The sequence below is a fragment of the Microvirga aerilata genome, assembly GCF_016743775.1.
GTDB classification, from domain to species: domain Bacteria; phylum Pseudomonadota; class Alphaproteobacteria; order Rhizobiales; family Beijerinckiaceae; genus Microvirga; species Microvirga aerilata.
In genome coordinates this window covers 111,757-165,810 of the sequence record NZ_JAEQMY010000003.1, presented here as the reverse complement: position 1 = coordinate 165,810, position 54,054 = coordinate 111,757, and the positions used below count along the sequence as shown (strand labels likewise).

Annotated in this window: 63 protein-coding genes and 4 tRNA genes (2 of these 67 cut by a window edge); 8 read left to right on the top strand and 59 right to left on the bottom strand. The window is 62.7% G+C overall.

Annotation, left to right across the window (positions count from 1 at the left end; genetic code table 11):
• Positions 1-596 carry the 5' end (the start) of an acyl-CoA carboxylase subunit beta gene (locus JKG68_RS03720; protein ID WP_202055952.1) on the bottom strand. It extends 937 nt beyond the left edge of the window, so the window shows 596 of its 1,533 coding nt (coding positions 1-596); the start codon lies at positions 594-596; its stop codon lies off the left edge, out of view.
• A 152-nt stretch (positions 597-748) separates the two neighbouring features.
• Between JKG68_RS03720 and JKG68_RS03715 the strand changes: the two genes are divergently transcribed.
• On the top strand, positions 749-1,129 hold the full coding sequence (locus JKG68_RS03715) for a hypothetical protein (protein WP_312890724.1): 381 nt from the start codon (positions 749-751) through the stop codon (positions 1,127-1,129).
• Positions 1,130-1,180: 51 nt separating this feature from the next.
• Here JKG68_RS03715 and JKG68_RS03710 read toward each other — a convergent pair whose 3' ends face one another.
• The 5 genes from JKG68_RS03710 to JKG68_RS03695 all read right to left on the bottom strand — a co-directional run bounded on the left by JKG68_RS03710 (position 1,181) and on the right by JKG68_RS03695 (position 5,078).
• Positions 1,181-1,915, bottom strand: a complete 735-nt coding sequence (locus tag JKG68_RS03710) for an ATP12 family chaperone protein (protein WP_246515050.1) — start codon at positions 1,913-1,915, stop codon at positions 1,181-1,183.
• A gap of 65 nt (positions 1,916-1,980) precedes the next feature.
• A complete protein-coding gene (locus JKG68_RS03705) occupies positions 1,981-2,658 on the bottom strand; it encodes an HAD-IA family hydrolase (protein ID WP_202055950.1) in 678 nt (225 codons plus the stop codon).
• A gap of 29 nt (positions 2,659-2,687) precedes the next feature.
• Positions 2,688-2,813, bottom strand: a complete 126-nt coding sequence (locus JKG68_RS34185; RefSeq protein ID WP_281399061.1) for a hypothetical protein — start codon at positions 2,811-2,813, stop codon at positions 2,688-2,690.
• A gap of 100 nt (positions 2,814-2,913) precedes the next feature.
• Positions 2,914-4,638 (bottom strand): ATP-dependent zinc metalloprotease FtsH, encoded by a 1,725-nt coding sequence (ftsH, locus tag JKG68_RS03700; protein ID WP_312890723.1) that lies wholly within the window; start codon positions 4,636-4,638, stop codon positions 2,914-2,916.
• Positions 4,639-4,802: 164 nt separating this feature from the next.
• Positions 4,803-5,078, bottom strand: a complete 276-nt coding sequence (locus JKG68_RS03695) for a GNAT family N-acetyltransferase (protein WP_202055943.1) — start codon at positions 5,076-5,078, stop codon at positions 4,803-4,805.
• Positions 5,079-5,254: 176 nt separating this feature from the next.
• Between JKG68_RS03695 and JKG68_RS03690 the strand changes: the two genes are divergently transcribed.
• Positions 5,255-5,722, top strand: coding sequence for a 5' nucleotidase, NT5C type (locus JKG68_RS03690; protein WP_202055941.1), 468 nt, complete (start codon positions 5,255-5,257; stop codon positions 5,720-5,722).
• Positions 5,723-5,731: 9 nt separating this feature from the next.
• On the opposite strand, the gene JKG68_RS03685 is transcribed toward JKG68_RS03690, so the two are convergent.
• The 37 genes from JKG68_RS03685 to rpsL all read right to left on the bottom strand — a co-directional run bounded on the left by JKG68_RS03685 (position 5,732) and on the right by rpsL (position 30,492).
• Positions 5,732-6,322: a GNAT family N-acetyltransferase gene (locus tag JKG68_RS03685; protein WP_202055940.1), complete on the bottom strand. Its 591-nt coding sequence runs from the start codon at positions 6,320-6,322 to the stop codon at positions 5,732-5,734.
• 121 nt (positions 6,323-6,443) lie between these two features.
• Positions 6,444-6,905 carry a hypothetical protein gene (locus JKG68_RS03680; RefSeq protein WP_202055938.1) on the bottom strand — a complete coding sequence of 154 codons (462 nt, stop codon included), beginning with the start codon at positions 6,903-6,905 and terminating at the stop codon, positions 6,444-6,446.
• A gap of 225 nt (positions 6,906-7,130) precedes the next feature.
• A complete protein-coding gene (locus tag JKG68_RS03675; protein ID WP_202055936.1) occupies positions 7,131-8,384 on the bottom strand; it encodes an RluA family pseudouridine synthase in 1,254 nt (417 codons plus the stop codon).
• 43 nt (positions 8,385-8,427) lie between these two features.
• Positions 8,428-8,814: a fluoride efflux transporter CrcB gene (gene crcB / locus JKG68_RS03670; protein WP_312890722.1), complete on the bottom strand. Its 387-nt coding sequence runs from the start codon at positions 8,812-8,814 to the stop codon at positions 8,428-8,430.
• A gap of 4 nt (positions 8,815-8,818) precedes the next feature.
• Positions 8,819-10,141, bottom strand: coding sequence for a replication-associated recombination protein A (locus JKG68_RS03665; protein WP_202055932.1), 1,323 nt, complete (start codon positions 10,139-10,141; stop codon positions 8,819-8,821).
• A gap of 62 nt (positions 10,142-10,203) precedes the next feature.
• On the bottom strand, positions 10,204-11,610 hold the full coding sequence (locus JKG68_RS03660; protein ID WP_202055930.1) for a DegQ family serine endoprotease: 1,407 nt from the start codon (positions 11,608-11,610) through the stop codon (positions 10,204-10,206).
• 149 nt (positions 11,611-11,759) lie between these two features.
• Positions 11,760-12,182 carry a 50S ribosomal protein L17 gene (gene rplQ / locus JKG68_RS03655; protein ID WP_202055928.1) on the bottom strand — a complete coding sequence of 141 codons (423 nt, stop codon included), beginning with the start codon at positions 12,180-12,182 and terminating at the stop codon, positions 11,760-11,762.
• Positions 12,183-12,303: 121 nt separating this feature from the next.
• Complete coding sequence (locus tag JKG68_RS03650; RefSeq protein ID WP_202055926.1) at positions 12,304-13,365, bottom strand: DNA-directed RNA polymerase subunit alpha; 1,062 nt, start codon at positions 13,363-13,365, stop codon at positions 12,304-12,306.
• A gap of 48 nt (positions 13,366-13,413) precedes the next feature.
• The gene (rpsK, locus tag JKG68_RS03645) at positions 13,414-13,803 is read right to left on the bottom strand and encodes a 30S ribosomal protein S11 (RefSeq protein WP_009764323.1); all 390 of its coding nucleotides are present in this window, start codon (positions 13,801-13,803) and stop codon (positions 13,414-13,416) included.
• Between the two features lie 165 nt (positions 13,804-13,968).
• Complete coding sequence (gene rpsM / locus JKG68_RS03640; RefSeq protein WP_202055924.1) at positions 13,969-14,337, bottom strand: 30S ribosomal protein S13; 369 nt, start codon at positions 14,335-14,337, stop codon at positions 13,969-13,971.
• A 191-nt stretch (positions 14,338-14,528) separates the two neighbouring features.
• On the bottom strand, positions 14,529-15,110 hold the full coding sequence (locus JKG68_RS03635; RefSeq protein ID WP_202055922.1) for an adenylate kinase: 582 nt from the start codon (positions 15,108-15,110) through the stop codon (positions 14,529-14,531).
• 54 nt (positions 15,111-15,164) lie between these two features.
• Positions 15,165-16,502 carry a preprotein translocase subunit SecY gene (gene secY / locus JKG68_RS03630; protein ID WP_202055920.1) on the bottom strand — a complete coding sequence of 446 codons (1,338 nt, stop codon included), beginning with the start codon at positions 16,500-16,502 and terminating at the stop codon, positions 15,165-15,167.
• 107 nt (positions 16,503-16,609) lie between these two features.
• On the bottom strand, positions 16,610-17,083 hold the full coding sequence (gene rplO, locus JKG68_RS03625) for a 50S ribosomal protein L15 (RefSeq protein WP_202055918.1): 474 nt from the start codon (positions 17,081-17,083) through the stop codon (positions 16,610-16,612).
• A gap of 10 nt (positions 17,084-17,093) precedes the next feature.
• Positions 17,094-17,300, bottom strand: coding sequence for a 50S ribosomal protein L30 (rpmD, locus tag JKG68_RS03620; protein WP_202055916.1), 207 nt, complete (start codon positions 17,298-17,300; stop codon positions 17,094-17,096).
• Positions 17,301-17,314: 14 nt separating this feature from the next.
• Entirely contained in the window at positions 17,315-17,884 is a 570-nt protein-coding gene (gene rpsE, locus JKG68_RS03615) for a 30S ribosomal protein S5 (RefSeq protein ID WP_099511403.1), read from the bottom strand.
• A gap of 61 nt (positions 17,885-17,945) precedes the next feature.
• The gene (gene rplR, locus JKG68_RS03610; RefSeq protein WP_202055915.1) at positions 17,946-18,308 is read right to left on the bottom strand and encodes a 50S ribosomal protein L18; all 363 of its coding nucleotides are present in this window, start codon (positions 18,306-18,308) and stop codon (positions 17,946-17,948) included.
• A 12-nt stretch (positions 18,309-18,320) separates the two neighbouring features.
• Entirely contained in the window at positions 18,321-18,854 is a 534-nt protein-coding gene (gene rplF / locus JKG68_RS03605) for a 50S ribosomal protein L6 (RefSeq protein WP_202055914.1), read from the bottom strand.
• Between the two features lie 36 nt (positions 18,855-18,890).
• Entirely contained in the window at positions 18,891-19,286 is a 396-nt protein-coding gene (gene rpsH / locus JKG68_RS03600; protein ID WP_099511400.1) for a 30S ribosomal protein S8, read from the bottom strand.
• A 14-nt stretch (positions 19,287-19,300) separates the two neighbouring features.
• Positions 19,301-19,606: a 30S ribosomal protein S14 gene (gene rpsN, locus JKG68_RS03595; RefSeq protein WP_202055913.1), complete on the bottom strand. Its 306-nt coding sequence runs from the start codon at positions 19,604-19,606 to the stop codon at positions 19,301-19,303.
• Positions 19,607-19,645: 39 nt separating this feature from the next.
• Entirely contained in the window at positions 19,646-20,212 is a 567-nt protein-coding gene (rplE, locus tag JKG68_RS03590) for a 50S ribosomal protein L5 (RefSeq protein ID WP_202055908.1), read from the bottom strand.
• Positions 20,205-20,522: a 50S ribosomal protein L24 gene (gene rplX / locus JKG68_RS03585; protein WP_202055907.1), complete on the bottom strand. Its 318-nt coding sequence runs from the start codon at positions 20,520-20,522 to the stop codon at positions 20,205-20,207. Before rplX ends, rplE begins: the two co-directional genes overlap by 8 nt.
• Positions 20,522-20,890, bottom strand: coding sequence for a 50S ribosomal protein L14 (gene rplN / locus JKG68_RS03580; protein WP_009764309.1), 369 nt, complete (start codon positions 20,888-20,890; stop codon positions 20,522-20,524). The genes rplX and rplN overlap by 1 nt, the downstream gene beginning before the upstream one ends.
• 163 nt (positions 20,891-21,053) lie before the next feature.
• Positions 21,054-21,293: a 30S ribosomal protein S17 gene (gene rpsQ / locus JKG68_RS03575; RefSeq protein WP_202055906.1), complete on the bottom strand. Its 240-nt coding sequence runs from the start codon at positions 21,291-21,293 to the stop codon at positions 21,054-21,056.
• 11 nt (positions 21,294-21,304) lie between these two features.
• Positions 21,305-21,517, bottom strand: a complete 213-nt coding sequence (gene rpmC / locus JKG68_RS03570) for a 50S ribosomal protein L29 (RefSeq protein WP_202055903.1) — start codon at positions 21,515-21,517, stop codon at positions 21,305-21,307.
• 10 nt (positions 21,518-21,527) lie between these two features.
• Positions 21,528-21,941 carry a 50S ribosomal protein L16 gene (gene rplP, locus JKG68_RS03565; RefSeq protein WP_036352973.1) on the bottom strand — a complete coding sequence of 138 codons (414 nt, stop codon included), beginning with the start codon at positions 21,939-21,941 and terminating at the stop codon, positions 21,528-21,530.
• 24 nt (positions 21,942-21,965) lie between these two features.
• On the bottom strand, positions 21,966-22,670 hold the full coding sequence (gene rpsC / locus JKG68_RS03560) for a 30S ribosomal protein S3 (protein WP_202055902.1): 705 nt from the start codon (positions 22,668-22,670) through the stop codon (positions 21,966-21,968).
• A gap of 11 nt (positions 22,671-22,681) precedes the next feature.
• Positions 22,682-23,062 (bottom strand): 50S ribosomal protein L22, encoded by a 381-nt coding sequence (rplV, locus tag JKG68_RS03555; protein WP_202055901.1) that lies wholly within the window; start codon positions 23,060-23,062, stop codon positions 22,682-22,684.
• A 1-nt stretch (position 23,063) separates the two neighbouring features.
• Positions 23,064-23,342, bottom strand: a complete 279-nt coding sequence (gene rpsS, locus JKG68_RS03550) for a 30S ribosomal protein S19 (RefSeq protein WP_202055899.1) — start codon at positions 23,340-23,342, stop codon at positions 23,064-23,066.
• A 15-nt stretch (positions 23,343-23,357) separates the two neighbouring features.
• Complete coding sequence (rplB, locus tag JKG68_RS03545) at positions 23,358-24,194, bottom strand: 50S ribosomal protein L2 (RefSeq protein ID WP_202055898.1); 837 nt, start codon at positions 24,192-24,194, stop codon at positions 23,358-23,360.
• A 20-nt stretch (positions 24,195-24,214) separates the two neighbouring features.
• Complete coding sequence (locus JKG68_RS03540; RefSeq protein WP_134499497.1) at positions 24,215-24,511, bottom strand: 50S ribosomal protein L23; 297 nt, start codon at positions 24,509-24,511, stop codon at positions 24,215-24,217.
• Positions 24,508-25,128, bottom strand: coding sequence for a 50S ribosomal protein L4 (gene rplD / locus JKG68_RS03535; protein ID WP_202055897.1), 621 nt, complete (start codon positions 25,126-25,128; stop codon positions 24,508-24,510). The genes JKG68_RS03540 and rplD overlap by 4 nt, the downstream gene beginning before the upstream one ends.
• Entirely contained in the window at positions 25,128-25,856 is a 729-nt protein-coding gene (gene rplC, locus JKG68_RS03530) for a 50S ribosomal protein L3 (protein WP_202055895.1), read from the bottom strand. The genes rplD and rplC overlap by 1 nt, the downstream gene beginning before the upstream one ends.
• Positions 25,857-25,903: 47 nt before the next feature.
• Complete coding sequence (rpsJ, locus tag JKG68_RS03525; protein ID WP_009764298.1) at positions 25,904-26,212, bottom strand: 30S ribosomal protein S10; 309 nt, start codon at positions 26,210-26,212, stop codon at positions 25,904-25,906.
• A gap of 67 nt (positions 26,213-26,279) precedes the next feature.
• Positions 26,280-27,470: an elongation factor Tu gene (gene tuf, locus JKG68_RS03520; RefSeq protein WP_202055893.1), complete on the bottom strand. Its 1,191-nt coding sequence runs from the start codon at positions 27,468-27,470 to the stop codon at positions 26,280-26,282.
• Between the two features lie 45 nt (positions 27,471-27,515).
• Entirely contained in the window at positions 27,516-29,591 is a 2,076-nt protein-coding gene (gene fusA / locus JKG68_RS03515; RefSeq protein WP_202055892.1) for an elongation factor G, read from the bottom strand.
• A gap of 25 nt (positions 29,592-29,616) precedes the next feature.
• Positions 29,617-30,087: a 30S ribosomal protein S7 gene (rpsG, locus tag JKG68_RS03510; RefSeq protein WP_202055889.1), complete on the bottom strand. Its 471-nt coding sequence runs from the start codon at positions 30,085-30,087 to the stop codon at positions 29,617-29,619.
• Positions 30,088-30,120: 33 nt separating this feature from the next.
• Positions 30,121-30,492 (bottom strand): 30S ribosomal protein S12, encoded by a 372-nt coding sequence (gene rpsL / locus JKG68_RS03505; RefSeq protein ID WP_009764294.1) that lies wholly within the window; start codon positions 30,490-30,492, stop codon positions 30,121-30,123.
• 455 nt (positions 30,493-30,947) lie between these two features.
• Here rpsL and JKG68_RS03500 point away from each other — a divergent pair, with 455 nt between their 5' ends.
• Positions 30,948-32,492 (top strand): glycosyltransferase family 4 protein, encoded by a 1,545-nt coding sequence (locus JKG68_RS03500; RefSeq protein WP_202055886.1) that lies wholly within the window; start codon positions 30,948-30,950, stop codon positions 32,490-32,492.
• Between the two features lie 48 nt (positions 32,493-32,540).
• Here JKG68_RS03500 and rpoC read toward each other — a convergent pair whose 3' ends face one another.
• The 13 genes from rpoC to JKG68_RS03435 all read right to left on the bottom strand — a co-directional run bounded on the left by rpoC (position 32,541) and on the right by JKG68_RS03435 (position 48,137).
• Positions 32,541-36,716, bottom strand: a complete 4,176-nt coding sequence (rpoC, locus tag JKG68_RS03495) for a DNA-directed RNA polymerase subunit beta' (RefSeq protein WP_202055885.1) — start codon at positions 36,714-36,716, stop codon at positions 32,541-32,543.
• Positions 36,717-36,825: 109 nt separating this feature from the next.
• The gene (gene rpoB / locus JKG68_RS03490; protein ID WP_202055883.1) at positions 36,826-40,956 is read right to left on the bottom strand and encodes a DNA-directed RNA polymerase subunit beta; all 4,131 of its coding nucleotides are present in this window, start codon (positions 40,954-40,956) and stop codon (positions 36,826-36,828) included.
• A 244-nt stretch (positions 40,957-41,200) separates the two neighbouring features.
• On the bottom strand, positions 41,201-41,575 hold the full coding sequence (rplL, locus tag JKG68_RS03485; RefSeq protein WP_202055881.1) for a 50S ribosomal protein L7/L12: 375 nt from the start codon (positions 41,573-41,575) through the stop codon (positions 41,201-41,203).
• A gap of 52 nt (positions 41,576-41,627) precedes the next feature.
• The gene (gene rplJ, locus JKG68_RS03480; protein WP_202055879.1) at positions 41,628-42,146 is read right to left on the bottom strand and encodes a 50S ribosomal protein L10; all 519 of its coding nucleotides are present in this window, start codon (positions 42,144-42,146) and stop codon (positions 41,628-41,630) included.
• Between the two features lie 1,540 nt (positions 42,147-43,686).
• Positions 43,687-44,388: a 50S ribosomal protein L1 gene (rplA, locus tag JKG68_RS03475; protein WP_202056009.1), complete on the bottom strand. Its 702-nt coding sequence runs from the start codon at positions 44,386-44,388 to the stop codon at positions 43,687-43,689.
• Positions 44,389-44,398: 10 nt separating this feature from the next.
• Positions 44,399-44,827, bottom strand: coding sequence for a 50S ribosomal protein L11 (gene rplK / locus JKG68_RS03470; RefSeq protein ID WP_099511377.1), 429 nt, complete (start codon positions 44,825-44,827; stop codon positions 44,399-44,401).
• A 176-nt stretch (positions 44,828-45,003) separates the two neighbouring features.
• Complete coding sequence (gene nusG, locus JKG68_RS03465) at positions 45,004-45,537, bottom strand: transcription termination/antitermination protein NusG (protein ID WP_181052125.1); 534 nt, start codon at positions 45,535-45,537, stop codon at positions 45,004-45,006.
• 12 nt (positions 45,538-45,549) lie between these two features.
• The gene (secE, locus tag JKG68_RS03460) at positions 45,550-45,750 is read right to left on the bottom strand and encodes a preprotein translocase subunit SecE (RefSeq protein ID WP_202055877.1); all 201 of its coding nucleotides are present in this window, start codon (positions 45,748-45,750) and stop codon (positions 45,550-45,552) included.
• Positions 45,751-45,912: 162 nt separating this feature from the next.
• Positions 45,913-45,989 (bottom strand) — tRNA-Trp (locus tag JKG68_RS03455).
• Positions 45,990-46,032: 43 nt separating this feature from the next.
• Positions 46,033-47,223: an elongation factor Tu gene (gene tuf / locus JKG68_RS03450; protein WP_202055875.1), complete on the bottom strand. Its 1,191-nt coding sequence runs from the start codon at positions 47,221-47,223 to the stop codon at positions 46,033-46,035.
• 68 nt (positions 47,224-47,291) lie between these two features.
• Positions 47,292-47,861, bottom strand: coding sequence for a hypothetical protein (locus JKG68_RS03445; RefSeq protein ID WP_202055874.1), 570 nt, complete (start codon positions 47,859-47,861; stop codon positions 47,292-47,294).
• 100 nt (positions 47,862-47,961) lie between these two features.
• Positions 47,962-48,035 (bottom strand) — tRNA-Gly (locus JKG68_RS03440).
• 17 nt (positions 48,036-48,052) lie between these two features.
• Positions 48,053-48,137 (bottom strand) — tRNA-Tyr (locus JKG68_RS03435).
• Positions 48,138-48,329: 192 nt separating this feature from the next.
• Between JKG68_RS03435 and JKG68_RS03430 the strand changes: the two genes are divergently transcribed.
• Together JKG68_RS03430 and JKG68_RS03425 are read left to right on the top strand one after the other, a co-directional pair.
• Complete coding sequence (locus JKG68_RS03430) at positions 48,330-49,154, top strand: TrmH family RNA methyltransferase (RefSeq protein WP_202055873.1); 825 nt, start codon at positions 48,330-48,332, stop codon at positions 49,152-49,154.
• A gap of 235 nt (positions 49,155-49,389) precedes the next feature.
• Entirely contained in the window at positions 49,390-51,108 is a 1,719-nt protein-coding gene (locus tag JKG68_RS03425; protein WP_202055872.1) for an MFS transporter, read from the top strand.
• A 79-nt stretch (positions 51,109-51,187) separates the two neighbouring features.
• Here the strand turns inward: JKG68_RS03425 and JKG68_RS03420 are convergent, their stop codons facing one another.
• Positions 51,188-51,499 (bottom strand): hypothetical protein, encoded by a 312-nt coding sequence (locus tag JKG68_RS03420; RefSeq protein WP_246515046.1) that lies wholly within the window; start codon positions 51,497-51,499, stop codon positions 51,188-51,190.
• 140 nt (positions 51,500-51,639) lie between these two features.
• On the opposite strand from JKG68_RS03420, the gene JKG68_RS03415 reads away from it, so the two are divergent.
• Positions 51,640-51,714: transfer RNA gene (locus JKG68_RS03415), tRNA-Thr, on the top strand.
• Between the two features lie 112 nt (positions 51,715-51,826).
• On the opposite strand, the gene JKG68_RS03410 is transcribed toward JKG68_RS03415, so the two are convergent.
• On the bottom strand, positions 51,827-52,204 hold the full coding sequence (locus JKG68_RS03410) for a hypothetical protein (protein WP_202055871.1): 378 nt from the start codon (positions 52,202-52,204) through the stop codon (positions 51,827-51,829).
• Positions 52,205-52,776: 572 nt separating this feature from the next.
• On the bottom strand, positions 52,777-52,950 hold the full coding sequence (locus JKG68_RS03405) for a hypothetical protein (protein ID WP_202055869.1): 174 nt from the start codon (positions 52,948-52,950) through the stop codon (positions 52,777-52,779).
• Positions 52,951-53,115: 165 nt separating this feature from the next.
• Between JKG68_RS03405 and JKG68_RS03400 the strand changes: the two genes are divergently transcribed.
• Entirely contained in the window at positions 53,116-53,922 is an 807-nt protein-coding gene (locus tag JKG68_RS03400) for a TrmH family RNA methyltransferase (protein WP_202055867.1), read from the top strand.
• A gap of 88 nt (positions 53,923-54,010) precedes the next feature.
• Positions 54,011-54,054, top strand: partial view of an MBL fold metallo-hydrolase gene (locus tag JKG68_RS03395; protein WP_202055866.1) — the start only. Its footprint extends 943 nt past the window's final position; 44 of the gene's 987 nt are visible here — the first part of the coding sequence; the start codon lies at positions 54,011-54,013; its stop codon lies off the right edge, out of view.

Sequence of the window (54,054 nt, the reverse complement as noted above, 5' to 3'; positions counted from 1 at the left end):
TTCACCACGTCGGGGCCGGTGACGAACATGTAGGAGCGGTCGCGCACCATGAAGATGAAGTCGGTCATAGCGGGCGAATAGACGTCGCCGCCCGCGCATGGGCCCATGATGACCGAGATCTGCGGGATCACGCCCGAGGCGATCACGTTTCGCTTGAACACCTCGCCGTATCCGCCGAGCGCCGCCACGCCCTCCTGGATTCGGGCACCGCCGGCATCGAACAGACCGATGATGGGGGCCCGCATTTTCAGCGCCATGTCCTGGATCTTGGTGATCTTCTGGGCGTGGGCCTCGGAGAGCGAGCCTCCGAAGACGGTGAAATCCTTGGCGAAGACGAAGACCGTGCGGCCGTTGACGGTGCCCCAGCCGGTGACCACGCCGTCGCCGGGGATCTTGGCCTTGTCCATGCCGAAATCGGTGGAGCGGTGCTCGACGAACATGTCGAACTCCTCGAAGGAGCCCTTGTCGAGCAGGAGCTCGATGCGTTCGCGGGCAGTCAGCTTGCCCCGGCCGTGCTGCGCCTCGATGCGCTTCTCGCCGCCGCCAAGGCGTGCCTGGGCACGCCGCTCCTCAAGCCGTTCGAGCATGTCTTTCATTGGGGATCCCTGGATGCCGGGGGAAATGTTCCTCCCCGCTTAGCACAGCCGTGCCGCGCTCAAAATCCCACTATGGGCGTGTGCTCCACAACACTTCACATCGGCAGAGCAGCAAGGTAGGAGTTACTTGTTATAACGTTTTCAAGGGGCTGATGATGAAGAATACTTATAAACTCGCGGCTCTTGCCGCGTCCGTGTCGCTCATGGCGGCCGGCTGCGCAAGCCGCTCGGAGGACGTGGGAGCCGCCTATGTGTCCCTGACCACCTATCAGAGCTACAACTGCAAGGAACTGAGCCTCGAAGCTCAGCGGGTCAGCAGCGCGGCGGCTTCAGCCGCGGGCGCCCAGGATTCCCAGCGGACCAAGGATGCGGTCGCCACGACCGCGGCCGTCGTCATCTTCTGGCCCGCCGCCTTCTTCGTGGGCGGCGACAATGCCAAGACTGCGGAACTCGCCAACCTGAAGGGACAGATGCAGGCCATCGAGGCTGCCTCGATCCAGAAGAAATGCGGGATTACCTTCAACCGGGCTTAAAGCCGGTCTCGTCATGAAAGCCGCCGACGCCTCCTGCATCGGCGGCTTTTTTTATTGAATGGCCAAGCGGTAGAGCATCGAGGCCGCCTTGAAATCGGCCTCGCGCCTGTGGCGGCGCTCCATGGCCTCGTAGTCCTGGCCCCAGACGCTTTCCTGAAACAGCTCGTCCACATGGGCCGCAGCCCAGGCCTGGTCCACATCGAGCTGCTGCGCGGCATGGGCGAGCGCGATCAGGACCGAGCCGGAGAGCGTGGTCATGACGTGCAGGGCCGCAAGGGCAAAGGGGGACTTGATGCCCTCAATGGCTTTGCGAATGGCCGCAACCGCTTCATCCGGCTGCGCCACATGCATGACGCCTTCGCCCAGGGTGAAGCGTGCCCCATGGATGTCCTTCGCCCAATCGAGAACAGGGTTCCATGCAGTGTCCTGGGACTGGGCCAGGCGCTCCGGGTCACTGGCCCGGTAGTAGACCAGATCCGACCCGGCGTAGCGGACGAGATCGTCCACGACCTCCGCCTGCCGGGGGGCGACGCCGTCGATCGCGGAATTGACGATGCGGGTGATGGGCATGGTGGAAGGGTCGATCTCGGCCCCTTGCCCCTGCCATTCCTCGGCAAGCGCCTCGGCCAACCCCCGCGACGGCACGGCCAGAACTTGCTTGGTGGGGGTCTTTGCGGTGCGCCCATCGAGGGTGAGCAGGAACTGGCCGTCCCGCTCCTCCACACCGGCCTGCTTGTAGAAGCGCTTCGGCAGGGCAGGCTTCATGCCGGCCTGAGCCGCACGCATGGGGTTCGGTTCCTCCTGAGACGGGAACCAGTCACGTGAATCTGTCATGGGCGTCAAATAAGAGCTCAGGCCGAAATCTGCGAGGGAGCTTCGAGAAAATCCTGCAGAACCGTCTCCAGCTCCGCATAGGAATGAACGATGGGTCCAGCACCGGCCTCGGTGAGCGCCGCCACCGGCTGGAAGCCCCAGGAAACGCCGACCGGCAGCACCCCGGCGGCGCAGGCCATGGCCATGTCGAAGCTGGAATCGCCGATCATCACGGTATCTTGGGGAGATACGTCGGTCGCGGCCATTGCCTGGAGGATCATGCCCGGATGAGGCTTGGAGGGCGCATCGTCCGCCGTCTGGATCGTTGCGAAGCCCCCTTGCCACCCAAAGCTGTCGAGCAGGCGGGCCACGCCTCGCTGGGTGTTGCCGGTGGCGATCCCGAGCAGCACGCCTTCACGGTGCCGGAGCCCCTCGATGCACTCCCGAGCACCGAGGAACAGCCGCTCGGCATGGGCCGGATCCTGGCGCAGGGCAGCGGAGACATCCTTATAGGCGGCCACCAAGCGCGCGATGGGCGCTTTCGGCCCCGCCAGAGCCATGAAGGCTTCCGTAAGCGAGAGGCCGACGATGGACAGCGCCCTCTCCCGGCTCGGCGGCTCCAACCCATGCGCCTCGAACGTCATCCGCTGCGCCGCGACGATGATGCTCTGGCTGTCGACCAGGGTGCCGTCGACATCGAAAAGAACGAGCTTCAAGGATTTCTCCCGACCGGTGCCTGCCGAAATCAGCTCTGCGGGGCGGTGCCGCGGCAGAGCTGCGGCGTGTTCAGATTCCAGTTCCCGCATTTGTCACAGGCTGTCGCCAGCAATCCAAGGCCGATGACGACGGTGACGCGAATGACATGCTTCATGGTTGAGCCCCTTTTGCAGGGCACCTTATTCAATAATCCTCGGCACTGCCAGGGTGAGCTCGGCCACCGATGGGGAATGAGCCGGGAGACCGGCTGCCCGTCAGGCAGCCAGCCTCGCCTCCTGCCTCAGAACGATCCGGCGGACCTCGTCACCCTCGATCGTTTCGTGCTCCAGGAGCGCTTCAATGAGAGCATCCAGCGCTCCCCGGTTCTCTGCGATGCAGGCCTTGGCGGCGTCATACATCTCTTCGATGATGCGGCGGATTTCCTGCTCCACCTCGCGCGGCAGGCTCTCGCCGGAACGCGAAATCCGTACCATGCCGATGGCCGGGCTCATGCCCCACTCGGTCACCATCCGGGTCACGATGTTGGTGGCGTGAGCAATGTCGCTGGCTGCCCCCGTCGTCACTTTCTTGGGGCCGAACACCACCTCCTCGGCAGCCCGTCCGCCCATGGCGACGATGAGATCGGCCTCCAGCTTCTCCACCGGAATGCAGAACCGGTCGTGGTCGGGCAGCCGCATGACGAGGCCGAGCGCCTGGCCATGGGGAATGATGGTGGCGCTGTGCACCTTGTCGGATTCGGGCAGCAGGCAAGCGCACAGGGCATGCCCCGCCTCGTGGACGGCCACGAGCCTGCGCTCTTCCGCCGAGACGACGAGGGAGCGCCGCTCGAGGCCCATGATGATCTTGTTGCGGGCCGCTTCCAGATGCTCGCGGGTGACCGCGTCCATGCCCTCACGGGCTGCGAAGATCGCGGCCTCGTTCAGGAGGTTGCCGAGGTCGGCACCCGAGAATCCGGGCGTGCCCTTCGCGATGGATGCCAGATTGACCCCATCGGCAAGCTTCACGTTCCGGGCGTGAACGTTGAGGATCGCCTCACGGCCGCCGATGTCGGGAAGACCGATGTGAACCTGGCGGTCGAACCGGCCGGGGCGCAGGAGCGCGGGATCGAGCACGTCGACGCGGTTGGTAGCCCCGATCACGATCACGCCAGCGGTGGTGTTGAAGCCATCCATCTCCACAAGAAGCTGGTTAAGCGTCGCCTCGAACTCCCGGTCGGCCGCGGATCCGCCACCGCCGCGCTTGCGGCCGATGGCATCGATCTCGTCGATGAAAATCAGGCAGGGCGCCTTTTTCCGGGCCTGCTCGAACAGCTTCGAAACCCGCCCCTTGGCAATACCGATGAGTGGAGCCGAGAAGTCGCTTCCCGACACGGCCATGAAGGAGACGCCGGCCTCGCCGGCCAGGGCCTTGGCGATCAGGGTCTTGCCCGTTCCGGGTGGCCCAACCATCAGGAGGCCGCGGGGGATGCGGGCGCCGACCTTCGTGAAGGCTTCGGAATCCTTCAGGAAGGCGATCACCTCCTGGAGCTCGGCCTTGGCCTCGTTCTGGCCGGCGACATCGTCGAAGCGGTTCGGGATGCCTCGGATCACGCGCGGCCAGCGGGAGGTCGGCTTGAAATCGGTCTGGATGGCCAGCATGACGAGCACGGCCGCAACCAAGATCAGCGGCACCAGGATGCTGGCCATGTGGGCGGGATCGAAGCCGGGCTTCTTGAAGTCCACCTCTGCGCCGGCAGCCGTGATCCGCTCGATATAGTCCGCGCTCACGAGGCCGTTGGGCAGGCGAACGAACACGGTCCGCTCGCCCGTCGAGACGGACAGTCCGCCACTCTCGATCAGAACCTTCTGAACCTTCTTCTCGGCAAGCTCCCGCGCGAAATCCGAATAGCTGATCTCAGCCACAGGCTCGGCAAGGAGTCGGGGAGCCATGAACACGGCGGCCGCGACGATCAGGGCAAGGATGGCGGCGGTGATGGCCACGCCTCTTCTGGTCAACAGCCTTCTTGCTTTCTCGAGAACGTTGGTCACAGGCGGCGCCCCCTAGCGCGATTTGAAGTTTTTTTAAGGAGCCGCTGTTTAGTTCACTTTGACGCAGATCGCAGTACGGCGAATGGGCACACCCACCGGATGGAGGGGATCGGCATTCAGTTCAGGAGGTCGGCATATTCCTTGTGGCGACGGATCCAGGCCCAGGCATAGCCGCAGAGCGGCTTGATCGTGCGTCCTTCGGAGCGGGCGATCTCGGCAACCCCGCGCATCAATTCGCCGGCGGCCCCCGTGCCTCGCAAGGAGATCGCGGCCTCCACATGCCGGATCACGAGGGCCGATCCCCGGCGCTCATAGGTCGCAAAGGCAAGCTGCCCGTTCCGCTCGAGCTCGAACCGATGATTGGCGACGTTGTCGCGAACAGCGCTGCTCATGCTTCAATCCACCTGACACGCCTTACCGGAATCAACTCCATCCGGCAGGCGGCGTTCCGGCAACGGTAGCGCTTGAGCCGAACCAGGGAGGAACAACGCCCCTCATGGCCGGTTTCGTGATGGGCAGGAGGTGCTCCTGCCCAAGCCTGCATCGTGAGCGGAGGAAGACCCAATTCATGCCGACCGTGTTCCTGGATTGCGACGGGGTGCTGGCGGACTTCGACAAGGGCGCGTCCCGTATCTTCGGGATGTCTCCGGGCGAGTACGAGCGCCGGTTTGGCCTGAAGCGGTTCTGGTCCGAGCTCGCCTCAACGCCTGATTTCTTCAACAGCCTCGACCTGCTGCCCGATGCCATGGAGCTGTTCGAAGCCGTCCGGTCGCTCAACCCCGTCATCCTCACCGGCCTGCCCCGTGGCGCCTGGGCCGAGCCGCAGAAGCGCCGATGGGCGGAGCGGCACTTCCCCGGCACCGAGGTGATCACCACCACGGCCGCCCTGAAGCGCGAACACTGCCGCCCGGGCGACGCCCTGGTCGACGACCGGGACAAGTACCGCAACCTCTGGGAGGGAGCCGGCGGCATCTTCATTCATCACAGGAGCGCGGCAGGCTCGATCAAGCGCCTGCGGGAGCAAGGGTTTCTCTGAGAACGATCCTCAGGCGGAGGCGAGCCGCTGCTCCAGGCGGGCTTTCACCTCCGGCCACTCCTCAGGAAGGATGCTGTAGACCGCCGTGTCGCGAATATGCCCGTCGGGCATGATCATGTGCCGGCGCAGGATGCCGTCGAGCCTCGCCCCCAGGCGCTCGATGGCGGCGCGGGACTGATCGTTGCGGGAATGGGTGCGGATCTCGACCGCGATGCAGCCGAGGACCTCGAAGGCATGCCGCAGCATGAGGAACTTGGCATGGGTGTTGACGAAGGTTCTCTGCCAGGATTTCGCGATCCAGGTGGTGCCGATCTCAACCCTGCGGTTGACCGCATCGATGTTCATGTAGCGGGTGGAGCCGACGACGCGGTTGCCGTCGTTCACAACGGTCGCGAAGGGAAGCGCAAGACCTGCCGCCTGCAGATCCAGGGCCTTCCGCACATAGCCATCGAAGCCGTCCGCTTGCGGCACCGTGGTGGTGGTCTTTTCCCACAAGGCGCCGTCGCTGGCGGCCTGCCCGAGCGCCGGAACGTCCGCGAGGCTCAACGGCCGCAAGGTCAGCCGGTCTGTCGAGAGTGTCACGGGCTCGATGTGCAGCATGGTGAAGGCGCCTTTGAGTTCTGCCGCTTTGTCTCCGATTCAGGAGGAGCTTGCAACAGTCGCAGGCGCCATCAGGAGACTAAATGCCTCCTGATGAGGTCTCCAACTTCAAAGGTTCGCGTCAGCTCAGCAGGTAGACCAGGCCGGGCAGGCTCACCGCAAGCGCCGCCAGGGCCCAGGCCCCCACGGCCGATTGCCAGGTGACGTTCCCTGTTGCGTTGCGCAGCCGCTGGGCACAGGTGGAAGCCTCCATCGTGTGCCCGCTCAGGCAGGAGCAAAGGGCATAATGGGCCTGACCGTCCGACAGGGCGAAGTAGCGCATCGCATCGCCGAGCCTGTCGCTTGCCAGACCGTCGGCCCTGAGCACGGGGTCGTCATAGGCCAGGGTCAGTGGAGAATCGTCCTCGCGAACCAAGGCTCTCTCTGCGGGGGGCTTGTACTCGATTTCACCGAGGGAGTTCAGGCGCCGCGTGGGATCCCGTTCGAGCAGGTCGATCCAACGCTGAAGTCGTTCCTGCCGGGACAAGGGCCTCGGCTGAACGTCGGCTACGCTACGGAGCTGATCAAGAGGCTTGTGTTCCATCGATCTCCTCCCTGCTAGAGCATCGGACCCAAAAGTGGACCCCACTTTTGGGATCCATCCGATGCTCACGTTGAAGCAGCGCATCGTTCGGGCAGAAACCGTGTCCACTTTTCCGCACGATGCGCTAGGGCTCAGGCAGCCGGGTGGCTGACCGAGACACCCGATGCTGCGCGCCATGCGAGGCGAAAGTGCGACAGGCGGAGGGATCGAAAGTGGTACTGAACGCTAGTCTTCGGGCGCCTCGACGATGGGGTCGTAGCGGCTCGTGTCGAAGCCGAGAAGATTGAAGCTCTGCTGCATGTGAGACGGCAGCGGCGCGGTGATGTCGATGGGCTTGCCGGTTCTCGGATGGGCGATGACGATGCGGCGCGCCAGAAGATGCAGCTTGTTCTGGATACCCCCCGGCAGCTCCCAGTTCTCGATGTCGAAATACTTGGGATCGCCGACAATCGGGTGGCCGATATGGGCCGCGTGCGCGCGCAGCTGGTGCGTGCGTCCGGTCACCGGCTTCAGGGACAGCCAGGCAAGCTTCTGCGCTGCCGTATCGACGATGGCGTAGTAGGTCAGCGCGTGGCTTGCACCCTCGTCGCCGTGCTTGGCAACGCGCATGCGGGAATCGCCCTCATCGCCTTCCTTGGCGAGATAGGTGGACACCCGCCCCTGCTTGACCCGCGGCACGCCGGCCACGAGCGCCCAGTAGATCTTGCGCGTCGTGCGGGCGCGGAAGGACTTCGCCATGGTGGACGCGGCAAAGCGCGTCTTGGCGATCACGAGACAGCCGGCCGTGTCCTTGTCGAGGCGATGCACGAGGCGGGGCTTCTGCCCCTCCTCGTCCTGTAGGCTTTCGAGCAATCCATCCACATGCCGCTTGGTGCCGGAACCGCCCTGGACCGCCAGGCCCATGGGCTTGTTGATGATGAGAACATCCTTGTCCTCGTAGAGCGTGATCGACTTCAGGAACTCGCGGTCATCCTGATCCTTGGCGGAGCTGCGGGAGACGGGCCTCGGCTGATCGAGCTTCAGCGGCGGCACGCGCACCTTTTGACCGGCAACCAAACGTTCGTTGGGCTGCGCCCGCTTCCCGTCGATGCGCAGCTCGCCCTTGCGGACGATGCGCTGGATATGGGTGAAGGCCAGTTGCGGGAAGCGGGCGACCAGGAAGCGGTCGACGCGCATGTCGGCCTCGTCGGGTTCGACCACGAGGGTCTGCACGCCTGTCGCCAGAACCTCCTGGGCCTCCGCCTTGGCTTGCGCCCGGGTCTGACGGGGAGCCTCCGCCGGTGCGGGCTTTGCCTGAGGCCGTAACGCAGGCGCCTCGCGCAGGGCCGGCGCCGGGCGTGGCTTGGCCGCAGCCGATTTCACGCTGCGCTGCTTCGCTGGCGCCTTGCGCGCAGGCCTGTCCTCCCGGGAGCGAAAGCCCTGCCGAGATTCCTTCCGCCCGCCACGGGCACCATTCTGTCCTGAACCGCTTTTTCTCATGTCTGTGTGGGTACCAGAGCGCCGCGCGGGCGGCAATCGAGGTTTAGGCCGATATGCCTCGAACCAGAGCAAGACCGGCGACCAGCCCGGCAAGCGAGAGAAGAACCGAAGCTGCCACATAGGTAACGGCGGTCCCTGTCTCGCCCCTCTCCCAGAGCAGCACCGCATCGAGCGAGAAGGCCGAGAACGTGGTGAACCCGCCGAGAATTCCCGTTGTCAGAAACAGCCTCAAGGGCAGGCTCCACTCCTCGCCCGCCTTGAGGGCGAGCCACGCGGCGCAGGCGCCCATGACGAAGGAGCCCAGAACGTTCACCGTCAGGGTCCCCCACGGAAAGGCCGGTCCGCAGAAGCGCGTGCAGCCGAGATTAATTGCGTGGCGCAGAGAGCCGCCGATACCGGCGCCGAGGAACACAAGGAGATAGGAGTTCACGGATCTACTCCTGCCCGTCCTTGCCCCGCCGCTCCCGGCGCAGCCTCTCCCACCACTCGAGCCGCTTCCCGATCTCCCGCTCGAAGCCGCGATCCACCGGCTCATAGAAGGATTGCCGACCCAGCTTGTCCGGCCAGTAATCCTGGCCCGAAAAGGCGTCCGGCTCGTCGTGGTCGTAGGCGTAGCTCTCCCCATAGCCGATCTGCTTCATGAGCTTGGTCGGCGCGTTCAGGATGGTCTTGGGCGGCATGAGGGAGCCATGCTCCTTCGCCACCCGCGTGGCCGCCTTGTAGGCTGTGTAGAGGGCGTTCGATTTCGGCGCTGTGGCGAGATAGACGGCGGCCTGAGCGAGCGCCAGTTCACCCTCAGGCGAGCCGAGGAAGTCGAAGGCGTCCTTGGCCGCGTTGGCGATAACCAGCGCCTGCGGATCGGCCATGCCGATGTCCTCCACCGCCGCCCGCACCAGACGGCGCGCGATGAAGAGCCGGTCCTCGCCTGCATCCAACATGCGCGTCAGATAATAGAGCGCCGCATCCGGATCGGAGCCGCGGATGGTCTTGTGCAGGGCGGAGATGAGGTTGTAGTGCCCCTCCTGCCCCTTGTCGTAGATCGGCGCGCGCCGCTGGATGATCTCCTGCAGCTGCTCGGCGTCGAAAACCTCATCAGGCTTGGCCGACCGCCAGACTTCTTCCGCCAGGGTCAGCACGGCGCGCCCGTCTCCATCCGCCATGCGCACCAGGGACGCCCTCGCCTCCTCGTCGAGCGGCAGGCTTTTCCCCGTGATCCCCTCCGCCCGTGCCAGGATCTTCCCGATCGCCTCCTCGTCGAGGGATCTGAAGAGAAGCACCCGGGCCCGGGAGAGAAGCGCCGCATTCAGCTCGAAGGACGGGTTCTCGGTGGTAGCTCCTACCAGAGTGATGGTGCCGTCTTCCATCACAGGCAGGAAGGCATCGAGCTGGGCCCGGTTGAAACGGTGGATCTCGTCCACGAAGAGCAGCGTCCCCTTGCCCGTCGACCGGCGATGCCGGGCGGTCTCGAACATCTTCTTGAGGTCCGCCACACCGGAGAAAATCGCCGAAATCTGGTCGAAGTGCAGCTCGGTCTCATGGGCGAGAAGCCGCGCGACCGTTGTCTTGCCGGTGCCGGGAGGCCCCCAGAAGATCAGGGAACCAAGGGACTTCGAGGCAATCAGCCGGGTCAGAATTCCGTCTGGTCCAACGAGATGGTCCTGACCGACCACCTCGGAGAGCTTGGTTGGCCGCATCCTGTCCGCCAGCGGACGGGGGGCATTCTGGTCGAGGCCGGCGGATGTAAACAGGTCGCTCATGATGATCGGGGACTCAAGGATTACCCCAACATCAATAGCCGATCCGCACGCTGCCGTCCCGCTTATCGGCCAAGCACCGTCGTGAAGACCCGCCCGCCCCGGCTGATGGTGATCTCCCAGTAGCCGCTGTTGCGGTTGATCATGCGCTCCGCGTCCCGTGTGGACGCCACCCGTTCGCCGTTGATAGCGACGATCTGATCGCCCTTCTCGAACCCGACGCTGGCGGCAACGCTCCGGTCCTCCAGGTCGGCAACGACGACGCCGTCATCGGCTACTTCGATCTGCAACTCGTCCGCGACGGCGGGCGACATGTTCACGAGGGTCGCGCCGGCAAACGGGGTACGGCCGCGGCCGCGCACCGGCTCTCGCAGAGGATTTTCCGGCGGGGGCATGAGCCTGACCTGGAGCGTCGTCTGCTTGCCGCCCCTGAGAACGGTGAGCGGAGCCTGCCCTTGAGTGCCTTTCAGGGTGAAGCGATAGCCGAAGGAGTCCGGGTTATCCACGGACTGCCCGTCAACCGCCAGAATGGCGTCGCCACGCTTGAGCCCCGCTTCGGCCGCAGGGCCTTTATCGTAGACTGATGTGACGAGCACGCCCATCGGGCGCTCCAGGCCGAGACCCGTCGCGATGTCTCCGTCCACCGGCTGGAGGCGCGCGCCGAGCCAGGGGCGGACGACGTTCTTGGCACCGCCCTTGGCGGAGTTGAGCACCACCCGAACCATGCTTGAGGGCACCGCAAAGCCTATGCCGATGCTGCCCCCCGAGCGGGAATAGATGGCGGTGTTGATCCCCACAACGCGGCCATTCATGTCGATGAGGGCGCCGCCCGAATTGCCCGGGTTGATGGCCGCATCCGTTTGGATGAAGAATTGGTAGTCGGAAATGCCCACCTGCGTCCGCGCCAGGGCGGACACGATGCCCTGCGTCACCGTCTGGCCGACGCCGAAAGGGTTGCCGATGGCGAGCACGATGTCGCCCACCTGAAGGGCCTCCGAGTCGCCGAGCTCGATGGCCTGCAGGTTCGAGGGGTTCTTCAGCTTGAGCACGGCGATATCCGTGCGGGAGTCGCGCAGCAGGATCTCGGCCTCGAACTCGCGGCGGTCGGCCAGGGCGACCTTCACCTCGTTCATGTTCTCGATCACGTGGTTGTTCGTGATCACGAGGCCTGCCGGGTCCACGATGACGCCGGAGCCGAGCGAGCTCTGGGACCGCCCACGGGGAACGCCGGGGGCGTTGTCCCCGAAGAACCGGCGGAAGTATTCCTCCATGGCGGCGTTCTGCCGGCGCTCCGAGCGGCTGGCATAAACGTTGACAACGGCGCCTGCGGTCTGCCGAACGATGGGCGCGAAGGACAGCTGCACCTGGGCCCTGCTCTCGGGAACGGCGCGCTGGGTTTGAGCCTCCGAGCCCGCTGCTCCGAGGACGAGCGCAAGGGCAACCAGTGGCAGACGAAACGAAGAACGGCGCATGGCAGGCGAATCCCTTGATCAACGAGGGTCTTCGATAAAACGTGGGACCGGAAACACCAAGTTCCAAGCGATCAGGCCGGTGAGCCAGCCCGGAAACAAAAAGGGCGGCCCGAAGGACCGCCCTTGATGAAAGTCTCAGAACCAGGCGCTTACTCAGCGGCCTCGACGAGCTCGTCCTTCATGGTCGGGCCCGAATCCTGGCCGCGCGCATCCACGTCGCGGTCCACGAACTCGATCACGGCCATCGGGGCGTTGTCACCGTAGCGGAAGCCGGCCTTCAGGACGCGGGTATAGCCACCCTGACGCTCCTGGTAGCGCGGGCCGAGGACCGCGAAGAGCTTCTTGACCATGCCTTCGTCGCGCAGCTGCGACATGGCAAGGCGACGGGCATGCAGGTCGCCGCGCTTGCCCAGCGTGATCAGCTTCTCGACGACGGGACGCAGGTCCTTCGCCTTCGGCAGGGTCGTGACGATCTGCTCGTGCTTGATCAGCGCAGCCGCCATATTGGCGAACATGGCCTTGCGGTGTTCGGTCGTGCGGTTGAAGCGACGACCACGGAATCCGTGACGCATTGGCTTTCTCCTTGATGTTCCGGCCGCCGGGCCAAGGGCCGACCGTCTCTCTTAATTAGCCGCCCTTCGGGCGGGGCAGATGCTGGGGCCGGCGCTCAGGTCGAGGACGGCCCCAGGATTCTTAGTAGTGCTCTTCGAAGCGCTTCGCGAGGTCTTCGATGTTCTCCGGCGGCCAGCCCGGCACGTCCATGCCGAGGTGCAGGCCCATGCCGGCCAGAACTTCCTTGATCTCGTTGAGCGACTTGCGGCCGAAGTTCGGGGTGCGGAGCATTTCCGCCTCGGACTTCTGGATGAGGTCGCCGATATAGACGATGTTGTCGTTCTTCAGGCAGTTTGCCGAACGGACCGACAGCTCGAGCTCGTCGACCTTCTTGAGGAGCGCCGGGTTGAACGGAAGCTGCGGCGCGGCGGCGGCGGCCTCTTCCTTGCGGGGCTCTTCGAAGTTGACGAACACCTGGAGCTGATCCTGGAGAATGCGGGCGGCATAAGCCACGGCGTCCTCAGGGGTCACGGCGCCGTTGGTCTCGACCGTCATGATCAGCTTGTCGTAATCGAGGATCTGACCCTCACGGGTGTTCTCGATGCGATAGGAGACCTTCTTCACCGGGCTGTAGAGCGAATCGACCGGGATGAGGCCGATCGGAGCGTCCTCGGTGCGGTTGCGCTCGGACGGAACGTAGCCCTTGCCGGTGTCGACGGTGAACTCCATGCGGATTTCCGCGCCCTCGTCGAGGGTGCAGAGCACGAGCTCGGGATTCAGGATCTGAACGTCACCGACCGTGTTGATGTCGCCTGCTGTCACGGCACCGGGGCCGGTCTTGCGGAGCGTCATGCGCTTGGCGCCTTCGCTCTGCATCTTGATGGCGATCGTCTTCACGTTCAGGACGATGTCCGTCACGTCCTCACGGACGCCCGGAATCGAGGAGAACTCGTGCAGCACGCCGTCGATATGCACTGCGGTCACGGCAGCGCCCTGGAGCGACGACAGCAGCACGCGGCGCAGGGAGTTGCCGAGCGTCGTGCCGAAGCCACGCTCGAGCGGCTCGGCCACGACCGTCGCAATGCGCTTCGGATCGTCGCCGGGGGCGACTTCGAGCTTGTTCGGCTTAATCAGCTCTTGCCAGTTCTTTTGGATCACAACCACACCTCTCGAGGTACGGCTTGAAGGGAGGCTTTTGGCCATCCCTTTAAACCGGAACGCGCGTGGGGGTGCCCCACGCGCAGGATAACCTTAGACGCGGCGACGCTTGCGCGGGCGGCAGCCATTGTGCGGGATCGGCGTTACGTCACGGATCGACGTGACGGTGAAACCGGCCGACTGGAGGGCGCGCAGGGCGGACTCACGGCCGGAGCCGGGACCGGACACCTCGACCTCGAGGGTGCGCATGCCGTGCTCGGCAGCCTTGCGGGCCGCATCTTCAGCGGCGATCTGAGCCGCATAAGGGGTCGACTTACGCGAGCCCTTGAAACCCATCGCGCCGGCCGAGGACCACGAGATCGTGTTGCCCTGGGCGTCCGTGATGGTGATCATGGTGTTGTTGAACGAGGCGTTCACATGCGCCACGCCGGAAACGATGTTCTTGCGTTCGCGGCGGCGGACGCGGGTAGCTTCTTTAGCCATTCCAAAGATCCTTCAAGCGCGCCCGTCATGCCAGGCGCTCGGGAGTTTCGACTTCGTCATGGCCGGGCTCGGCCCGGCCATTGCATCTGAATTCTGGCGCCGCATCGAGCGCGAGATCCCCGGATCAGGTCCGGGGACGATCTTGGGCGGAGGACCGCCCTGAGATTACTTCTTCTTGCCGGCGATCGGCTTCGACTTGCCCTTGCGGGTGCGGGCATTCGTGTGCGTGCGCTGGCCGCGAACGGGCAGGCTGCGGCGGTGGCGAAGGCCACGGTAGGCAGCGAGATCCATGAGACGCTTGATGTTCATGGACACTTCGCGGCGCAGGTCGCCTTCGACGATATAGTCACGGTCGATCGTCTCGCGGATCGCCAGGACCTCGGCGTCGGTCAGCTGGTTCACGCGGCGCTCGGCCGGGATGTTGACCTTCTCGATGATTTCCTGGGCCTTCTTGGCGCCAATGCCGTGGATGTACTGAAGCGCGATCACAACGCGCTTGGCTGTCGGAATGTTGACGCCAGCAATACGGGCCATCGTCCGTCTCCATGTATGAAGCAGTGCTTCGAGTTATGATTATCGCGCGTCCGGTGGAGGCCGGCCCTTGCGCGGGCTTATTCAGAACACAACAATCCAGAGCGGCCTCCTATGAAGCCCTCTGGATATGCAGGTTCTTGTGCAAGAGCTTGCCCCTAGCGGATTTTCTACCCTGGGTCAAGCCCTTCTCGTCAGCGACCGAGGATTTCCTTCATCGCTTCCGTCACATCGTCGATGGGCTTCATTCCATCCACGGTCTTGAGCATGCTCTTGCCGTCGTAATAGGCCGAAAGCGGAGCAGTCTGATTTCTGTAAGCCTCGAGCCTGGTCTTGAACACGTCGGGATTGTCGTCCTTGCGGACCGGCTCCCCGCGGGCCTCCGTGTCCTTCGCCCTCTTGACGATACGCTCGACCAGTTCAGCCTCGTTTACCTTGAACTCGATGACGGCATCGAGCTTCAGGCCCTTGGCGTCGAGCATGGCGTCGAAAGCTTCAGCCTGTGCCACTGTGCGAGGGAAACCGTCGAGGATGAAGCCGCTCTTGGCGTCAGCCTCCTCGATCCGGTCCGCGATGATGCCGACGACGATATCGTCGGACACTAGCTCCCCGCGATCCATGACAGCCTTGGCCTTGAGGCCGACCGGCGTACCGGCGGCCACGGCTGCGCGGAGCATGTCGCCGGTCGACAGCTGGGGAATTCCCAGCCGCTCGACTAGACGCACGGCCTGAGTGCCTTTTCCGGCCCCCGGCGGCCCCAGCAGGATGATCCTCATCGACGCCCCCCTGACTTCGTCGAGAATGCTCGCCTTGAGGCAAGCCATTCTATATTAGCGCCTGCGCGCACCCTTGAGCTTCGTCTTCTTGACGAGACCCTCATACTGGTGAGCCAGCAGGTGCCCGTGAACCTGAGCGACCGTGTCCATGGTAACAGACACCACGATCAGAAGCGAAGTGCCGCCAAAGTAGAATGGCAGAGCCGCGTAGGATACCAGCAATTCTGGTATCAGGCAGATAATCACCAGATAAGCGGCGCCCAGCACGGTGATGCGCGTCAGAACCTGATCGATGAAGTCGGCCGTCCGTTCGCCGGGGCGAATGCCGGGGATGAAGCCGCCCTGCTTCTTCAGGTTGTCGGCCGTCTCCGTCGGATTGAAGACGATTGCCGTATAGAAGAAGGCGAAGAACACGATCAGCGCCGCATACATGAACATGTAGGCGGGCCGGCCATGGCCCAGATAAGCCGTCAGCGTTGCGATGAAGCCGGTTCCGTCCGCATTGCTCTGGAAACTGGCGATGGTGGCTGGCAGCAGCAGCAGCGAGGAGGCAAAGATCGGCGGGATCACGCCCGAGGTGTTCAGCTTGAGGGGCAAGAACGAAGTCTGACCCTCATACATCCGGTTGCCCACCTGGCGCTTCGGATAGTTGATGAGCAGCCGGCGCTGGGCACGCTCCATGAACACGACGAAGTAGATGATGCCGATCGCCATCACGATCACGCCGATGATCAGGCCCGTCGAGATCGCGCCCTGACGGCCAAGCTCGAGGGTTCCGGCAATGGCACTCGGTAGGTTCGCCACGATGCCAGCGAAGATGATCAGCGAGGTGCCGTTGCCGATGCCCCGCGACGTGATCTGCTCGCCCAGCCACATGAGGAACATGGTGCCGCCGGTCAGGGTGATGACCGTCGAGATTAGGAAGAACGGGCCAGGCGCCTCCACGATGGTGCCGGAGCTCTGCAGCCCGACCGCGATGCCCCAGGACTGGAACACCGCCAGCAGGACGGTGAGATAGCGGGTATATTGATTGAGGATCTTGCGACCGGCCTCGCCTTCCTTCTTGAGCGCCTCGAGGGAGGGCAGCACGGAGGTGAGCAGCTGAACAATGATCGACGCCGAGATGTACGGCATGATGTTCAGGGCAAAGATTGCCATGCGCTCGACGGCGCCGCCGGAGAACATGTTGAACAGGCCGAGCACACCGCCGCTGGCGTTCTGGAAGCTCTGACGGAGAGCCTCCGGATCAATGCCGGGCAGCGGAATGTAGGTGCCGAGCCGATAGACGATGAGGGCGCCAAGGGTAAACCAAATGCGCTTCTTCAGCTCATCGGCCTTCGCGATGGCACCGAAGTTGATGTTTGCCGCAAGTTGCTCGGCTGCTGAGGCCATAGTGTTGTCCCCGAAATGTCTGGATACGTGACGTTCATCACGCAAACGGCGGCCACGCGATCTTCACGCGGGCCGCCGCTTGGATCTTGGTCAATGTGGGCGCGGGCTCACGCCTGCGCAACGGCACCCAGGAGGGTGACCGAGCCACCAGCCTTCTCGATCGCTTCGACGGCCGACTTGGACGCGCCGTGGACCTGGAAGGAAAGCTTCGACGTCAGCTCGCCGACACCGAGGATCTTCACGCCGTCGCGCGGCTTGGAGACCACGCCGGCAGCCACCAGCGTCTCGACGGTCACCGGAGCGCCCATATCGAGCTTTCCGGCTTCCACGGCCTGCTGGATTCTGCCGACATTCACCTCATTGAGGTCAATCTGGTTCGGCTTGTTGAAGCCGCGCTTCGGGAGGCGACGGTGCAGAGGCATCTGACCGCCTTCGAAGCCCTTGATCGCCACGCCGGTACGGGACTTCTGTCCCTTGACGCCGCGACCACCGGTCTTGCCCTTGCCGGAGCCGATACCGCGGCCGACACGCATGCGGTTCTTGGTGGAACCTTCGTTGTCACGAATTTCGTTGAGTTTCATGACGCTCTCCTCACTGCCCGTCGACAACGCGCACGAGGTGCTTGACCTTTTCGATCATGCCGCGAACTGCCGGCGTGTCTTCCAAGGTCGAGGTGCGGTGAAGCTTGTTGAGCTTGAGGCCGACCAGCGTCTGACGCTGCTTGGCCTCGCGGCGGATCGGCGACCCGATCTGCTCAACGGTGATGGTGGTGCCTGAAGCGGCTGGGTTCTTTGCCATTGTCAAAGCCTCCCTTACGCTTCAGCGCCAGCGGCTTCGCTGGTATCTGCGTCGCGGCGGCGAGCCTGCAGCGTCGAGACCTTCAGGCCACGGCGAGCGGCAACCGAGCGCGGGCTGTCCTCGTTCTTGAGCGCGTCGAAGGTTGCGCGAACGAGGTTGTACGGGTTCGAGGAGCCGAGCGACTTGGCCACCACGTCCTGCATGCCCACCACTTCGAACACGGCGCGCATCGGGCCGCCGGCGATGATGCCGGTACCCTGCGGAGCGGCACGCAGTACGACCTTGCCGGCGCCATGGCGGCCGTTCACGTCGTGGTGAAGCGTGCGGCCTTCACGAAGGGCGACGCGGATCATGGAGCGCTTGGCAGCGTCCGTAGCCTTGCGGATCGCCTCCGGCACCTCACGGGCCTTGCCGTGGCCGAAGCCGACGCGGCCCTTCTGGTCGCCGACGACGACGAGAGCAGCAAAGCCGAAGCGGCGGCCGCCCTTCACGACTTTGGCGACGCGGTTGATGTGGACCAGGCGGTCCACGAATTCGCTGTCGCGCTCTTCGCGATCAGCACGTTCTCTTGGTTCTCTTGCCATGAGACCTCTCACTTGCGCGGGCGGCGGGCCCGCTCGCTAAGGGTTGTGGATTAACCCGCCGTTAGAAATCGAGTCCGCTCTCACGGGCAGCGTCGGCCAGAGCCTTGACGCGACCGTGATAGAGGTAGCCCGAACGGTCGAAGATGACCTGCGTCACGCCGGCCTGTGCCGCACGCTCCGCCACGAGCCGCCCAACTTCCTTTGCCGCGTCAACGGTGGCGCCGGTCTTGAGCTTGCCCTTCACGTCAGCCTCGAGAGTCGACGCCGAGGCAACCGTGTGGCCGCGCACGTCATCGATAATCTGGGCGTAGATCTGCTTGGACGAACGGAAGACCGACAAACGCGGACGGCCATTCGCTGCCTTCTTGATCGCACGGCGCACACGAGCCTTGCGGCGATCTTCAGCGCCTTTCTTCTCAGCCATGATACGTCGTCCTTACTTCTTCTTGCCTTCCTTGCGGAAGATGAACTCGTCGGAATACTTGACGCCCTTGCCCTTGTAGGGCTCCGGACCGCGCCATTCACGGATCTCGGCGGCCGTCTGACCAACAATCTGCTTGTCGATGCCGGCAACGACAACTTCCGTCGGCTTCGGCGTCGTAATCGTGACACCGGCTGGGATTGCGAAGTCGATATCGTGGCTGTAGCCAAGCGACAGCTTCAGCGTCTTGCCGGCAACGGCGGCCTTGTAGCCAACGCCGTTGATCTCAAGGCGCTTCTCAAAGCCCTTGGACACGCCCTCGACCAGGTTCGCCACCTGAGCGCGGGACGTGCCCCACTTGGCACGGGCCGTCTTGGAGGCGTCGCGCGGGTTCACCGTCACGGCGCCGTCCTCAAGAGCAACCAGCACTTCTTCGGGAACGAGGAACGAGAGCTCGCCCTTCGTGCCCTTAACCTTCACCATCTGACCGTCAACGATCGCCGTCACACCTGACGGAACCGGAACGGGCTTCTTGCCTACTCGTGACATTTTCGAATCCTCGTGGTTCTGTGCGGATGCTAAGGCTTAGAAGACCTTGCAGAGCACTTCGCCGCCCACGTTCTTCTCACGGGCCTCGTGATCGGCCATCACGCCCTGGGGCGTCGAGAGAATGGTGACGCCGAGGCCGTCAGCCACGCGAGGCATGGTGTCGACGGAAGCATACACGCGGCGGCCCGGCTTGGAGACGCGCTCGATCGAGCGGATCACCGGCTGGCCGTCATAGTACTTCAGCTCGATCGAAAACTCCGTGCGGCCGTTGCCGAACTCGGTCTGCGAATAGTCGCGGATGTAGCCCTCGGACTTGAGAACCTCGAGGACGCGAGCGCGAAGCTTCGAGCCAGGGGTGGAGACGGTACCGCGACGGCGCATCTGCGCGTTGCGAATACGGGTGAGCATATCGCCCAACGGATCGTTGATCATATGATGCCCTCCCCTTACCAGCTGGACTTCACGAGGCCTGGAATCAGGCCTCTGTTTCCAAGCTCGCGCAGAGCGATGCGCGACATGCCGAGCTTGCGGTAGTAAGCGCGCGGACGGCCGGTGATCTCGCAACGGTTGCGGATCCGGCTCGGGCTCGCATTGCGCGGCAGCTCAGCCAGCTTGAGGCGCGCCTCGAAGCGCTCCTCCAACGACTTGGACTCGTCGTTCGCAACCGCCAGGAGGCGCTCACGGCGACCGGCGAACTTCTTCACCAGCTCACGACGATGCTTGTTCTTCTCAATAGCGCTTTTCTTAGCCATGCTTTTATCTCCAGTGTCCGCGTTTGAGGACAGCAATCCTCACTGCCGGAACGGGAAGTTGAAGTGACGCAGCAGGGCACGGGCTTCTTCGTCGGTCTTCGCCGTGGTGGCGATGATGACGTCCATACCCCAAACCTGCTCGACCCTGTCGTAATTGATCTCAGGGAACACCAGGTGCTCCTTGATACCCATTGCGTAGTTGCCCCGGCCGTCGAACGACTTGGGATTTAGGCCCCGGAAGTCGCGGACGCGCGGAAGAGCGATGGTCACGAGACGGTCAAGAAATTCGTACATGCGAACCTTGCGCAGCGTGACCTTAGCACCGATCGGCATGTTCTCGCGAACCTTGAATTGCGAGATCGCCTTGCGGGCCTTCGTGATCACCGGCTTCTGGCCGGCGATGAGAGCGAGATCGGCAGCAGCGACCGTAGCCTTCTTCGAGTCTGCGGTCGACTCGCCAACGCCCATGTTGAGGACGATCTTCTCGATCGTCGGCACTTCCATGGGGTTCTTGTAGCCGAATTCTTCAATAAGCTTCGGACGCACCACTTCCTCGTAGTGCTTCTTCAGCCGCGGCGTGTAGCCGTCCACCTGAGCCTTAGCCATCGATCAGGTCTCCCGAACGCTTGGCGAAACGGACCTTGCGGCCGTCTTCGAGAACTTTGAATCCAACCCGGGTCGGCTTGCCGTCCTTCGGGTCCGCGTAGGCCAGGTTCGACAGATGGATGGTCGCCTCTTTCGAGATGATGCCAGCCTCTTGGCCTGCCGTCTGGCGCTGGTGGCGCTTCACGAGGTTTACGCCGCGGACAACCGCGCGCTCCTCCGTGGGCATCACCTGCACGACTTCACCGGTCTTGCCCTTGTCGCGACCGCTCAGGACGATGACCTTATCGCCCTTCTTGATCTTCGCGGCCATTAGAGCACCTCCGGCGCAAGCGAAATGATTTTCATGTGGTTCTTGGCACGCAGTTCACGGGGAACGGGGCCGAAGATACGGGTGCCGACCGGCTCCTTCTGATTGTTAATCAGAACGGCGGCATTGCGGTCGAAACGGATGACCGAGCCGTCAGCGCGGCGGATGTCCTTGGCGGTGCGAACGACGACTGCCTTCATGACATCGCCCTTCTTCACGCGACCGCGCGGGATAGCTTCTTTCACGGATACGACGATGATATCGCCCACGGAAGCGTACTTACGCTTCGAACCGCCGAGAACCTTGATGCACATCACGCGACGGGCGCCGGAATTATCGGCGACGTCAAGATTCGTCTGCATCTGGATCATGGCTTTGATCCTTTCCTTTGTTTCAGACAGGTTTCCGGGCCAAGGCAGGATTGCCCCCCGGACTACGCCTGACGGGGATCTGATGTCCCCTGCCCTTCATATGTCGAGAAAGGCGGCCGTATACACGAGCCGCCCTCGTTAGACAACCCCTAGAGAAAGCTTTTTAGGCTTTCGCTTGGTCGACGAGCACCCAGGTCTTGAGCTTGGAGAACGGCTTGGTCTCTTCAATGAAGACCGTGTCGCCCACCTTGGCATTGTTGTTCTCGTCATGAGCATGGTAGTTCTTCGTCTTACGCACGGTCTTTTTCATGACCGGGTGCGTGAAACGGCGTTCCACCTTCACAACGACCGTCTTGTCCTGCTTGTCGCTGACAACGACGCCCTGCAAAACGCGCTTCGGCATCTTGATCCCCTTTAAACCTTTGCCGACGCCGACTTTTGGCGCTGCAGCGTTTTGACGCGGGCGATGTCCCGGCGGACCTCGCGAACACGTCCCGTGTTCTCAAGCTGGCCGGTCGCGCGCTGGAAGCGCAGGTTGAACTGCTCCTTCTTCAGGTTCAGCAGCTCGTCCGACAGCTGGTCAGTCGACATCGCGTTGAGGTCAGAGGCTCTCTGCTTAGACTTCATGATCCCCTCCTTACTCGGCAATGCGCTGGATGAAGCGCGTCTTGATCGGAAGCTTCGCCGCGCCGAGGCGCAGGGCCTCACGAGCGATATCCTCCGGAACGCCGTCGATCTCGAACATGATGCGGCCAGGCTTGACCTTGGCTGCCCAGAATTCGGGAGCGCCCTTGCCCTTACCCATACGCACTTCGGTCGGCTTCGACGACACCGGCACGTCCGGGAAGATGCGGATCCACACCCGACCCGCGCGCTTCATGGCGCGGGTGATGGCGCGGCGAGCCGCCTCGATCTGGCGAGCGTTGACACGCTCGGGTTCCATCGCCTTCAGGCCGAACTGGCCGAAGTTGAGGTCCGTGCCGCCCTTCGCGGTGCCGGAGATGCGGCCCTTAAACTGCTTACGGAACTTGGTTTTCTTCGGTTGCAACATGGCAAACCTCTCCTGACCTCTCGGTTACGCCGCTTGCTCGCGGCGGCCACCGGAGCGGCCTCCTTCTTCGTTCATCCGCTTGTCCTGGGCCATGGGATCGTGCTCAAGGATTTCGCCCTTGAAGATCCAGACCTTGATGCCGCAGGTGCCATAGGTCGTAAACGCCGTGGACGTGCCGTAATCCACATCCGCACGCAGGGTGTGCAGCGGAACGCGGCCCTCGCGGTACCATTCGAGGCGGGCGATTTCAGCGCCACCCAGACGGCCCGAGCAGTTGATACGGATGCCCTCGGCGCCCAGACGCATCGCCGACTGAACGGCGCGCTTCATGGCGCGGCGGAAAGCGACGCGGCGCTCGAGCTGCTGGGCGATCGAGTCGGCCACCAGCGTTGCATCGACTTCCGGCTTGCGGACTTCGACGATGTTGATCGCTACGTCAGCATTCGTCATCTTGGCGACGAGCTTGCGCAGCTTCTCGATGTCGGCACCCTTCTTGCCGATCACTACGCCCGGGCGACCCGAGTGGATGGTGACGCGGCACTTCTTGTGCGGACGCTCGATCACGATCTTCGAAACGGCGGCCTGCTTCAGCTGCTTCATGAGAGCTTCGCGGATCGCCATGTCCTCATGCATCAGCTTGGCGTACTCGCCCTTGCCGGCGAACCAGCGCGAGTCCCAGGTCCGGTTGATGCCGAGCCGAAGACCGATCGGGTTAACTTTCTGACCCATCTGGTTCTCCTTTATGCCTGTTCGGCAACTTCCCGAACCACGATCGTGAGGTTCGAGAAGGGCTTCATGATACGAGCACCCCGGCCACGGGCCCGGGCGTGGAAGCGCTTCATGACGAGCGCCTTGCCGACGAAAGCCTGGCTGACGACAAGATCGTCCACATCGAGGTTGTGGTTGTTCTCGGCGTTGGCAATTGCGCTCTCGAGGCACTTTCTGACATCGCGAGCGATGCGCTTGCGGGAGAACTCGAGATCGGCGAGAGCCGTAGAAACCTTCTTGCCGCGGATAAGGGCCGCAACAAGATTGAGCTTCTGAGGGCTGACGCGCAGCATGCGAGCGACGGCTTGAGCCTCTGTGTCGCTCAGTGCGCGAGGTGTCGCGGCCTTACCCATCTTACTTCCTCTTCGCCTTCTTGTCCGCCGCGTGGCCGTGGAAGGTGCGGGTCGGCGAGAACTCGCCGAACTTGTGACCCACCATTTCCTCGCTCACGTTGACGGGAATGTGCTTCTGACCGTTGTAGACCCCGAATGTGAGGCCGACGAACTGCGGGAGGATCGTGGAGCGGCGGCTCCAGATCTTGATGACCTCACGGGCGCCCGCACCACGGGCAGCCTCGGCCTTCTTGAGGAGGTAGCCGTCGACGAACGGACCCTTCCAAAGCGAACGTGCCATAACGTGCCTCTATCCTTACTTCTTCCGAGCGTGACGGCTCGACAAGATAAACTTGTCGGTCCGCTTGTTCGAACGGGTTTTCTTGCCCTTGGTCGGAACGCCCCATGGGGACACAGGATGGCGACCACCGGAGGTGCGGCCTTCACCACCACCGTGCGGATGGTCGATCGGGTTCATGGAAACGCCGCGGTTGTGCGGACGCTTGCCAAGCCAACGGTTACGACCAGCCTTACCGATCGAGGTGTTCATGTGGTCCGGGTTCGACACTGCACCGACGCTGGCGAAGCACTGGCCATGGACCAGGCGCTGCTCGCCGGAGTTCAGGCGGACCGTCACATAGCCCTGGTCACGACCCACGATCTGAGCGTAGGTACCGGCAGAGCGGGCGAGAGCGCCGCCGCGGCCAATCTTCAGCTCGACATTGTGGATGATCGTTCCTACCGGCATGTTGCCGATCGGCATTGCGTTGCCCGGCTTGATGTCGACCTGCTCGCCAGCCGACACCTGATCGCCGACAGCCAGACGCTGTGGGGCCAGGATGTAGGCCTGCTCGCCATCAGCGTAGCCAATCAGCGCGATGAAGGCGGTGCGGTTCGGATCGTACTCGATCCGCTCCACGGTCGCTACATCGCCCATACGGGAGCGGCGCTTGAAGTCAACAAGACGAAGGGTGCGCTTGTGACCACCGCCACGGAAGCGGACGGTCACGCGACCCAGATTGTTGCGGCCGCCGGAGGAACTCTTGCCCTCCGTCAGCTTCTTGACCGGCTTGCCCTTGTAGAGCTCGCTGCGGTCGACGATCACCAGCTGGCGCAGGCCGGGGGTGATTGGTTTGAATGTTTTCAGGGCCATCGGATCACTCTCTCAACCGATCAGAGGCCAGTCGTGACGTCGATGGTTTGGCCCTCTTCGAGGGTCACAACCGCCTTCTTCACGTCCGACCGCTGGCCGCGGGTGCCGCGGAACATTTTCACTTTGCCCTTGGTGACGAGCGTGTTCACGCTCTTCACCTTGACATCGAACAGCTTCTCAACCGCTTCTTTAATCTGCGGCTTCGTCGCGTCCGGGCGAACCTTGAAGACGACCTTGTTCTGTTCGGACAGGGCTGTGGCCTTCTCGGTAATCACCGGGCTTACGATCACATCGTAGTGGCGCGGGTCCAGGCTCATTTGAAGCGCGCCTCCAGCGCATCGACAGCTGCCCTCGTGAGAACGAGCTTCTCGCGACGCAGGATGTCATAGACGTTGATGCCCTGCACCGGCAGGACGTCGATGTTCGGGATGTTGCGAGCAGCCCGCTGGAAGTTCGTCTCGATCTCAGCGCCCCCGATGATGAGAGCGTTGCCGAGGCCGAGCTTGCCGAAGCGCTCCACGAGAGCCTTCGTCTTAGGCTCTGAGAGCTTCACATCGTCGATAACGATAAGGGAAGCGTCCTTGGCCTTGGACGAGAGCGCATGCCGCAGGGCAAGAGCGCGAACCTTCTTGGGCAGGTCGTGAGCATGGCTGCGAACCTGAGGACCGAAGGCACGACCGCCGCCCCGGAACTGGGGAGCGCTCGCGGCGCCGTGGCGGGCCGAGCCCGTGCCCTTCTGCTTGTAGATCTTCTTGGTCGTCCGGTCGATGAGCGAACGGTTCTTCACGGCGTGTGTGCCTGCCTGGCGCTTGGCAAGCTGCCAGCGGACGCAGCGGGCGAGCAGGTCGGCGCGTGGCTCGAGACCGAAGATGGTCTCGTTCAGGTCGACCGAACCGGCGGTGGCACCCTCAAGCGTGGTGATATCGAGCTTCATCACGCATTCTCCTCTTGGGCCTGCTCAGCCTGGGCGACTGGCGCAGCATCGTTGGCCGTGCGGAACGCGCCGGGCATCGGCACCTCTGCAGGCAGCTTGCGCTTCACCGCGTCGCGGACGAAGATCCAGCCGCCGGCAACGCCGGGAACGGCGCCTTCGACGAGGATCAGACCGCGTTCGACATCAGTCGACACCACGCGCAGGTTCTGCGTCGTGACGCGCTCCACACCCAGGTGACCCGGCATCTTCTTGTTCTTGAAGGTCTTGCCCGGATCCTGGCGACCACCCGTCGAACCGATCGACCGGTGGGAGACCGACACGCCGTGCGTGGCGCGCAGTCCGCCGAAGTTCCAGCGCTTCATGCCGCCAGCGAAGCCCTTACCGGTGGTGATGCCCGTGACGTCCACGAACTGACCGGCAATGAAGTGATCAGCGGTAATCTCTGCGCCCACCGGGATGACAGCATCCTCGGTGACGCGGAATTCCGCGAGCTTGCGCTTCGGCTCGACCTGCGCAACGGCGAACCGTCCGCGCTCGGCCTTCGAAACGTTCTTGACCTTGGCCTTGCCGACGCCGACCTGCAGCGCGGTGTAGCCGTTCTTTTCCATAGTCCGGTGGGCAACAACCTGGCAGCTGTCGACCTTCAGAACCGTGACCGGGACATGTTCGCCGGCATCGGTGAAGATGCGGGTCATCCCGACTTTCTGTGCAATGACGCCTGAGCGCATGTGCGTATCCTCTCGGCGTGTCTACCGAAGGCCCCAAGCCTAGCGGCTTAGAGCTTGATTTCCACGTCCACACCAGCAGCGAGATCGAGCTTCATAAGAGCGTCAACCGTCTGCGGGGTGGGGTCCACGATATCGAGAACGCGCTTGTGAGTGCGCATCTCGAACTGCTCGCGCGACTTCTTGTCGATGTGCGGCGAGCGAAGTACCGTAAAGCGCTCGATGCGCGTCGGCAGCGGGATGGGCCCGCGAACCTGAGCGCCGGTCCGCTTCGCAGTCGACACGATTTCGCGTGTCGATGCGTCGAGGATCCTGTGGTCGAACGCCTTAAGGCGAATTCGAATGTTTTGACCGTTCATGGCTTATCCATTCAGCAAGGGAAGTGGCCCGGCCGAAGCCCGGCCACCGTCCTTTGATCCTCTAAAATTAGTCCATCACGGCGGCGACGACGCCGGCGCCGACGGTTCTGCCGCCTTCACGGATGGCAAAGCGCAGCTTTTCTTCCATCGCGATGGGAGCAATCAGCGTCACTTCCATGGTGATGTTGTCGCCCGGCATCACCATCTCGGTGCCTTCCGGCAGCGTCACCACGCCCGTCACGTCCGTTGTGCGGAAGTAGAACTGCGGACGGTAGTTGCCAAAGAACGGCGTATGACGGCCACCCTCTTCCTTGGTCAGGATGTAGGCCTCGGCCTTGAACTTCGTGTGCGGCTTGATCGAGCCCGGCTTGCACAGCACCTGGCCGCGCTCCACGTCCTCGCGCTTCGTGCCACGAAGCAGCACGCCCACGTTGTCGCCCGCCTGGCCCTGGTCGAGCAGCTTGCGGAACATCTCAACGCCAGTCACCGTCGTCTTCACCGTGGCCTTCAGGCCAACGATCTCAACTTCCTCGCCAACCTTCACGATGCCGCGCTCCACGCGACCCGTCACCACCGTGCCGCGGCCCGAGATCGAGAACACGTCCTCGATCGGCATCAGGAACGGCTGGTCGATCGGACGCTCCGGCTGCGGGATGTAGGCATCCACCTCGGCCATCAGCTTGAGAACCGCGTCGCGGCCGATCTCAGGGGAGCGATCCTCCAGAGCGCACAGGGCCCAGCCCTTCACGTTCGGAATGTCGTCGCCTGGGATGTCGTACTTCGACAGAAGCTTGCCCACCTCCAGCTCTACTAGCTCGAGCAGTTCGGTGTTGTCCACCATGTCGACCTTGTTCATGAACACCACCAGGGCGGGCACGCCCACCTGGCGAGCCAGCAGGATGTGCTCGCGGGTCTGCGGCATCGGGCCGTCGGCCGAGGACACGACCAGGATCGCGCCGTCCATCTGCGCTGCACCCGTGATCATGTTCTTCACGTAGTCGGCGTGGCCGGGGCAGTCCACGTGGGCATAGTGACGGTTCACCGTCTCGTACTCAACGTGAGCCGTCGAGATCGTAATGCCGCGCGCCTTCTCTTCCGGAGCCTTGTCGATCTGGTCGTAGGCCGTAAACGTCGCCCCGCCCGACTCCGCCAGAACCTTCGTGATCGCCGCCGTCAGAGACGTCTTGCCATGGTCCACGTGACCAATCGTCCCAATGTTGCAGTGCGGCTTGTTCCGCTGAAACTTTTCCTTCGCCATCGTGGCACCCGTTCCTTTGATCTTCTGAATAGTTGCTTAGTGGGTTCAGGCGTATTTCGCCTGAACCTCGGCAGCCACGTTCGACGGCACCTGCTCGTAGTGGTCGAACTGCATGGTGTAGTTGGCCCGGCCCTGGCTCATGGAGCGTAGGGTGTTCACGTAGCCGAACATGTTGGCGAGCGGGACCATCGCGTTGATGACCACGGCGTTGCCGCGCATGTCCTGGCCCTGGATCTGACCACGGCGAGAGTTCAAATCGCCGATCACCGAACCCGTGTAGTCCTCAGGCGTCACGACCTCGACCTTCATCACCGGCTCGAGCAGGACCGATCCACCCTTCTGGAGGGCTTCACGGAGAGCGGCGCGAGAGGCGATTTCGAAGGCCAGAGCCGACGAGTCGACTTCGTGGAATGCACCGTCGACGAGCTCGACCTTGAGGTCGACCACGGGGAAGCCGGCAACGACCCCTGCACCTACAACCGACTGGAGGCCCTTCTCGACGCCTGGGATGTATTCCTTCGGAACAGAACCGCCGACGATCTTGGACTCGAAGGAGAAACCGGCACCCTGCTCGTTCGGCTGAACAACCAGCTTTACACGAGCGAACTGGCCTGTACCGCCGGTCTGCTTCTTGTGGGTGTAGTCGATCTCGGACTTCTTGGTGACTGTCTCGCGATAGGCAACCTGCGGAGCACCGACATTCGCATCGACCTTGTAGGTACGACGGAGAATATCGACCTTGATGTCGAGGTGAAGCTCGCCCATTCCCTTTAGGATCGTCTGGCCGGACTCCTGGTCGGTGGAGACGCGGAAGGACGGATCCTCGGCGGCCAGCTTCGAGAGGGCAAGACCAAGCTTTTCCTGGTCAGCCTTCGACTTCGGCTCGATGGCGATCTCGATGACCGGCTCCGGGAACTCCATGCGCTCGAGGATCACGGCCTTGTTTGGATCGCAAAGCGTGTCGCCGGTGCGGACGTCCTTGAGGCCTGCCAGGGCGACGATGTCGCCAGCGAAAGCCTCTTTGATGTCCTCACGGTTGTTCGAATGCATGAGGAGCATACGACCGACACGCTCTTTCTTGTCGCGGGTGGAGTTCAGGATCGATGAACCGGCATCAACCTTACCCGAATAGACGCGGCAGAAGGTGATAGTTCCGACGAAGGGATCGTCCATGATCTTGAAAGCGAGCATGGCGAAGGGATCTTCGTCCGTCGGACGGCGGACGGTCTCTTCTTCGGTCTTGTAATCGATGCCCTTGATTTCGCCGCGATCGACGGGAGATGGCAGGAAGTCGACGACTGCATCGAGGAGCGGCTGAACGCCTTTGTTCTTGAACGCCGAGCCGCAAAAAACCGGGTGGAAAGCGCGACGCTGCACGGCCGTACGAACGAGCCGGCGCAGGGTAGCGTCGTCCGGCTCCTGGCCGTCGAGGTACGCCATCATGGCCTCATCGTCCATCTCGACGGCAGCTTCGACCAGCTTGCCGCGATATTCCTTAGCCTGATCGAGCAGACCGGCCGGGATCTCATCCTCGTTGAAGGAAGCACCGAGTGCCTCACCGTTCCAGACAATCGCCTTCATCTTGACGAGGTCGATCACGCCCTTGAAGTCGCTCTCAGCGCCAATCGGCAGCTGGAGGCAGACGGGCTTGCCGGCCACGCGGTCGATGATGTCCGCGACGCACTTGAAGAAGTCCGCGCCGGTCTTGTCCATCTTGTTGACGAACACGATACGCGGAACGTCGTACTTGTCGGCCTGGCGCCAGACGGTCTCAGTCTGGGGCTCGACGCCCTGGTTGCCGTCGAGAACGCAGACGGCGCCGTCGAGCACACGCAGCGAACGCTCGACTTCGATGGTGAAGTCGACGTGGCCGGGGGTGTCAATGATGTTCAAGCGCTTGTCGTTCCAGAAGCAGGTAGTCGCAGCGGACGTGATCGTGATGCCACGCTCCTGCTCCTGCTCCATCCAGTCCATGGTCGCGGCGCCATCGTGCACTTCACCGATTTTGTGGGACTTACCGGTGTAGTACAGGATACGCTCTGTGGTCGTGGTCTTGCCGGCATCGATGTGCGCCATGATGCCGAAGTTGCGGTAGTCCTCAATCGCGTGCGTGCGGGGCATCGCTTAGCTCCTTAAGGTCCAGCCGTTACCAACGATAGTGCGAGAACGCACGGTTGGCTTCAGCCATCCGGTGAGTGTCTTCGCGCTTCTTGACGGCGTTACCGCGGTTATTGGAAGCGTCGAGCAGCTCAGCGGAGAGACGCTCGACCATTGTCTTGTCGTTGCGGCCGCGAGCAGCCTGGATGATCCAGCGGATGGCGAGAGCCTGACGGCGCTCGGTGCGGACCTCGACGGGAACCTGGTAGGTCGCACCGCCGACGCGGCGGGAACGGACCTCGATTGCCGGGGCAACGTTGTCCAGGGCCTGTTTGAACACCTCGAGCGGGTTCGCCTTGGCGCGGCTCTCGATGCTGTCGAACGCACCGTAGACGATGCCTTCTGCAGCGGACTTCTTGCCATCATACATGATGGAATTCATGAACTTCGTGACGACGATATCGCCGAACTTGGCGTCCGGGATGATCTCACGCTTTTCGGCACTATGGCGGCGGGACATGAGCTGACTCCGACCTCAAATACAGTTGACGGCTTACTTCGGCCGCTTCGCGCCGTACTTCGAACGACGCTGCTTACGATTCTTCACGCCCTGGGTGTCGAGGACACCGCGGAGGATGTGATAACGGACACCCGGAAGGTCCTTCACGCGGCCGCCGCGGATCATGACCACGGAGTGCTCCTGAAGGTTGTGACCCTCACCCGGGATGTACCCGATGACTTCGAACCCGTTCGTCAGACGAACCTTGGCGACCTTACGCAGAGCCGAGTTCGGCTTCTTCGGGGTCGTCGTATAAACGCGCGTGCACACGCCACGCTTCTGCGGGCAGGCCTCAAGCGCGGGAACCTTATTCCGGCTCTTTTGCGCAGTCCGCGGCTTGCGGATCAGCTGAGAGATCGTTGGCATCCTGTGCCCTCTTTGACCGGCCGCCCAAAGGCAGCCATGAATGTGTCTTCAACGGTTGAACGCCGCACCTCAACGTTCCTGCGGACCTTTTGGGTTGCACAAAACGAAGCCACGCCATTGACTTGGGAAAGCCCTTGGCGCGGTGCGATTGCAGAGGACCACGATATTTTGCACCGCGGTCGTGCCCTAAATCTGACAAGTGTCAGTCAAGGTTGAGTTCGGCAGCGTTTAGGTGGCATCGGTCGAAGCTAGGCGCTTCAACTGGCGAAAACCTACGGCCAGCCGGAAAGTCCGTGTTCTCTAGCGTCCGAGTCGCGGAAAGTCAACACTTTTTGGTAACGATCCTGGACGAGATGCTGCCGATGCTCGGATAAGCTCCTCGGCTTCCCTTCAGATGGGTTTTCGAGGCCCGGGAACAAGGTTATGGAGTTACTTTCTTTGCGGGGAAAGCTCCTATGACCGCAGCAATCCATTTCGAGGCGGAAGCATATCAGGTGAATCATGGAAAGCCCATGGGTCGCCACTTCGCGGGATACGGCTTTCTGTCTGCCTTTGCCAGGCACTCTTCCGATGAGCCAATCACCGGTTATGTGAGAAACGGTAAACTCGGGCAGGACTTCTGCTCCTTCATCCAGGAGTTCCGCCCAGGGAGCTCGCCGAACGTCATCGTTCCATCGAAAGCCGCTGCACTGAAGCAGGTGGGGTGCTTCTTCACTCCAAGTCCCATCAACGCCTCGCAAGCCTGGCAGCGGGAGCTCCATGGTTCCAGGGCCTGGAGCCTTTGCGGGGTGAACCATACCCTGTCCTCGGCGCGGGCGATGGACGGAATCACCGACCTCCTTGTGGCACCGATCCAGCCTTGGGATGCGATCATATGCACCTCCAATGCCTCCCGGGATGTGATCAGGAGGCTGTTTGCCCGGCAGGAGGAGCACCTGAGCAGGCGGCTTGGGGCGTCTCGCTTCGTCAGGCCTCAGCTGCCGGTGATTCCGTTAGGTGTCGACTGCGAGGCGCAGGCGGGGCGGGTTGCCGGCCGGGACGAGGCCCGTGCCGCCCTCGGCCTTCGGCCTGATGACTTTGTCGTCCTGTTTCTCGGGCGTCTCTCCTTTCATGCGAAGGCGAACCCAGCCCCCATGTACCTGGCCCTGGAGCGCCTGACGCGCCGGCACAGGGTCGTTCTGATCGAATGCGGCTGGACGGCGAACGAGCAGATTGCCGAGGATAACATCCAGGAGACCTTCGGCCTCACGCCCATCGAGGCGATGGCGGCAGGACTGCCGGTGGTGGTGATCGATTGGGACGGATACAAGGACACCGTGAGGAACGGCATCGACGGCTTCGCCGTACCGACCATCGCCGCTCCCCCTGGATCGGGTCACGCTCTTGCGGCCCGGCACGGGCTCGAGATCGACAGCTACGATTCCTATATCGGCCAAGCCTCGACAGCGGTTTCGGTCGACATCGATGCCACTGCGGCGGCCTTCGAGCGCCTGGCGTCGGAGCCTGACCTGCGCCGCAGGATGGGAGAGAGCGGAGCCGCCAGAGCCAGGGAGGTGTTCGACTGGAAGGTGATCATCCGGGCCTACGAGAACCTCTGGCAGGAATTGGGCAAGCTGAGAACCGCCGCGGAGCCTGGTCCGCCTCCCTCCCCTCGGCAGCCCCGCCCCTTCTGGCCTGCGCGTCCCGACCCGTTCGAGCTGTTTGCCAGTTTCCCGTCCGCCGAGCTTTCCGGCGAGCATAGGCTCATGCCGATGCCGGGCATGCATGAACAGGAAGCCTCAGATCGTCTGGCCCTGAAACTGTCCCTGGTGAATGTTTCACCCGACATCTCATCGGCCTTCCTGCTCGACCTGTGGCGGCAGGTCGGAGGCGAGGGATTGACGATCAGGAACATGCTGGCAGCCCAAGGGGGCTCGTCCGCGGCGCTCACCGTCCGTGGGCTCCTGTGGCTCGCCAAGCTCGGCCTTCTGCACCTCGTCGATCCGGCCCGACGCCAATAAAAAAGGCCGCCTCGAGGGCGGCCTTTTCAGTTCTTGTAAGGCTTCGGCTTACTCGGCTGCCGGGGGCAGCTCGCTGACCTGAGCCTGGGACTCGGAGCGCTTCTGCTGCAGGATCAGCTCGTCGCGGTGCTGCGCGACGGCCTTGACCTGAGCGGTCAGCGCACCCGTACCCGCCGGGATCAGGCTGCCGACGATCACGTTCTCCTTGAGACCCTCGAGGGTATCGACCTTGCCGTTGACCGCCGCCTCGGTGAGGACGCGGGTGGTCTCCTGGAAGGACGCCGCCGAGATGAAGGAGCGGGTCTGCAGCGAAGCCTTCGTGATACCCAGAAGAACCGGCACGCCTTCGGCGGGCTTCTTCTTCTCGGACACGAGACGCTCGTTGATCTCCTCGAACTCGAGACGATCCACCTGCTCGCCGGTCAGCAGCTCTGAGTCGCCGCCTTCCGTCACCTCGACCTTCTGCAGCATCTGGCGAACGATCACCTCGATGTGCTTGTCGTTGATGAGCACGCCCTGGAGGCGGTAGACCTCCTGGATCTCGTTCACGAGGTAGGCAGCCAGCTCCTCGACGCCCTTGATCGCCAGGATGTCGTGCGGAGCCGGGTTGCCGTCGACGATGAAGTCTCCGGTCTCGACCACGTCGCCGTCCTGCAGGTGGATGTGCTTGCCCTTCGGGATCAAGTACTCCACCGGCTCCGAGCCATCGTGCGGGTTCAGCGTCAGGCGACGCTTGCTCTTGTAGTCGCGGCCGAACTGGATCGTGCCGGACTTCTCCGCGATGATGGCGGCATCCTTCGGACGACGGGCCTCGAACAGCTCCGCCACGCGCGGCAGACCGCCCGTGATGTCGCGGGTCTTGGCGCTCTCGGTCGAAACACGGGCGAGAATGTCGCCGGCCTTGACCTTCGAGCCCGGATCGGCCGCGAGGATCGCTTCCACGGGCAGCAGGTAGCGGGCGTCGCCGCCACGAGCAACCTTGGCAACCTTGCCGCCAGCGCCCTGGATGACCACCGCCGGACGCAGGTCCGCCGTGCGCGGCGAGCCGCGCCAGTCGATGACCACGCGCTTGGCAATGCCGGTCGACTCGTCCATCGATTCGATCATCGATGCGCCGTCGACCAGATCCTCGTAGCCCACCGTACCGTCGATCTCGGTGAGGATCGGACGGGAATAGGGGTCCCACTCGGCGATGCGCTGGCCGCGCTTGATCGTGTCGCCCTCGTCCACCTTCAGGCGGGAGCCGTATTGCAGGCGGTGGACCGCCCGCTCGGTTCCGTCCGGACCGGTGATCACAACCGCCACGTTGCGGCCCATGACGACGAGATCGCCGTCGGAGTTGCGCGCAATGTTCTTGTTGCGGAAGCCGATCGTGCCCTCGAAGCTCGACTCGATGAAGGACGAATCCGCAATCTGAGCCGCGCCACCGATGTGGAAGGTACGCATGGTAAGCTGCGTGCCCGGCTCGCCGATGGACTGTGCCGCGATGACGCCCACTGCCTCGCCGTGGTTCACCGGGGTGCCCCGGGCCAAGTCGCGGCCGTAGCAGGTGCCGCAGACGCCGTTCTTCGACTCGCAGACGAGCACGGAACGGATCTTCACCTCCTGGATACCGGCGGCGCCGATGGCCTCGAGGTGATACTCCTCGATCATCGTGCCCTTCGGAACGATGACGGATCCGTCCTGAGCAACCAAGTCCTCTGCCGTCGAGCGGCCGAGGATGCGGGAGGCCAGCGACGCGACCACCTGGCCGGCGTCGATGATGGCCCGCATGCGGATGCCCCTCTCGGTGCCGCAATCCGGCTCACGGATGACCGCGTCCTGCGCCACGTCGACGAGACGACGGGTCAGGTAACCCGAGTTCGCCGTCTTGAGCGCGGTGTCGGCCAGGCCCTTACGGGCGCCGTGGGTCGAGTTGAAGTACTCGATGACGTCGAGGCCTTCCTTGAAGTTCGAGATGATCGGCGTCTCGATGATCTCGCCCGACGGCTTGGCCATGAGGCCGCGCATCGCCGCAAGCTGCTTCATCTGGGCCGGCGAACCACGGGCGCCCGAATGGGACATCATGTAGATCGAGTTGACCGGCTTGTCGCGGCCATGCTCGTCCTTCTGCACCGTGGAGATGCGGTTCATCATCTCGGCAGCAAGGCGGTCGGAGCACTTCGCCCAGGCGTCGACAACCTTGTTGTACTTCTCGCCCTGGGTGATGAGGCCGTCCTGGTACTGCTGCTCGTAGTCCTTCGCGAGGGCGCGGGTCTCCTCGACGATCTCCCACTTGTTCTCCGGGATCACCATGTCGTCCTTGCCGAACGAGATGCCGGCCCGGAAAGCATTGTAGAACCCGAGACCCATGATGCGGTCGCAGAAGATCACCGACTCCTTCTGACCGCAATGCCGGTAGACGGCATCGATCATGTTGGAGATCTCCTTCTTCGTCATGAGCTTGTTCACGACGTCGTAAGGCAGCATCGGGTGCTTGGGCAGGAGGCGCGAGAGCATCACGCGGCCGGCCGTTGTGTCGACGATCTTCGTGACGGGCTTGCCGTCCTCGTCGAGACCCTGCCAGCGGTAGCGGATCTTCGTGTGGAGGGTGATGACCTTCTCGTTCAGGGCATGCTCGATCTCGCCCATGTCGGAGAACGCCTTGCCCTGGCCGGGCTGGCCGTCGGAGACGATGGACAGGTAGTAGAGACCGAGAACGATGTCCTGCGACGGCACGATGATCGGCTGGCCGTTGGCCGGGTGCAGGATGTTGTTCGTCGACATCATGAGCACGCGGGCTTCAAGCTGAGCCTCGAGCGAGAGCGGCACGTGGACGGCCATCTGGTCGCCGTCGAAGTCCGCGTTGAACGCGGCGCAGACGAGCGGGTGCAGCTGGATCGCCTTGCCCTCGATCAGGGTGGGCTCGAAGGCCTGGATGCCGAGACGGTGGAGCGTCGGGGCGCGGTTCAGCAGCACCGGGTGCTCGCGGATGACCTCGTCCAGGATATCCCAAACTTCGGGCTTCTCCTTCTCGACGAGCTTCTTCGCCTGCTTGACGGTGGCGGAGAGACCCCGCGCGTCGAGCTTGGCGTAGATGAACGGCTTGAAGAGCTCGAGCGCCATCTTCTTGGGCAGGCCGCACTGGTGCAGCTTGAGCTCCGGACCCACCACGATCACGGAGCGGCCCGAGTAGTCCACGCGCTTGCCGAGCAGGTTCTGGCGGAACCGGCCCTGCTTGCCCTTCAGCATGTCGGCAAGCGACTTCAGCGGACGCTTGTTGGCGCCCGTGATGACGCGGCCGCGGCGGCCGTTGTCGAACAGCGCGTCGACGGCCTCCTGGAGCATGCGCTTCTCGTTGCGGACGATGATGTCCGGCGCGCGCAGCTCCATCAGCCGCTTCAGGCGGTTGTTGCGGTTGATGACGCGGCGGTAGAGATCGTTCAGGTCCGAGGTCGCAAAGCGGCCGCCGTCGAGGGGCACGAGCGGGCGCAGGTCCGGCGGGATCACCGGCACGACCGTCATGATCATCCACTCGGGCTTGTTGCCCGACTGAACGAAGGCCTCGATGATCTTGAGGCGCTTCATGAGCTTCTTGGGCTTCAGCTCCGACGTCGTGACCGCGATCTCCTCGCGGATCTCGATGGCGGTCTTCTCCAGGTCGAGCTCCTGCAGGATCCGGCGGATGGCCTCGGCGCCGATCATGGCGGTGAAGCTGTCCTCGCCGAACTCGTCCTGAGCGCGGATGTACTCTTCCTCGGTAAGGAGCTGACGGTCCTTGAGGGGCGTCAGGCCCGCATCGACGACGATGTAGGACTCGAAATAGAGAATGCGCTCCAGATCCTTCAGGGTCATGTCGAGCAGCAGACCGATGCGGCTCGGCAGGGACTTCAGGAACCAGATATGCGCGACGGGGGCCGCGAGCTCGATATGGCCCATGCGGTCGCGACGGACGCGGGCCAGCGTCACCTCGACGCCGCACTTCTCGCAGATCACGCCCTTGTACTTCATGCGCTTGTACTTGCCGCACAGGCACTCGTAGTCCTTGATGGGACCGAAGATGCGCGCGCAGAACAGGCCGTCGCGCTCGGGCTTGAACGTACGGTAGTTGATGGTCTCAGGCTTCTTGATCTCGCCGTAGGACCAGGACAGAATCTTCTCAGGGCTCGCGATCGAGATCTTGATCTGATCGAAGCTCTGCGGCTGAGCCGTCTGGTTGAAGAGATTCATGACCTCTTGATTCATCGCCGTCTCCTGGGCTGAAGGGCGCTAGATAAGCACCCGCACCGGCAATTGCATGGGGCCGCGGCATCATAGCCGCGGCCGAACGTCAGTTATGAAGCGCCGGGGGCGCTTACTCGGCAGCCTCGGACGGGGGCAGCTGCCCCGCCTCGTTGGCGGCCTTCTTGGAGTTGGTCAGCTCCACGTTGAGACCGAGCGAGCGCATTTCCTTCACGAGAACGTTGAAGCTCTCCGGAATGCCCGACTCGAAGGTGTCGTCGCCACGAACGATGGCTTCGTAGACCTTCGTGCGGCCGGCCACGTCGTCCGACTTGACCGTGAGCATTTCCTGAAGGGTGTAGGCTGCGCCGTAGGCTTCCAGGGCCCACACCTCCATCTCGCCGAAGCGCTGGCCGCCGAACTGGGCCTTGCCGCCCAGCGGCTGCTGGGTCACGAGGCTGTAGGGGCCGATGGAGCGGGCGTGGATCTTGTCGTCCACGAGGTGGTGGAGCTTCAGCATGTAGATGTAGCCCACCGTCACCTTACGGTCGAACGGCTCACCGGTGCGTCCGTCGTAGAGCGTCACCTGACCCGAGGGGTTCAGGCCGGCCTTCTCCAGCATGGCCTCGATGTCCGACTCCTTCGCGCCGTCGAAGACGGGCGTGGCGAACGGAACGCCGCGGCGCAGCTTGTTGCCGAGCTCGGCGAGCTCCTCGTCGGAGGCCTGCTCGATTTCCGGCAGATTGCCGTAGATCGACACGAGCTGATCGCGAAGGCCCTTTGACTGGCCCGACCGCATGTAAGCGTCGACGGCCTGCGCGACCTGCTTGCCGAGACCGGCAGCAGCCCAGCCGAGGTGCGTCTCAAGGATCTGACCCACGTTCATGCGGCTCGGCACGCCGAGCGGGTTGAGCACGATGTCCGCGTGGGTTCCGTCCTCGAGGAACGGCATGTCCTCGATGGGCACGATCCGCGACACGACACCCTTGTTGCCGTGACGGCCGGCCATCTTGTCGCCGGGCTGGATCTTGCGCTTCACCGCCACGAAGACCTTGACCATCTTCATGACGCCGGGCGGAAGCTCGTCGCCGCGCTGCAGCTTCTCGACCTTGTCGAGGAAGCGCTGCTCGAGGCGCTTCTTCGACTCGTCGTACTGCTTCTGCATGGCCTCGATCTCGGTCATCAGAGCATCGTCTTCGACCGCGAACTGCCACCACTGGGACCGCGGGTACTCGTTGAGGAGCTCGCGGGTGACGCTGGCGTCCTTCTTGAAGCCCTTCGGGCCCGCAACGGCGCTGCGGCCGATCAGGATCTCCGCCAGACGCGCATAGGTGTTGCGGTCGAGGATCGCCTGCTCGTCGTCCCGGTCCTTGGCGAGACGCTCGATTTCCTCGCGCTCGATGGCCTGGGCACGCTCGTCCTTGTCGACGCCGTGACGGTTGAAGACACGCACTTCGACGATGGTGCCGGTGACGCCCGGGGGCACGCGCAGCGAGGTGTCGCGAACGTCGGAGGCCTTCTCGCCGAAGATGGCGCGCAGAAGCTTCTCTTCCGGCGTCATCGGGCTTTCGCCCTTCGGCGTGATCTTGCCGACGAGGATGTCGCCTGCATGAACCTCGGCACCGATATAGACGATGCCGGCCTCGTCCAGGTTCTTCAGCGCCTCTTCCGAAACGTTCGGAATGTCGCGCGTGATTTCCTCGGGACCCAGCTTCGTGTCGCGGGCCATCACCTCGAACTCCTCGATGTGGATCGAGGTGAAGACGTCTTCCTTCACGATCCGCTCGGAGAGCAGGATCGAGTCTTCGAAGTTGTAGCCGTTCCAGGGCATGAACGCGACGAGCACGTTCCGGCCGAGAGCCAGCTCGCCGTATTCGGTCGACGGGCCGTCAGCGATGATGTCGCCCTTGCGCACCAGGTCGCCGGCGCGAACCAGCGGCTTCTGCGTGATGCAGGTCGACTGGTTGGAGCGCTGGAATTTCTGGAGACGGTAGATGTCGACGCCCGGACGGGTCGGATCCGTGTTCTCCGTGGCGCGGATGACGATACGGGTTGCGTCCACCTGGTCGACCACGCCTGTACGGCGGGCAGCGATTGCGGCGCCGGAATCCCGGGCCACGACCGCTTCCATGCCGGTGCCGACGAACGGAGCGTCCGCCTGAACCAGAGGCACGGCCTGACGCTGCATGTTCGAGCCCATGAGGGCGCGGTTCGCGTCGTCGTTCTCGAGGAACGGGATGAGCGCTGCCGCAACGGACACGAGCTGCTTCGGCGACACTTCCATCAGGTCGACGCGGTCAGGCGCCACGACGATGTTGTCACCGGCGCGGCGGCAGATCACCAGATCTTCCGTGAGCGTGCCGTTGGCATCCAGTGTCGAGTTGGCCTGGGCGATGTTGTACTTCGCTTCTTCCATGGCCGAGAGGTAGATCACCTCGTCGGTCACCCGGCTGTCGCGCACGCGGCGGAACGGCGTCTCGATGAAGCCGTACTTGTTCACGCGGGCGAAGGTGGCCAGCGAGTTGATCAGGCCGATGTTCGGGCCTTCCGGCGTCTCGATCGGGCAGATGCGGCCGTAGTGGGTCGGGTGCACGTCGCGCACCTCGAAGCCGGCGCGCTCGCGGGTCAGACCGCCCGGGCCAAGCGCCGAAAGACGACGCTTGTGCGTGACCTCGGAGAGCGGGTTGGTCTGGTCCATGAACTGCGAGAGCTGGGAGGAGCCGAAGAACTCGCGCACGGCAGCCGCGGCAGGCTTCGCGTTGATCAGGTCCTGCGGCATGACGGTATCGATATCGACCGACGACATGCGCTCCTTGATCGCGCGCTCCATGCGCAGCAGGCCCAGACGGTACTGGTTCTCCATGAGCTCGCCGACCGAACGCACGCGGCGGTTGCCGAGATGGTCGATGTCGTCGATCTCGCCCTTGCCGTCGCGCAGGTCCACGAGCGCCTTGGTCACGGCGAGGATGTCCTCGCGGCGAAGGGTGCGCACGGTGTCGGCGGCGTCGAGGTCGAGACGCATGTTCATCTTCACGCGGCCCACGGCGGAGAGGTCGTAGCGCTCCGCGTCGAAGAACAGCGAGTTGAACATGGCCTCCGCAGTCTCGAGGATCGGCGGCTCGCCCGGACGCATCACACGGTAGATGTCGAACAGGGCGTCCTCGCGGGAGGATGCCTTGTCGATGGCTAGCGTGTTGCGGATGTACGGGCCGATGGTGACGTGGTCGATGTCGAGAACCGGGATTTCGGTGAAGCCAGCTTCGCCCAGACCCTTCAGCATCTTCTCGGTGATCTCGTCGCCCGCCTCGGCGTAGATTTCGCCGGTCGAGGGGTTCACGAGGTCTTCCGCGATGTACTGGCCGTAGAGGTCCTCGTCCGTGGCGCGCAGGTTCTGCAGGCCCTTCTCGCCGAGCTGGCGGGCGGCGCGGGCGGTCAGCTTCTTGCCGGCCTCGAGCACGACCTCGCCGGTCTTGGCGTCGATCAGGTCCACGGAGGCCTTGAAGCCCTTCATGCGCTCGGCATCGAACGGCACGGTCCAGGCGTCGTTGGCCCGGGTGTAGATGACCCGGTTGTAGAAGGTGTTGAGGATCTCCTCGCCGTCGAGGCCCAGGGCATAGAGCAGCGACGTCGCCGGGAGCTTACGCTTCCGGTCGATACGGGCATAGACGATGTCCTTGGCGTCGAACTCGATGTCGAGCCAGGAGCCGCGATACGGGATGATGCGGGCGGCGAACAGCAGCTTGCCCGACGAATGGGTCTTGCCCTTGTCGTGGTCGAAGAACACGCCCGGCGAACGGTGCATCTGGGAGACGATGACACGCTCGGTGCCGTTGACGATGAACGTGCCGTTGTCGGTCATGAGCGGCATGTCGCCCATGTAGACGTCCTGCTCCTTGATGTCCTTCACGGAGCGGGCGCCGGTGTCCGGGTCCACATCGAACACGATGAGGCGCAGCGTGACTTTGAGCGGCGCAGCGAAGGTCATGCCCCGCTGACGGCACTCGTCCACGTCGTATTTCGGCGGCTCGAACGTGTACTTCACGAATTCGAGCAGGGCAGTATTCGAAAAGTCCGAAATCGGGAAAACCGATTTGAAGACGGCTTGCAAGCCCTCTTCCGGCCGGCCACCCTTTGGTTCTTCGACCATCAGGAACTGGTCGTAAGATGCCTTCTGAACCTCGATGAGGTTCGGCATCTCCGCCACTTCCTTGATTTTTCCGAAGAACTTGCGAATGCGCTTCCGGCCGATCAGTGTGTTGGCCATCTGGACCTCGTTCCTCATACACAGCTAATCGAGAACCCCGTGGGGTCAGGTGCCTCGATTAGCCGCCCGGCGGCAATATCCGCCCGAAAACCGCATCAATGCGGGCTCTTCCCGAGCCCCCTGCAAGCGTCGCCAAAAGCTTGACCTCTTTGACGACACAACGGCCCCAGGCAAAAACGCCTGGGACCGTGTGTTTTTGAGCCCGATTTCTCGGGGTAATCCTGCAGCCGCTAAGGCCGCAAAATTACTTGAGCTCGACCTTGGCGCCGACCTTCTCGAGGGTCGCCTTGATCTTCTCGGCTTCGTCCTTGGAGACGCCTTCCTTGACGGGCTTCGGCGCACCTTCGACGAGGTCCTTAGCTTCCTTGAGGCCCAGGCCCGTGATGCCACGGACTTCCTTGATGACCTCGATCTTCTTGTCGCCGGTGGCGGCAAGAACGACGGTGAACTCGGTCTGCTCTTCAACAGGAGCAGCAGCAGCGCCGCCCGGAGCAGCAGCGACGGCAACAGCCGCAGCAGCGGAAACGCCCCACTTCTCTTCGAGCATCTTCGAGAGCTCGGCAGCCTCGAGAACGGTCAGCGACGACAGATCGTCAACGAGCTTGGCAAGATCAGCCATTTTCTAGTTCCTTAAGTTCAGTTCGAACGGTTTGATGATTGAGGTTACGGCCTCACGCCGCTTCGCCTGTCTTGGCATAGGCCCCGAACACGCGGGCGAGCTTTGCCGCCGGCGCCGTGCTGAGCTGAGCGATCTTGGTAGCCGGAGCCTGGATAAGGCCGACCAGCTTGCCGCGCAGTTCATCGAGGGACGGCAGAGTGGCAAGCGCCCGCACTCCGTCCACGTTCAGGGTGGTCGCGCCCATCGCGCCGCCAAGGATCACGAGCTTGTCGTTGGCCTTGGCGAAATCGACAGCGACCTTGGGCGCCGCGACCGGATCGCTCGAATAAGCGATCAGGGTCGGACCTTTCATAAGGTCCGTGATGGACGCGACGTCCGTGCCTTCGAGAGCGATTTTGGCGAGGCTGTTTTTTGCGACCTTGACGGTGGCACCCACCTGCTTCATCTGCGCGCGCAGCTTCTGCATGTCGGCGACCGTAAGACCCGCATAGTGGGCAACGACGACAACGCTCGTGTTGGAGAACACGTCGTTGAGAGTCGAGACGAGCTCGCGCTTTGCTGCTCTTTCCACTGGGCTCTCTCCGGTTGGCGGAAATATCCGCCGGTTGCATTTGCCGTTCAAGGCCCGGACTTGCATCCGAGGCATCATGAACGACGCTCTCGCAAGCCCTGTCCCCCACATGACGCCTGGCGGCGCACCGGGTGAGATGGTTCGAACCGATCTTCGTCGCCTGCGTTAACAGGCATAAAACTCGGCTTCCCCGTCTATGCAGGCTCTTTCGAATTAAACTGGCAAGCCAGCACCTGCAGTCTCGGACAGGACATAGCCGGAACGGGCCAAAGGTTACCCTTTGGCTCTCCGGCCTGTCACCGCCCCGTCTCCAGGGCGGATTCACAGCCAGAGGCCCGCACATAAGCGGAGCCTCGGCCTATATTGGAAACTCAACGCGTTCTATTAAGCCTTTCTGAAGCATTTGCCAAGGGGCTTTTAGTGTTATTTTCGTCATTAGATAACGACTCGGCTCAGCGCAGCTTGACATGTCGAACGCAGCTACGCCTCGAACTCCAGAAGCTCAGCAATATCAGTTAGCGAGCCAACTTCAATTTCTAGAAATGGCGGTTGTTTCCCAGATTTCACCTCCCAGATAAACCGATGTTCATTTTGATATAAGTAGTTGAATTAATTTGCGAAAAACGGCCGAAATAGAGTTGGATCTATGTCATGTGGATCATAATATTCCACACGTCCATCTACCATCGTACATTCCGGTAGCCGCTGCGTCACGGCATCCTTCAATCTTTGACGGAACTTTTGCTCGTTCCGGATGATCAGAACGGCGTCATACTAGACGAAATCACTAAAAATGCGCGCATCATATGCAGCTGAACAGCACCAGACATAAAGGTCAGAAGTTCTGATTCCCCGAAAAGACTCCACTGGCTGGGGAGTTATCGAGATCCTTTCGCCAGTTTCATCAAGCCCGTTCAAGCGCATCGCGAACTGGCTATTTGGAGTCCTCGATATATGCATCAGCTCGTCATCACGCTGAGCAGGGTTAAGGGAAGGATCATTGTAGGTACTGGCCAACGAGACTCTAAGCGCCCCTCGCTCAAGAGAATTCCGAAGATGTATGCGTTTCCCGAACTTCGCAAGGCATGCCGGCTTCCCTGTGAAAGGCTTCGTCAGCCTAGGAGGGGCGTAATGTTTGGAGGCTTCGCGGCGGATCTCCGTTTCGGAATCCCAGGTCCATGACTTTCCTCTACGTATGCACTCCGCTCTGTAATGCACAAGGAGGCGCAGTAGCCGCTGTCTGTTCTCAGTGCTCCTTGGCGGCGTTACCTCATTATCCTTTCCCGTGCTCCACAGGTTCTTGCTGATATCGTCGAAACGCTGTTGAAGGCCATCATCACTCAATTTGCGCAAGTAGAGTGTCTGAGAGTATTCACGGGTCCAATCTTCAAGGCTCATTTCAAGCACCCTTTTTTGTAGCTTCAGACCACTAGGCAGAATGCTGTATCTATAAATAGTTCAATCAATAGTTGAGTAAATGAGAAAAAGAAACCCGACGCGAGCGTCGGGTTTCATGAAGTAGCTGGAACTATCTAGCTGATTAGCCGCCGATCACCGAAGCCGGATCGACCTTCACGCCGGGGCCCATCGTCGAGGAGACGGCGATACGCTGGATGTAGGTGCCCTTGGCGCCAGAGGGCTTGGCCTTGGACACAGCATCGGCGAAAGCCTTGATGTTCTCCACGAGCTTGCCCTCGTCGAACGAGGCCTTGCCGATGCCGGCGTGGATGATGCCGGCCTTCTCGACGCGGAACTCGACGGCGCCGCCCTTGGCGGCCTCGACAGCGCCACGGACGTCCATGGTGACCGTGCCGACGCGCGGGTTCGGCATCAGGCCGCGGGGGCCCAGAACCTTACCGAGACGGCCGACGAGGCCCATCATGTCCGGGGTGGCGATGCAGCGGTCGAACTCGATCGTGCCGCCGTTGACGGTCTCGAAGAGCTCCTCGGCGCCCACGATGTCGGCACCGGCAGCCTTCGCTTCGTCGGCCTTGGGGCCGCGGGCGAACACGGCAACGCGAACCGTACGGCCGGAGCCGTTCGGCAGGTTGCAGACGCCGCGGACCATCTGGTCGGCGTGGCGGGGGTCGACGCCGAGGTTCATCGAGATCTCGATGGTCTCGTCGAACTTCGCCTTGGCGCGGTCCTTGATCAGCTTCACCGCATCCTGGATCGGATAAAGCTTGGTGGCGTCAACGCCCTCGCGGGCGGCGCGGATGCGCTTGCCTTCTTTCACAGCCATCATGCCCTCCTTAAGCCACTTCCATGCCCATCGAGCGCGCGGAGCCCTCGATCATGGCCATGGCGGATTCAACGGTGTCGCAGTTGAGATCGACCATCTTCTTCTCGGCGATCTCGCGGATCTGGTCGCGGGTCACGCGGCCCACATTGCCGCCCTTGCCGGGGGTCTGCGAACCCTTGTCGATCTTCGCGGCCTTCTTGAGCCAGTACGAGACCGGAGGCTGCTTCATCTCGAAGGTGAAGGAACGGTCCTGATACGCGGTGATGATCACCGGGATCGGGGTGCCCTTCTCCATCTGCGCGGTCTTCGCGTTGAAGGCCTTGCAGAATTCCATGATGTTCAGGCCGCGCTGACCGAGCGCCGGACCGATCGGCGGTGACGGGTTGGCTGCGCCTGCGGGCACTTGAAGCTTAACGTAGCCCGAGATTTTCTTTGCCATAGGACTGCTCCTAATGGACCACCCGCCCGGAGCCAACCAGGCGGCATGGCAGTTGCAGATCGCGGTGCAGCCTGGTTTCCCCGGATGGCAACCGGGCAGACCTCCCGCGGATGAAAGCTCCCTTCAAGGAGCCTGGAAAGTGTCACCGGACAGGTGTCACTTCCCTTCCGGTCAGATCAGATCTTTTCGACCTGACCGTATTCGAGCTCGACCGGCGTAGCGCGGCCGAAGATGGACACCGCCACCTTAAGGCGGGCCCGGGCATCGTCGACTTCCTCGACGACGCCGTTGAAGGAGGCGAAAGGACCGTCGGAGACACGAACCTGCTCGCCGATCTCGAAGCTGACGGAGGGCTTCGGGTGATCGACACCCTCGGCCACCTGCCCCTTGATCCGCTCGGCCTCGCGGTCCGGGATCGGAACCGGCTTGGACTTGTCGGCGCCTAGGAAGCCCGTCACCTTCGGGGTGTTCTTGATGAGGTGGTAGACTTCGTCGGTGAGGTCGCACTTCACCAGCACGTAGCCCGGGAAGAACTTGCGCTCCGTATCGACCTTACGGCCGCGACGCACCTCGACCACCTTCTCGGTGGGCACCATGACCTCGTCGAACTTGTCCTCGAGACCGCGCTGCGCCGCCTGATCCTTGATCGACTGGGCGACCTTGTTCTCGAAGTTCGAATAGGCATGGACGATGTACCAACGCTTCGTCATTGCATCCACCCCTTAACCGCCAAGCCCGAGAAGCACCGAGCGCACGCCCCAGCCGATAGCCTGATCGACGACCAGGAAGAACACGCTGGCAACCACCACCATCACGAACACCATCGCGGTCGTGATCATGGTCTCCTTGCGCGTCGGCCAGGTCACCTTCGCGGCTTCCGAGCGGACCTGCTGTATGAAATCGAACGGGTTCGTCTTCGCCATTTCACCTACGTGCACGTCGCTTTGAGAGCGGCTGCGAACGTCCTCTAAGGGCACGCTTGGGCCCAAATTGAAGGGGCGCGGAGCTGCTTTTGAGCCCCGCGCCGCCTGTCTAAACCATCGATGGGGCGCTCTCTAACGCAAAACGCCTGCTTTGTCGACCGCTGGCAGGAGTGGAGGGACTCGAACCCCCAACCCCCGGTTTTGGAGACCGGTGCTCTAGCCGATTGAGCTACACTCCTCCGGCGGTCAACAGGTGGCGGAAAACCGCCACCTGGATCGGTATTAGTCCATCACGGCGGCGACGACGCCGGCGCCGACGGTTCTGCCGCCTTCACGGATGGCAAAGCGCAGCTTTTCTTCCATCGCGATGGGAGCAATTAGCGTCACTTCCATGGTGATGTTGTCGCCCGGCATCACCATCTCGGTGCCTTCCGGCAGCGTCACCACGCCCGTCACGTCCGTTGTGCGGAAGTAGAACTGCGGACGGTAGTTGCCAAAGAACGGCGTATGACGGCCACCCTCTTCCTTGGTCAGGATGTAGGCCTCGGCCTTGAACTTCGTGTGCGGCTTGATCGAGCCCGGCTTGCACAGCACCTGGCCGCGCTCCACGTCCTCGCGCTTCGTGCCACGAAGCAGCATGCCCATGTTGTCGCCCGCCTGGCCCTGGTCGAGCAGCTTGCGGAACATCTCAACGCCGGTCACCGTCGTCTTCACCGTGGCCTTCAGGCCAACGATCTCAACTTCCTCGCCAACCTTCACGATGCCGCGCTCCACGCGACCCGTCACCACCGTGCCGCGGCCCGAGATCGAGAACACGTCCTCGATCGGCATCAGGAACGGCTGGTCGATCGGACGCTCCGGCTGCGGGATGTAGGCATCCACCTCGGCCATCAGCTTGAGAACCGCGTCGCGGCCGATCTCAGGGGAGCGATCCTCCAGAGCGCACAGGGCCGAGCCCTTCACGATCGGAATGTCGTCGCCGGGGAAGTCGTACTTCGACAGAAGCTCGCGCACCTCCAGCTCAACCAGCTCGAGCAGCTCGGCGTCGTCCACCTTGTCGACCTTGTTCATGAACACCACCAGGGCGGGCACGCCCACCTGGCGAGCCAGCAGGATGTGCTCGCGGGTCTGCGGCATCGGGCCGTCGGCCGAGGACACGACCAGGATCGCGCCGTCCATCTGCGCTGCACCCGTGATCATGTTCTTCACGTAGTCGGCGTGGCCGGGGCAGTCCACGTGGGCATAGTGACGGTTCACCGTCTCGTACTCAACGTGAGCCGTCGAGATCGTAATGCCGCGCGCCTTCTCTTCCGGAGCCTTGTCGATCTGGTCGTAGGCCGTAAACGTCGCCCCGCCCGACTCCGCCAGAACCTTCGTGATCGCCGCCGTCAGAGACGTCTTGCCATGGTCCACGTGACCAATCGTCCCAATGTTGCAGTGCGGCTTGTTCCGCTGAAACTTTTCCTTCGCCATGTCCTATGATCCTTGACACGCTTTCATACGTGAACGGCAAACTCGTGCCGCCCAATAGGGCTCTTTGCTCAGTTACGCAAGAGCCAGTTTCGATAGGCGGACAGATAATCGGTGATCATCGAATAACCAAGGTCCGATCCTTCGAAAGCCAGAGCAATCCCGGTGGCGAGACCGCCGATCAGCTTTTTCGTTTCCAGACGGCCATTGTACCGCAGAATGAGCCGACCCGTCGCCTTGTCGAGAATATCGATGTCGGCCTGAATCTTGGCGTCGTTGTCCACGAAGACGCGCCTGGCGACAGATGGAATGTCGAAAACTTTCAAGCGAACGACGGCCCGGACTGGCTGTTTTCCGGTGAAGACCGGCGCAATCAGGCTACCAAGCTCGTTGTTGATTCTGGCGGTCAGGACCTGCTGGAAATGAGCAGTCACCTGCGGGAAGTTGGATGCGGGCTCGGATTTGATCCGGCTGGCGATCTCGGGGTCGGCGGCATTCGACTGGAGGAAGCGCTCCTCTTCACTGGGCCATGAGCGGATGACCTCAGCGCCTTCGACCACAACTTCGGTGAGCCGATACCTGCCGAAATCCTCGAAAGCCAAGCTATGAGGCGCGACGGAAAGGCAACCTATCAGGAACAAGCAACTTTCCGATATAACGATGCATCTAAACAACATAAAAAAACCTGCCCCTTAGTCTGGTCGGCTGATGTAAAATTGGGAGGATCAGAAGTTACAAAGGTGGAGCGGGTGAAGGGAATCGAACCCTCGTATTCAGCTTGGAAGGCTGCTGCTCTACCATTGAGCTACACCCGCGTACCCTTCTGATTGGGTGGTGGGGGAAGTAGGACTCGAACCTACGAAGGCATAGCCAGCGGATTTACAGTCCGCCCCCTTTGCCGCTCGGGACATTCCCCCTTAGAACCCAACCCGAACGCAAAACGCCGAGGCCGTTCTGTGGACCACTTCGCCGAGGCCAAGCGTTCCGTGGCGCTCTTATGGTGACCTGCATGGCCGGTGTCAACCTCAAAGCGCAACGAAATAGAACGGGTCGTGCATGGGGCTGCCCTGTGCTATGGCCCCTCTATCAACCCGTGAGATCCGAGACCCATGAGCGAGCGCCCCCATCAATCCCGAAAGCCAAGATTCCAGCGCCCGCACGGGAAATCCGGCCGCCGCGATCCCCAGGCGAGACGGCCGAATTTCGAGGTCGACACCACCGTTCTCTACGGTTGGCACCCGGTTGCGGAAGCTTTGCGCAACGGCAAGCGAACGATTCGCCGCCTCCTGGCGACGGAAAACTCGGCGCGGCGCCTGAACGAGGAGCTGGGCGCCCCCCTGCCGCTCGAACCAGAGATCGTCCGTCCTGACGAGATCAACCGTCTCGTGGAGCCGGACGCCGTGCATCAGGGCCTTTATCTGGAGGCGGATCCCCTTCCCTCCCCGTCCGTCGACACCCTCAGCCGTCAGCGGGTGGTGCTGGCCCTGGATCAGATCACCGATCCCCACAATGTGGGAGCCATCGTGCGCACGGCCGCTGCCTTTGATGTGGAGGCCATCATCACCACCGCGCGCCACAGCCCGTCGGCCACCGGCGTTCTGGCCAAATCGGCCTCGGGCGGGCTGGAGCACGTGCCCTTCATGATCGTTCGCAACCTGGGCGATACCCTGACGGAGCTCGGCAAACGCGGATTCCAGCGCATCGGCCTCGATTCTTCGGGCGAAGCGGATCTGAGCGAAGTTAAGATCAGCCTGCCGGTTGTTCTTGTGCTGGGGTCCGAGGGCAAGGGCCTGCGCCAGAGGACACGGGACTGCTGCGATGTGATCGGCCGATTGGACATGCCAGGCGCCATCAAGAGCCTGAATGTCTCCAATGCGGCGGCGATCTCCCTTTATGCTGTGGTCAAGGGCGCCGCAAAGGGCGCGGGAGAATGACAGGCTCGACGCCTTAAGCCTTTGCTGAGGCTTGATATTTTTGCCGTCCCGTCCGCTTCTTAGACGGAAGTCGCAAATACCAATTGAGAATTGTGGAAAGAACGTTCGAGGTTAGCCTCCTGCATGATGGAATCTTGATCGCCCTGCGCGGCCACGATGCCTCGGCCTCAGCCTGCCCTGCATGGCTTGTGGCCCAGAACCCGGATCACCGGGCACATGAATGGAAGGGAACCCTATGGCAACAGCAGCAACCACGCCGCATTCGGCCGCCGCAACGCGGCCGATGACGCGAGAGGAGAAGAAGGTCATTCTGGCCTCCTCCCTCGGCACCGTCTTCGAATGGTACGACTTTTATCTTTACGGATCTCTCGCAACGATCATCGGCGCGCAGTTCTTCTCCGCCTTCGATGTGACGACCCGTAACGTCTTTGCGCTTCTGGCCTTCGCGGCGGGCTTCCTCGTGCGTCCCTTCGGCGCCATCTTCTTCGGGCGCATCGGCGATCTCGTCGGCCGGAAATATACCTTCCTCATCACCATTCTGATTATGGGCTGCTCGACCTTCCTGGTGGGTCTTCTGCCCAGCTACAATCAGATCGGCTGGATCGCCCCGGTCGTTCTGATTGCGCTGCGCATGCTCCAGGGCTTGGCGCTCGGTGGCGAGTACGGCGGTGCTGCGGTCTATGTGGCGGAGCACGCTCCCGTCGGCCGCCGTGGCTTCTACACCAGCTTCATCCAAATCACCGCGACCGTCGGTCTTCTCTTGTCCCTCGTGGTCATCCTCATGCTGCGCGTATGGATGGGTGAGCAGGGCTTCCAGACGGGCGAGGGCTGGCCCATTGCCGGCTGGCGCATTCCGTTCCTGCTCTCGGTGGTGCTGCTCGGCATTTCGGTCTGGATTCGCCTCCAGATGAACGAGTCTCCGGCCTTCAAGAAGATGAAGGAAGAGGGCACGCAGTCGAAGGCTCCTCTGAAAGAGGCTTTCGGCCAGTGGGGCAATGCCAAGATGGTGATCATCGCCCTGATCGGCTTGGCGATCGGCCAGGCCGTGGTGTGGTACACGGGCCAGTTCTATGCCCTGTTCTTCATCCAGAGCATCCTGAAGGTCGACCTGCTCACCTCGAACGTGCTGATCGCCTGGTCCTTGATCCTGGGCACCGGCGGCTTCGTGTTCTTCGGCGCGCTGTCGGACAAGATCGGCCGCAAGCCGGTGATTCTCGGCGGCTGCCTAATCGCCGCGATCACCTACTTCCCGCTCTTCGGCGCTCTCACGAACGTGGTCAGCCCACGTCTCAACCAAGCGCTTGAGACCGCGAAGGTTCAGGTTGTGGCTGATCCTGCCACCTGCGGCTCGGTGTTCGATCCGGTCGGCATTCGCACCTTCACCGCACCGTGCGACATCGCCCGCGTGGCCCTGGCCCGCTCGGCGGTCAAGTACGAGCTGGTTCCGGCTGCGGCCGGCACTGCCCCGAAGGTCACCTTCAACGGCAAGGAGACCCCGATTGCCCCGGCCATTCCGGCCAACATCACGGCCTTCACGGCAGCGGCTGCAGAGGCGGGCTATCCGAAGGCAGGCGACCCGACCATCCTGAAGGTCGGCGGCTTCTTTGATGCCCTGGGCAACGCTCAGGCTCTCAAGGCCATCGGCATCCTGACGATTCTCGTGATCTACGTCACGATGGTCTACGGCCCGATCGCCGCGGCCCTGGTCGAGTTCTTCCCGACCCGCATCCGCTACACGGCCATGTCCCTTCCCTACCACATCGCCAACGGCTGGTTCGGCGGCCTTCTGCCTCCCACAGCCTTCGCGATGGTGGCGGCGACCGGCGACATCTACTACGGCCTCTGGTATCCGATCGTGATCGCTCTGGTAACCTTCGTGGTCGGCCTCCTCTTCGTGCCGGAGACCAAGGACCGGGATATCATGACCTACGAGGGCGCCAGCCCGAGGCGCTAAGCCTCTGTCGACCTCTCGGAACAGGGAAAGCCCCGCCTCGCGGCGGGGCTTTTCATTTGGGCTGAAGGGATCCTTGTGCTCAGTAGCAGGTCGTCACGCGGCGGACGATCCAGCCCTCGCCTTCGACGAAAAGGCGTTTGCGGGAGATGTTGCAATAAGGATCGCTGCCCGTAGCGGACCCTACCGAGGACGTGGTTTCCACATCCTTGGCGGCGACGGCCGTGACCGGCTCCTTGCTCGGCTTAGCCGCTGCGCCATGTCCTGCGGGAGCGGCCTGGACCGATTCTGCAGCAAGCCCGAAGCCTGCCACGAGCGACAGAACGGCGAAAAACTTAAGACCGCCGCTGAGCGGCGAAATCCTCTTCTGAAGAGAAGCCCCTAGGGTCTTCATGGTACCAACTCCGTGATTACCGTTTGGCTGACAATTCCAGAATCGAGGGTTGGTTGCGGTGCGCTGGGACACTTAATATTTACATTTGTATGGAACTTGCTTCCTGCCTCACAGGCTGCTACCTCAGCCCTGTCAGTCCAGCCGGTGTAGCACAGCGGTAGTGCAGCGGTTTTGTAAACCGAAGGTCGGGAGTTCGATCCTCTCCACCGGCACCATTCTCCTCCTGAGAATGCAGATCCTCAACAATCACAGAGACTTGGAACGCGCGGCCCCGGCCGAGAGCCGGAGCCTTTCGTGTAAAGCCATCCAAGCTGCGGGACCTGCAAATTAGCCCCCGCTGGCGGAGCCGCCTCCACTCCCACCGGAACCGCCGCTACCGCCTCCAGACCCGCTTCCGCCGGATCCTCCGGTGTTCTGATTGCCGGTCGAGCCGCTGCTGCCACCCGAGCCTGTACCGCCCTGCGCTCCGGAGGCACCCGTGTTCTGGTTGCCTCCGCTGCCCGTGCTGCCCGTAGCATTAGGGCCTGAGCCACCACTGGCATTGTTGTTGCGGTCGTCGATGTTGGTGTTGGGCTGATTTCCGGACCGGGTCAGCGGCTGGCACACTCCGCCGATCATCTGCTCGCCCACCATGCAGGCTCTCGTTGCCGGGGTCGTCTGCGCCATGGCGGCACCGCTCAGGCCTGCCAGAAACACTCCAGCCAAAACAGGTTTCCAGGTTGTTCTCACGTTCGAATCCTCATGTGTCGGGCCATGGCTAACCGACGACTGGGGACATGTTTGGTTTCAGCTTGGGCGTGGGCTTTTCCACGAACAGGCATTTTGAAGCGCACAGACCCAAGAACAAGCTGAGCTTGCTACCTCTTTGGGCGCTCTCGCGCAGTCGGCGGGATTAGTCCACCTGCCCAGGCAGGCTTTTGCAAAATGAAGCTTACGATGCGGCCAGCTGTATGCTGGAGGCGTCTGTGGAGCAGTTGTTGCTGAATGTCATAGGCTCGGCCGCCGTAGCTTCCGCTGTTGTTGCCGGGGCTATGACAACCCGCCTGTCGAGGGAATTGGCAGGTTTGGCCAGGTGCCGGTCCAATCCTACCCGGGATAAGTCCGGCCTTTAGGCGTCATGCCCTCCGCCACAATACTTACGGCACACAGAGCCCTGGCAAGTCCGGGTGAGCCGAACGGGCGATCCGGCTGCTGCAGTGCAATTCTCATTCAGTTGCGGGCCGGCTGTTCCTGGCGGAGGCTCATGGGCAGCAGCCCGCTACAAGCTTGAAGCCTCTTTAGCGGATCCGTTCCTTGCCCCAGTTCTCATGGGCAGCCTGATCGGCAGCTTTCTTCTCGGTTTGCGTCAGCCTGCGACGGCGGCTGAAGACGGCCATGAAGATGCCGATCAGCAAAGGCCCACCGATGATCACCAAGCCCCAAACCCAACCATCCGCGATATCCCAATTCATGTGTTTTCTCCCTGCATGGGACCGCCGATGCGACCCAAGGATGTCCCGCTTGGCTAACCGGGAGAGAAAGTCGTTGTTCCGCGAGGGGCTCTCTCATAAGCAAAGCCGCAGCCCTTGATCGGAAGATGGCAGGTCTACTTGCCCTGGAGCCTTGAACACCCGTCCATGAGAATCGCCATTTCAGATCCCGACGATTCCCGCATCGAAGCCTATCGCGCCGTGCGCGAGCGCGACCTCGTGGGCCGTCAGCATCGGTTCGTGGCCGAGGGCGAGGTTGTCCTGAGGGTTCTGCTGAACCAATCCCGTTTCGAGATCGAATCGGTCCTCCTTGCGGAGAGCCGTTTGGACGGCTTGGGCGACATGCTCCCCCTGCTCGCGCCTGAGACGCCCATCTACACGGCAAGCCGCCAGGTGATGGATGCCATCGTGGGCTTTCCGATCCACAGGGGTGTTCTCGCAATCGCCCGACGCGGCGTGCCGGAGCCGGTGGAGAGCCTTCTGTCCCGGCTTCCGGAGAAGGCGCTCGTCGTCGGACTGGTCGGTTTAGCCAACCATGACAATGTGGGCGGCATTTTCCGCAACGCGGCGGCCTTCGGGGCGCAAGCGGTTCTGCTCGACCAGGAGACCTGCGATCCGCTCTACCGCAAGGCGATTCGCGTCTCGGTCGGCGGGGTCCTGGTCGTGCCCTTCACGCGCGTTCCCTCGGCCGAGGCCATGGTGCGGGCGCTGGAGGCGGCCTCGTTCGAGGTGATTGCCCTTTCCCCGTCCGGCAGGGACGTGCTTTCGCACATAAAGCCCGTCCGGCGCACGGCCCTGCTCTTGGGTGCGGAAGGGCCAGGCCTGCCCCCGGATGTGCTGGCGCGCACCAGGACCGTATCGATCCCCATGAGCGGCGGCTTCGATTCGCTGAACGTGGCGACCACGAGCGGGATCGCCCTGCATCACCTCGCCTTCACGGGTTCGCGCCGGTAACGGCACCGCTCGCTGACTTGTGAAAGGCCTGTCTCTTGTTTCGAAGCGGGGCCGTTCTAGGCTTTGCTTCTCACGTTGGGAGACGCCTATGACAATCACACGCCGCACCGTCCTTGCCGGTACCGCTCTTGC

Excerpts from the sequence above, each read along its gene's own strand:
- JKG68_RS03715 (WP_312890724.1), top strand. The coding sequence starts at position 749 with ATGATGAAGAATACTTATAAACTCGCGGCTCTTGCCGCGTCCGTGTCG.
- JKG68_RS03710 (WP_246515050.1), bottom strand. The coding sequence starts at position 1,915 with ATGCGTGCGGCTCAGGCCGGCATGAAGCCTGCCCTGCCGAAGCGCTTC.
- JKG68_RS34185 (WP_281399061.1), bottom strand. The coding sequence starts at position 2,813 with ATGAAGCATGTCATTCGCGTCACCGTCGTCATCGGCCTTGGATTGCTG.
- JKG68_RS03695 (WP_202055943.1), bottom strand. The coding sequence starts at position 5,078 with ATGAGCAGCGCTGTTCGCGACAACGTCGCCAATCATCGGTTCGAGCTC.
- JKG68_RS03690 (WP_202055941.1), top strand. The coding sequence starts at position 5,255 with ATGCCGACCGTGTTCCTGGATTGCGACGGGGTGCTGGCGGACTTCGAC.
- JKG68_RS03685 (WP_202055940.1), bottom strand. The coding sequence starts at position 6,322 with ATGCTGCACATCGAGCCCGTGACACTCTCGACAGACCGGCTGACCTTG.
- JKG68_RS03680 (WP_202055938.1), bottom strand. The coding sequence starts at position 6,905 with ATGGAACACAAGCCTCTTGATCAGCTCCGTAGCGTAGCCGACGTTCAG.
- JKG68_RS03675 (WP_202055936.1), bottom strand. The coding sequence starts at position 8,384 with ATGAGAAAAAGCGGTTCAGGACAGAATGGTGCCCGTGGCGGGCGGAAG.
- JKG68_RS03665 (WP_202055932.1), bottom strand. The coding sequence starts at position 10,141 with ATGAGCGACCTGTTTACATCCGCCGGCCTCGACCAGAATGCCCCCCGT.
- JKG68_RS03660 (WP_202055930.1), bottom strand. The coding sequence starts at position 11,610 with ATGCGCCGTTCTTCGTTTCGTCTGCCACTGGTTGCCCTTGCGCTCGTC.
- rplQ (WP_202055928.1), bottom strand. The coding sequence starts at position 12,182 with ATGCGTCACGGATTCCGTGGTCGTCGCTTCAACCGCACGACCGAACAC.
- JKG68_RS03650 (WP_202055926.1), bottom strand. The coding sequence starts at position 13,365 with ATGGCCAAAAGCCTCCCTTCAAGCCGTACCTCGAGAGGTGTGGTTGTG.
- rpsK (WP_009764323.1), bottom strand. The coding sequence starts at position 13,803 with ATGGCTAAAGAAGCTACCCGCGTCCGCCGCCGCGAACGCAAGAACATC.
- rpsM (WP_202055924.1), bottom strand. The coding sequence starts at position 14,337 with ATGGCCCGTATTGCTGGCGTCAACATTCCGACAGCCAAGCGCGTTGTG.
- JKG68_RS03635 (WP_202055922.1), bottom strand. The coding sequence starts at position 15,110 with ATGAGGATCATCCTGCTGGGGCCGCCGGGGGCCGGAAAAGGCACTCAG.
- secY (WP_202055920.1), bottom strand. The coding sequence starts at position 16,502 with ATGGCCTCAGCAGCCGAGCAACTTGCGGCAAACATCAACTTCGGTGCC.
- rplO (WP_202055918.1), bottom strand. The coding sequence starts at position 17,083 with ATGAAACTCAACGAAATTCGTGACAACGAAGGTTCCACCAAGAACCGC.
- rpmD (WP_202055916.1), bottom strand. The coding sequence starts at position 17,300 with ATGGCAAAGAACCCAGCCGCTTCAGGCACCACCATCACCGTTGAGCAG.
- rpsE (WP_099511403.1), bottom strand. The coding sequence starts at position 17,884 with ATGGCAAGAGAACCAAGAGAACGTGCTGATCGCGAAGAGCGCGACAGC.
- rplR (WP_202055915.1), bottom strand. The coding sequence starts at position 18,308 with ATGGCTGAGAAGAAAGGCGCTGAAGATCGCCGCAAGGCTCGTGTGCGC.
- rplF (WP_202055914.1), bottom strand. The coding sequence starts at position 18,854 with ATGTCACGAGTAGGCAAGAAGCCCGTTCCGGTTCCGTCAGGTGTGACG.
- rpsH (WP_099511400.1), bottom strand. The coding sequence starts at position 19,286 with ATGATCAACGATCCGTTGGGCGATATGCTCACCCGTATTCGCAACGCG.
- rpsN (WP_202055913.1), bottom strand. The coding sequence starts at position 19,606 with ATGGCTAAGAAAAGCGCTATTGAGAAGAACAAGCATCGTCGTGAGCTG.
- rplE (WP_202055908.1), bottom strand. The coding sequence starts at position 20,212 with ATGGCTAAGGCTCAGGTGGACGGCTACACGCCGCGGCTGAAGAAGCAC.
- rplX (WP_202055907.1), bottom strand. The coding sequence starts at position 20,522 with ATGGCCGCGAAGATCAAGAAGGGCGATAAGGTCATCGTCCTGAGCGGT.
- rplN (WP_009764309.1), bottom strand. The coding sequence starts at position 20,890 with ATGATCCAGATGCAGACGAATCTTGACGTCGCCGATAATTCCGGCGCC.
- rpsQ (WP_202055906.1), bottom strand. The coding sequence starts at position 21,293 with ATGCCGAAGCGCGTTTTGCAGGGCGTCGTTGTCAGCGACAAGCAGGAC.
- rpmC (WP_202055903.1), bottom strand. The coding sequence starts at position 21,517 with ATGAAGTCTAAGCAGAGAGCCTCTGACCTCAACGCGATGTCGACTGAC.
- rplP (WP_036352973.1), bottom strand. The coding sequence starts at position 21,941 with ATGTTGCAACCGAAGAAAACCAAGTTCCGTAAGCAGTTTAAGGGCCGC.
- rpsC (WP_202055902.1), bottom strand. The coding sequence starts at position 22,670 with ATGGGTCAGAAAGTTAACCCGATCGGTCTTCGGCTCGGCATCAACCGG.
- rplV (WP_202055901.1), bottom strand. The coding sequence starts at position 23,062 with ATGGGTAAGGCCGCGACACCTCGCGCACTGAGCGACACAGAGGCTCAA.
- rpsS (WP_202055899.1), bottom strand. The coding sequence starts at position 23,342 with ATGGCACGTTCGCTTTGGAAGGGTCCGTTCGTCGACGGCTACCTCCTC.
- rplB (WP_202055898.1), bottom strand. The coding sequence starts at position 24,194 with ATGGCCCTGAAAACATTCAAACCAATCACCCCCGGCCTGCGCCAGCTG.
- JKG68_RS03540 (WP_134499497.1), bottom strand. The coding sequence starts at position 24,511 with ATGAGCCTGGACCCGCGCCACTACGATGTGATCGTAAGCCCGGTGATT.
- rplD (WP_202055897.1), bottom strand. The coding sequence starts at position 25,128 with ATGAAGCTCGATATCACCACGCTTGAGGGTGCCACCGCCGGTTCGGTC.
- rplC (WP_202055895.1), bottom strand. The coding sequence starts at position 25,856 with ATGCGCTCAGGCGTCATTGCACAGAAAGTCGGGATGACCCGCATCTTC.
- rpsJ (WP_009764298.1), bottom strand. The coding sequence starts at position 26,212 with ATGAACGGTCAAAACATTCGAATTCGCCTTAAGGCGTTCGACCACAGG.
- tuf (WP_202055893.1), bottom strand. The coding sequence starts at position 27,470 with ATGGCGAAGGAAAAGTTTCAGCGGAACAAGCCGCACTGCAACATTGGG.
- fusA (WP_202055892.1), bottom strand. The coding sequence starts at position 29,591 with ATGCCCCGCACGCACGCGATTGAGGACTACCGCAACTTCGGCATCATG.
- rpsG (WP_202055889.1), bottom strand. The coding sequence starts at position 30,087 with ATGTCCCGCCGCCATAGTGCCGAAAAGCGTGAGATCATCCCGGACGCC.
- rpsL (WP_009764294.1), bottom strand. The coding sequence starts at position 30,492 with ATGCCAACGATCTCTCAGCTGATCCGCAAGCCGCGGACTGCGCAAAAG.
- JKG68_RS03500 (WP_202055886.1), top strand. The coding sequence starts at position 30,948 with ATGACCGCAGCAATCCATTTCGAGGCGGAAGCATATCAGGTGAATCAT.
- rpoC (WP_202055885.1), bottom strand. The coding sequence starts at position 36,716 with ATGAATCAAGAGGTCATGAATCTCTTCAACCAGACGGCTCAGCCGCAG.
- rpoB (WP_202055883.1), bottom strand. The coding sequence starts at position 40,956 with ATGGCCAACACACTGATCGGCCGGAAGCGCATTCGCAAGTTCTTCGGA.
- rplL (WP_202055881.1), bottom strand. The coding sequence starts at position 41,575 with ATGGCTGATCTTGCCAAGCTCGTTGACGATCTGTCGTCGCTGACCGTT.
- rplA (WP_202056009.1), bottom strand. The coding sequence starts at position 44,388 with ATGGCTGTGAAAGAAGGCAAGCGCATCCGCGCCGCCCGCGAGGGCGTT.
- rplK (WP_099511377.1), bottom strand. The coding sequence starts at position 44,827 with ATGGCAAAGAAAATCTCGGGCTACGTTAAGCTTCAAGTGCCCGCAGGC.
- nusG (WP_181052125.1), bottom strand. The coding sequence starts at position 45,537 with ATGACGAAGCGTTGGTACATCGTCCATGCCTATTCGAACTTCGAGAAC.
- secE (WP_202055877.1), bottom strand. The coding sequence starts at position 45,750 with ATGGCGAAGACGAACCCGTTCGATTTCATACAGCAGGTCCGCTCGGAA.
- tuf (WP_202055875.1), bottom strand. The coding sequence starts at position 47,223 with ATGGCGAAGGAAAAGTTTCAGCGGAACAAGCCGCACTGCAACATTGGG.
- JKG68_RS03430 (WP_202055873.1), top strand. The coding sequence starts at position 48,330 with ATGAGCGAGCGCCCCCATCAATCCCGAAAGCCAAGATTCCAGCGCCCG.
- JKG68_RS03425 (WP_202055872.1), top strand. The coding sequence starts at position 49,390 with ATGGCAACAGCAGCAACCACGCCGCATTCGGCCGCCGCAACGCGGCCG.
- JKG68_RS03420 (WP_246515046.1), bottom strand. The coding sequence starts at position 51,499 with ATGAAGACCCTAGGGGCTTCTCTTCAGAAGAGGATTTCGCCGCTCAGC.
- JKG68_RS03405 (WP_202055869.1), bottom strand. The coding sequence starts at position 52,950 with ATGAATTGGGATATCGCGGATGGTTGGGTTTGGGGCTTGGTGATCATC.
- JKG68_RS03400 (WP_202055867.1), top strand. The coding sequence starts at position 53,116 with ATGAGAATCGCCATTTCAGATCCCGACGATTCCCGCATCGAAGCCTAT.